Annotated in this window: 55 protein-coding genes (1 of these 55 cut by a window edge); 24 read left to right on the plus strand and 31 right to left on the minus strand. The window is 49.0% G+C overall.

Annotated elements, in window-relative coordinates; translation table 11 throughout:
- Nucleotides 1–392, minus strand: partial view of a LysR family transcriptional regulator gene (locus E8E00_RS14375; protein WP_069589407.1) — the 5' portion only. It extends 541 nt beyond the left edge of the window; only the first 392 of its 933 coding nucleotides appear in the window; it begins with the start codon at nt 390–392; its stop codon lies beyond the left edge, outside the window.
- A 99-nt stretch (nt 393–491) separates the two neighbouring features.
- Between E8E00_RS14375 and E8E00_RS14380 the strand changes: the two genes are divergently transcribed.
- Genes E8E00_RS14380 through E8E00_RS14390 form a run of 3 tightly spaced genes read left to right on the plus strand, consistent with a single transcriptional unit; the run spans nt 492 to nt 5,286 of the window.
- Entirely contained in the window at nt 492–1,859 is a 1,368-nt protein-coding gene (locus tag E8E00_RS14380; protein ID WP_136588397.1) for an NADH-quinone oxidoreductase subunit L, read from the plus strand.
- On the plus strand, nt 1,859–4,306 hold the full coding sequence (locus E8E00_RS14385) for a DUF2309 domain-containing protein (RefSeq protein WP_136588398.1): 2,448 nt from the start codon (nt 1,859–1,861) through the stop codon (nt 4,304–4,306). The genes E8E00_RS14380 and E8E00_RS14385 overlap by 1 nt, the downstream gene beginning before the upstream one ends.
- Nucleotides 4,307–4,314: 8 nt before the next feature.
- Nucleotides 4,315–5,286: an L-threonylcarbamoyladenylate synthase gene (locus E8E00_RS14390; RefSeq protein WP_096632498.1), complete on the plus strand. Its 972-nt coding sequence runs from the start codon at nt 4,315–4,317 to the stop codon at nt 5,284–5,286.
- Here E8E00_RS14390 and E8E00_RS14395 read toward each other — a convergent pair.
- Entirely contained in the window at nt 5,279–5,698 is a 420-nt protein-coding gene (locus tag E8E00_RS14395; protein WP_096632495.1) for a PaaI family thioesterase, read from the minus strand. The two genes, E8E00_RS14390 and E8E00_RS14395, sit on opposite strands and share 8 nt — an antisense overlap.
- A complete protein-coding gene (locus E8E00_RS14400) occupies nt 5,691–6,200 on the minus strand; it encodes a NifB/NifX family molybdenum-iron cluster-binding protein (RefSeq protein WP_168174093.1) in 510 nt (169 codons plus the stop codon). Before E8E00_RS14400 ends, E8E00_RS14395 begins: the two co-directional genes overlap by 8 nt.
- Before the next feature lie 170 nt (nt 6,201–6,370).
- On the opposite strand from E8E00_RS14400, the gene vapB reads away from it, so the two are divergent.
- Both vapB and E8E00_RS14410 read left to right on the plus strand, forming a co-directional pair.
- A complete protein-coding gene (gene vapB / locus E8E00_RS14405) occupies nt 6,371–6,604 on the plus strand; it encodes a type II toxin-antitoxin system VapB family antitoxin (RefSeq protein ID WP_096632489.1) in 234 nt (77 codons plus the stop codon).
- A complete protein-coding gene (locus E8E00_RS14410; protein WP_235607571.1) occupies nt 6,597–7,016 on the plus strand; it encodes a type II toxin-antitoxin system VapC family toxin in 420 nt (139 codons plus the stop codon). Before vapB ends, E8E00_RS14410 begins: the two co-directional genes overlap by 8 nt.
- 31 nt (nt 7,017–7,047) lie before the next feature.
- On the opposite strand, the gene E8E00_RS14415 is transcribed toward E8E00_RS14410, so the two are convergent.
- The 5 genes from E8E00_RS14415 to E8E00_RS14435 form a co-directional block, all read right to left on the minus strand.
- Nucleotides 7,048–7,329 (minus strand): DUF134 domain-containing protein, encoded by a 282-nt coding sequence (locus E8E00_RS14415; protein ID WP_021023566.1) that lies wholly within the window; start codon nt 7,327–7,329, stop codon nt 7,048–7,050.
- Nucleotides 7,330–7,442: 113 nt separating this feature from the next.
- The gene (gene gnd / locus E8E00_RS14420) at nt 7,443–8,891 is read right to left on the minus strand and encodes a decarboxylating NADP(+)-dependent phosphogluconate dehydrogenase (protein ID WP_096632486.1); all 1,449 of its coding nucleotides are present in this window, start codon (nt 8,889–8,891) and stop codon (nt 7,443–7,445) included.
- Between the two features lie 11 nt (nt 8,892–8,902).
- Nucleotides 8,903–9,628 carry a 6-phosphogluconolactonase gene (gene pgl / locus E8E00_RS14425; RefSeq protein ID WP_096632483.1) on the minus strand — a complete coding sequence of 242 codons (726 nt, stop codon included), beginning with the start codon at nt 9,626–9,628 and terminating at the stop codon, nt 8,903–8,905.
- On the minus strand, nt 9,625–11,127 hold the full coding sequence (zwf, locus tag E8E00_RS14430; protein WP_069589414.1) for a glucose-6-phosphate dehydrogenase: 1,503 nt from the start codon (nt 11,125–11,127) through the stop codon (nt 9,625–9,627). The genes pgl and zwf overlap by 4 nt, the downstream gene beginning before the upstream one ends.
- Before the next feature lie 221 nt (nt 11,128–11,348).
- Nucleotides 11,349–12,272, minus strand: a complete 924-nt coding sequence (locus tag E8E00_RS14435; protein WP_077675213.1) for a LysR family transcriptional regulator — start codon at nt 12,270–12,272, stop codon at nt 11,349–11,351.
- Between the two features lie 223 nt (nt 12,273–12,495).
- Here E8E00_RS14435 and E8E00_RS14440 point away from each other — a divergent pair, with 223 nt between their 5' ends.
- The gene (locus E8E00_RS14440) at nt 12,496–14,127 is read left to right on the plus strand and encodes an alpha-glucosidase (protein WP_096632477.1); all 1,632 of its coding nucleotides are present in this window, start codon (nt 12,496–12,498) and stop codon (nt 14,125–14,127) included.
- Between the two features lie 109 nt (nt 14,128–14,236).
- On the opposite strand, the gene E8E00_RS14445 is transcribed toward E8E00_RS14440, so the two are convergent.
- From E8E00_RS14445 to E8E00_RS14495, 11 genes are all read right to left on the minus strand, one after another.
- Nucleotides 14,237–14,758, minus strand: coding sequence for a GNAT family N-acetyltransferase (locus E8E00_RS14445; protein WP_077675211.1), 522 nt, complete (start codon nt 14,756–14,758; stop codon nt 14,237–14,239).
- Nucleotides 14,759–14,928: 170 nt separating this feature from the next.
- Nucleotides 14,929–15,306 (minus strand): hypothetical protein, encoded by a 378-nt coding sequence (locus tag E8E00_RS14450; RefSeq protein WP_069589419.1) that lies wholly within the window; start codon nt 15,304–15,306, stop codon nt 14,929–14,931.
- A 221-nt stretch (nt 15,307–15,527) separates the two neighbouring features.
- Nucleotides 15,528–15,944, minus strand: a complete 417-nt coding sequence (locus E8E00_RS14455; protein ID WP_240531979.1) for an N-acetyltransferase — start codon at nt 15,942–15,944, stop codon at nt 15,528–15,530.
- A 249-nt stretch (nt 15,945–16,193) separates the two neighbouring features.
- The gene (locus tag E8E00_RS14460; RefSeq protein ID WP_205907464.1) at nt 16,194–16,349 is read right to left on the minus strand and encodes a hypothetical protein; all 156 of its coding nucleotides are present in this window, start codon (nt 16,347–16,349) and stop codon (nt 16,194–16,196) included.
- A 36-nt stretch (nt 16,350–16,385) separates the two neighbouring features.
- Complete coding sequence (locus E8E00_RS14465; protein ID WP_096632472.1) at nt 16,386–16,889, minus strand: AAA family ATPase; 504 nt, start codon at nt 16,887–16,889, stop codon at nt 16,386–16,388.
- A gap of 94 nt (nt 16,890–16,983) precedes the next feature.
- Nucleotides 16,984–17,445, minus strand: a complete 462-nt coding sequence (locus E8E00_RS14470) for a hypothetical protein (protein ID WP_096632469.1) — start codon at nt 17,443–17,445, stop codon at nt 16,984–16,986.
- A gap of 88 nt (nt 17,446–17,533) precedes the next feature.
- Nucleotides 17,534–18,049 (minus strand): GNAT family N-acetyltransferase, encoded by a 516-nt coding sequence (locus E8E00_RS14475; protein ID WP_096632467.1) that lies wholly within the window; start codon nt 18,047–18,049, stop codon nt 17,534–17,536.
- A gap of 99 nt (nt 18,050–18,148) precedes the next feature.
- On the minus strand, nt 18,149–18,385 hold the full coding sequence (locus tag E8E00_RS14480) for a hypothetical protein (protein ID WP_096632464.1): 237 nt from the start codon (nt 18,383–18,385) through the stop codon (nt 18,149–18,151).
- 129 nt (nt 18,386–18,514) lie between these two features.
- The gene (locus tag E8E00_RS14485) at nt 18,515–19,066 is read right to left on the minus strand and encodes a dihydrofolate reductase family protein (protein WP_096632461.1); all 552 of its coding nucleotides are present in this window, start codon (nt 19,064–19,066) and stop codon (nt 18,515–18,517) included.
- A gap of 236 nt (nt 19,067–19,302) precedes the next feature.
- A complete protein-coding gene (locus E8E00_RS14490) occupies nt 19,303–20,466 on the minus strand; it encodes a cytotoxin (protein WP_096632458.1) in 1,164 nt (387 codons plus the stop codon).
- 699 nt (nt 20,467–21,165) lie between these two features.
- Complete coding sequence (locus E8E00_RS14495) at nt 21,166–21,444, minus strand: hypothetical protein (RefSeq protein WP_069586512.1); 279 nt, start codon at nt 21,442–21,444, stop codon at nt 21,166–21,168.
- 409 nt (nt 21,445–21,853) lie between these two features.
- Between E8E00_RS14495 and E8E00_RS14505 the strand changes: the two genes are divergently transcribed.
- Entirely contained in the window at nt 21,854–22,135 is a 282-nt protein-coding gene (locus E8E00_RS14505; protein WP_069586513.1) for a type II toxin-antitoxin system RelB/DinJ family antitoxin, read from the plus strand.
- Nucleotides 22,135–22,413 (plus strand): type II toxin-antitoxin system RelE/ParE family toxin, encoded by a 279-nt coding sequence (locus E8E00_RS14510; protein WP_096632456.1) that lies wholly within the window; start codon nt 22,135–22,137, stop codon nt 22,411–22,413. The genes E8E00_RS14505 and E8E00_RS14510 overlap by 1 nt, the downstream gene beginning before the upstream one ends.
- 167 nt (nt 22,414–22,580) lie before the next feature.
- Here the strand turns inward: E8E00_RS14510 and E8E00_RS14515 are convergent, their stop codons facing one another.
- Nucleotides 22,581–22,859, minus strand: a complete 279-nt coding sequence (locus E8E00_RS14515) for a hypothetical protein (RefSeq protein ID WP_096632453.1) — start codon at nt 22,857–22,859, stop codon at nt 22,581–22,583.
- Nucleotides 22,860–22,996: 137 nt separating this feature from the next.
- The gene (locus E8E00_RS14520; RefSeq protein ID WP_096632450.1) at nt 22,997–23,518 is read right to left on the minus strand and encodes a hypothetical protein; all 522 of its coding nucleotides are present in this window, start codon (nt 23,516–23,518) and stop codon (nt 22,997–22,999) included.
- 607 nt (nt 23,519–24,125) lie between these two features.
- Here E8E00_RS14520 and E8E00_RS14525 point away from each other — a divergent pair.
- On the plus strand, nt 24,126–25,889 hold the full coding sequence (locus tag E8E00_RS14525; RefSeq protein ID WP_096632448.1) for a hypothetical protein: 1,764 nt from the start codon (nt 24,126–24,128) through the stop codon (nt 25,887–25,889).
- Between the two features lie 99 nt (nt 25,890–25,988).
- Here E8E00_RS14525 and aqpZ read toward each other — a convergent pair whose 3' ends face one another.
- Nucleotides 25,989–26,681, minus strand: a complete 693-nt coding sequence (gene aqpZ / locus E8E00_RS14530) for an aquaporin Z (protein WP_069586652.1) — start codon at nt 26,679–26,681, stop codon at nt 25,989–25,991.
- Nucleotides 26,682–26,899: 218 nt separating this feature from the next.
- Here aqpZ and E8E00_RS14535 point away from each other — a divergent pair, with 218 nt between their 5' ends.
- From E8E00_RS14535 to E8E00_RS14565, 7 genes are all read left to right on the plus strand, one after another.
- A complete protein-coding gene (locus E8E00_RS14535; protein ID WP_168174092.1) occupies nt 26,900–28,903 on the plus strand; it encodes a site-specific recombinase in 2,004 nt (667 codons plus the stop codon).
- A 170-nt stretch (nt 28,904–29,073) separates the two neighbouring features.
- Entirely contained in the window at nt 29,074–30,186 is a 1,113-nt protein-coding gene (locus E8E00_RS17455; protein ID WP_276306888.1) for a M23 family metallopeptidase, read from the plus strand.
- A gap of 395 nt (nt 30,187–30,581) precedes the next feature.
- On the plus strand, nt 30,582–32,417 hold the full coding sequence (locus E8E00_RS14545; protein ID WP_096632434.1) for a M4 family metallopeptidase: 1,836 nt from the start codon (nt 30,582–30,584) through the stop codon (nt 32,415–32,417).
- A gap of 285 nt (nt 32,418–32,702) precedes the next feature.
- Complete coding sequence (locus tag E8E00_RS14550) at nt 32,703–33,440, plus strand: ABC transporter substrate-binding protein (RefSeq protein WP_096632428.1); 738 nt, start codon at nt 32,703–32,705, stop codon at nt 33,438–33,440.
- Nucleotides 33,441–33,515: 75 nt separating this feature from the next.
- Entirely contained in the window at nt 33,516–35,069 is a 1,554-nt protein-coding gene (locus tag E8E00_RS14555) for a methyl-accepting chemotaxis protein (protein ID WP_096632795.1), read from the plus strand.
- A 27-nt stretch (nt 35,070–35,096) separates the two neighbouring features.
- On the plus strand, nt 35,097–35,828 hold the full coding sequence (locus tag E8E00_RS14560) for a transporter substrate-binding domain-containing protein (RefSeq protein ID WP_077641194.1): 732 nt from the start codon (nt 35,097–35,099) through the stop codon (nt 35,826–35,828).
- A gap of 75 nt (nt 35,829–35,903) precedes the next feature.
- On the plus strand, nt 35,904–37,262 hold the full coding sequence (locus E8E00_RS14565; protein ID WP_168174091.1) for a diguanylate cyclase: 1,359 nt from the start codon (nt 35,904–35,906) through the stop codon (nt 37,260–37,262).
- Between the two features lie 91 nt (nt 37,263–37,353).
- Here the strand turns inward: E8E00_RS14565 and E8E00_RS14570 are convergent, their stop codons facing one another.
- From E8E00_RS14570 to E8E00_RS14585, 4 genes are all read right to left on the minus strand, one after another.
- Nucleotides 37,354–38,136, minus strand: coding sequence for an ABC transporter substrate-binding protein (locus E8E00_RS14570; protein WP_096632422.1), 783 nt, complete (start codon nt 38,134–38,136; stop codon nt 37,354–37,356).
- Between the two features lie 75 nt (nt 38,137–38,211).
- Nucleotides 38,212–39,255, minus strand: a complete 1,044-nt coding sequence (locus E8E00_RS14575; protein ID WP_096632419.1) for an efflux RND transporter periplasmic adaptor subunit — start codon at nt 39,253–39,255, stop codon at nt 38,212–38,214.
- Nucleotides 39,252–42,560, minus strand: coding sequence for an efflux RND transporter permease subunit (locus tag E8E00_RS14580; RefSeq protein ID WP_240531977.1), 3,309 nt, complete (start codon nt 42,558–42,560; stop codon nt 39,252–39,254). Before E8E00_RS14580 ends, E8E00_RS14575 begins: the two co-directional genes overlap by 4 nt.
- Nucleotides 42,561–42,681: 121 nt before the next feature.
- Entirely contained in the window at nt 42,682–43,020 is a 339-nt protein-coding gene (locus E8E00_RS14585; RefSeq protein WP_240531976.1) for a metalloregulator ArsR/SmtB family transcription factor, read from the minus strand.
- Between the two features lie 198 nt (nt 43,021–43,218).
- Here E8E00_RS14585 and E8E00_RS14590 point away from each other — a divergent pair, with 198 nt between their 5' ends.
- Nucleotides 43,219–43,410 (plus strand): DUF2892 domain-containing protein, encoded by a 192-nt coding sequence (locus tag E8E00_RS14590; RefSeq protein WP_046075776.1) that lies wholly within the window; start codon nt 43,219–43,221, stop codon nt 43,408–43,410.
- A gap of 10 nt (nt 43,411–43,420) precedes the next feature.
- A complete protein-coding gene (locus E8E00_RS14595; RefSeq protein ID WP_096632416.1) occupies nt 43,421–45,121 on the plus strand; it encodes an FAD-dependent oxidoreductase in 1,701 nt (566 codons plus the stop codon).
- A gap of 299 nt (nt 45,122–45,420) precedes the next feature.
- Here the strand turns inward: E8E00_RS14595 and E8E00_RS14600 are convergent, their stop codons facing one another.
- Complete coding sequence (locus tag E8E00_RS14600; protein ID WP_205907462.1) at nt 45,421–45,969, minus strand: TetR/AcrR family transcriptional regulator; 549 nt, start codon at nt 45,967–45,969, stop codon at nt 45,421–45,423.
- 392 nt (nt 45,970–46,361) lie between these two features.
- Here E8E00_RS14600 and E8E00_RS14605 point away from each other — a divergent pair, with 392 nt between their 5' ends.
- Nucleotides 46,362–47,873 carry an MFS transporter gene (locus E8E00_RS14605; protein WP_096632410.1) on the plus strand — a complete coding sequence of 504 codons (1,512 nt, stop codon included), beginning with the start codon at nt 46,362–46,364 and terminating at the stop codon, nt 47,871–47,873.
- Nucleotides 47,874–47,960: 87 nt separating this feature from the next.
- Here E8E00_RS14605 and cysM read toward each other — a convergent pair whose 3' ends face one another.
- On the minus strand, nt 47,961–48,851 hold the full coding sequence (cysM, locus tag E8E00_RS14610; protein ID WP_096632791.1) for a cysteine synthase CysM: 891 nt from the start codon (nt 48,849–48,851) through the stop codon (nt 47,961–47,963).
- 245 nt (nt 48,852–49,096) lie between these two features.
- Between cysM and cysP the strand changes: the two genes are divergently transcribed.
- The 4 genes from cysP to E8E00_RS14630 are packed head-to-tail and all read left to right on the plus strand — an operon-like array spanning nt 49,097 to nt 53,040.
- Nucleotides 49,097–50,101 (plus strand): thiosulfate ABC transporter substrate-binding protein CysP, encoded by a 1,005-nt coding sequence (gene cysP / locus E8E00_RS14615; RefSeq protein ID WP_096632407.1) that lies wholly within the window; start codon nt 49,097–49,099, stop codon nt 50,099–50,101.
- Nucleotides 50,102–50,124: 23 nt separating this feature from the next.
- On the plus strand, nt 50,125–50,991 hold the full coding sequence (cysT, locus tag E8E00_RS14620; RefSeq protein WP_096632404.1) for a sulfate ABC transporter permease subunit CysT: 867 nt from the start codon (nt 50,125–50,127) through the stop codon (nt 50,989–50,991).
- A 9-nt stretch (nt 50,992–51,000) separates the two neighbouring features.
- Nucleotides 51,001–51,909, plus strand: coding sequence for a sulfate ABC transporter permease subunit CysW (gene cysW, locus E8E00_RS14625; RefSeq protein WP_096632401.1), 909 nt, complete (start codon nt 51,001–51,003; stop codon nt 51,907–51,909).
- 3 nt (nt 51,910–51,912) lie between these two features.
- Nucleotides 51,913–53,040 (plus strand): sulfate/molybdate ABC transporter ATP-binding protein, encoded by a 1,128-nt coding sequence (locus E8E00_RS14630; RefSeq protein WP_096632398.1) that lies wholly within the window; start codon nt 51,913–51,915, stop codon nt 53,038–53,040.
- A gap of 3 nt (nt 53,041–53,043) precedes the next feature.
- Here the strand turns inward: E8E00_RS14630 and E8E00_RS14635 are convergent, their stop codons facing one another.
- The 3 genes from E8E00_RS14635 to E8E00_RS14645 all read right to left on the minus strand — a co-directional run bounded on the left by E8E00_RS14635 (nt 53,044) and on the right by E8E00_RS14645 (nt 56,210).
- Complete coding sequence (locus E8E00_RS14635) at nt 53,044–53,706, minus strand: Qnr family pentapeptide repeat protein (protein WP_077772948.1); 663 nt, start codon at nt 53,704–53,706, stop codon at nt 53,044–53,046.
- Nucleotides 53,707–53,890: 184 nt separating this feature from the next.
- The gene (locus tag E8E00_RS14640) at nt 53,891–54,373 is read right to left on the minus strand and encodes a GrpB family protein (protein WP_096632789.1); all 483 of its coding nucleotides are present in this window, start codon (nt 54,371–54,373) and stop codon (nt 53,891–53,893) included.
- Between the two features lie 151 nt (nt 54,374–54,524).
- Nucleotides 54,525–56,210: an amidohydrolase gene (locus E8E00_RS14645; RefSeq protein WP_096632395.1), complete on the minus strand. Its 1,686-nt coding sequence runs from the start codon at nt 56,208–56,210 to the stop codon at nt 54,525–54,527.
- Nucleotides 56,211–56,434: 224 nt separating this feature from the next.
- Here E8E00_RS14645 and E8E00_RS14650 point away from each other — a divergent pair, with 224 nt between their 5' ends.
- Nucleotides 56,435–57,598, plus strand: coding sequence for a DEAD/DEAH box helicase (locus E8E00_RS14650; RefSeq protein WP_096632392.1), 1,164 nt, complete (start codon nt 56,435–56,437; stop codon nt 57,596–57,598).
- The last annotated feature ends 73 nt before the right edge of the window (nt 57,599–57,671 follow it).

A 57,671-nucleotide genomic window follows, 5' to 3' on the forward strand; every position in this document is an offset into this window, starting at 1 on the left:
TGATCCATCGACTGCAACACATAACGGCACTCCCGTTGATTGACCAGTGGCTGAATAAACTGCTCGATAAAGTTCCGCGACATGGTCGATAAGGTGCCAATGCGAATCGTGGCACTGGACAGCGCCCCGCCGCTGGATAGCAACTGCTCTAACTCTTCCCCCTGTCGGAATATCTCTTCGGCATAGTTCATCGCTTGATAGCCACTTTCGGTCAACGTCAATGTACGACCTTGCCGCTCAAACAATTGCACCTGCATCGCCTGTTCAAGCTGTTTGATTTGCGACGACAGCGCCGACTGCGAAATATGCAGCTGACGGGCGGTCTGGGTCAGGTTGCCGTGGCGCGCCACCTGCCAGAAATAATACAAATGATGGTAGTTGAGTCGGCTCATCGTTCTCTAAAACAGAATGAAAAGTGATTTATTATGTATTTTACTTAACTGTAGTAAGTTTTCACAATGTATCGCATAACTATTGCTGTGAGGTAAGTCATGTTATCCCTATTTCTCGTCACTCCGCTCAAACTGGTGCTGCTCGCACTGGTTGCTCTTCTTGGCGGTGTTATATGGCGATACAGTGCCACTGCGTTTGCGGGCGAAGCCGACAAACACCGTTTTCTTTCATCCTTACTGCTCACCTTATCAGCAGTCTTGTTGGTTTTAGTCAGTAATCACCTGTTGCTGTTTTGGCTCGCTTGGGTGGCAGTTAGCCTCTCATTGGGTCGGTTAATTCTTTTCTATCCGCATCGGCCTCGCGCCCAACTCGCGGCACACAAAAAAATGCTGCTCGCCCGCTTTAGCGAATTGCTACTCGGTGGCGCATTTTTACTGTTGTTTTTCCACTACCAAACCGCACAGATTGACCAATTGATGTTTCAAGTCAGCCAGCAGCCTCACACGCTGACTGTAAGCATCGCCGCCTTTATGTTGGTGGGCGTGGCGATTATCAAGTGCGCTCAACTGCCCTTGCACGGCTGGTTGATTCAAGTGGTGGAAGCGCCAACGCCTGTCTCTGCCTTATTGCACGCCGGTATTGTGAATCTTGGCGGGATCTTATTGATGCTATTCGCGCCAGTGCTCGCGGCAAGCCCCAGTGCCAGCCTTGCCCTGCTGGTTATCGCAGGCATCAGTACGCTGGTGGCGGGACTGGTGAGCCTGACACGCGTGAGCATTAAGGTAAAACTGGCGTGGTCGACCGTCGCACAAATGGGTTTGATGTTAGTCGAAATCGCCCTAGGGCTTTACGAGTTGGCACTGCTGCACTTGCTGGCGCACTCTTTCTACAAGGCGTTTTCTTTCCTCAACAGCGGCAATGGCGTGAATCATTGGCTCGCCACCCAACTGGCTGACGCCTCAGTTCCGCGTCGCTGCCATTGGCTTGCCGCGATGGCCACCGCCGCCGGTTTGATTGTCGCCGTACATCTAAGTGTTGGTATTTTAAATAGTTTGGCCGCCGGTTGGTTGCTGTGGATGGCGATGACCATGCTGCTATTACCGGCCTTTACCCGCCCAGGCGCTGCTCGCCCGACACGCGTGCTGCTCAGTAGCATGTTTGCCATAGGCCTGCTTGGGCTCTACGCCGCCATTAAACATAGCTTGATTGTGTTTGTCGCGGGCGGAAATGCCACCTATTTATTTGCCGATGCCTTTGCGCTGGTGCTGTTTATCGCGCTATTTGCTCTGTCATTGGCGGTCCAGTACTGGCCTCACAAAGCGTGGGTCAACCGCCTGTTTATTTGGCTGAACGCCGGGGCTTACCTTGATGAGTGGGCGACGCGCCTAACACTCAAATGGTGGCCAAGTGCTTCTTTAATCCAACTACAAACGACCCAATGGCAACCGCATAAGGAGACGCGTTAATGATTGCGAAAACGCCCAATGTATCTGCACACCCAGAGCCCCTCAATGTGAGCGATTTTCGCGATGCCACCCAGCAAGCAGTCGCAGCGATTGCGCCAAGCTGGCCGTTGGATCAAATGATTGCAGTGAACCCATGGTGGCCGCAACGCTTTACCCCCATTGAGCAAGTCTTTGCCGAACAAGCGGTGTTAAGTGGCCACTGTCCGCTAATGCCGTCGGCGTACTATCTGTCGCATTGGCAATCGCCTATTAGTGAGGCACATCTTGCCGAGGCCATCTCAACCTCTGGCAGCGCACTGACGGTCAGTGATTGTCTGCGTGCGCTGCGTAGTCATAGCAGTGACCTCCCGCGTTGGAAGCCATTGGCTGAGTTGTGTGACCGCACTCGAGAAGCACAAGAAGGCTTATCGTGGCAGCAAGAAATCCAGCAGCAAGTGAGCCAGTTTCTCGCGCTTTATCACCAATACCCACAGCGCTTTGATGCCCAAGGCCAAGGCGGTGAGCACCTTTATCAATGCTGGTTGGATGTAGTGAGCCAAGATAAAGGCATTAAAACCCTCACTGGCGTGGATTTGCTTGCCGATTTCGCCGCACTGCCCACTCAAATGGATGCACTTATCGCTGAAGCGGCCACCTTTTGGCAACCGATCCTTCACGACCAAGACGGTAACTTGGCCTATTGCCACGCGCTGATGCATGGTTTATCAGGTTGGGCAAGCTGGCAGGCTTGGTTAGATTGGCAGCAAGAGCTCAGTGACAGTGAACAGCAAGCACATGGCATGGGCCTATTCGCGATTTTACTTGCTTGGGATACAGTGCTGGCACGTTGGCTTGCCAAACACCGTGAAACAGCGTGGACAAGCATTCGTCAGTCCATGCACCATCAAGCGGTGAATGTGCGCCATTGGTATCACCAAGCACAACAACAGCTCGCGCCACTTTGGATTTGGCAACAAGCGCTAGAAATTAGTCAGCAGCGCCCTTGGGCACACGCCTTGTCCGCGCAGGCCAGTGTCGACACCCTCGCTACCTCGCCCACACTGCAAGCTGTGTTTTGTATCGATGTGCGCTCTGAACCGATGCGTCGCGCATTAGAAGCACAATCCGATCGGGTTCAAACTCTTGGCTTTGCTGGCTTTTTTGGCTTGCCGATCGCTTATCAGCCCACCGATAGCCATATTCACCGCCCACAACTGCCCGGCTTATTGGCACCGGCGGTCACCGCCTCACAAACCCATGCTACCCCCGAACGATGGTTACGAATGACCAAGCTCGGCTGGCAGCGTAGCCTCGATGCGCCCGCCGCCAACTTAGGCATGGTCGAAGCCGGTGGCATGCTGAAGCTAGTGAGCCTATTAAAACGCGCATTACGCATTTCTGGCACCGAAAACCCGTTAAATCGACTCAGCCATACTGACAGTGATTGGGCGCTCACCCGTGACAATACGCCGTTAAGCGCTGCAGAAAAGGCAGAGCTAGGCGCTGGTATCTTGCGAGCAATGGGCATTGCAGACCAACTGGCCGATGCCGTCTTGTTGGTGGGTCACGGCAGTGAAACCTGTAACAACCCTCATGCAGCAGGGCTTGACTGTGGTGCTTGCGGTGGACAAACCGGCGAGGTAAATGTCCGCGTACTTGCACAGCTTCTTAACGATGCCGACGTACGTGATGCCATGGCAAAGCAAGGCGTGACGATTCCCGCCAGTACCCGTTTTTATGCCGCCATGCACAACACCACCACCGACGCACTGGATGTCTTTCACGCCCCCGAGCATGCCGAGTGGCAAACTTGGCTGGCCGCTGCGAGCGAACAAGCACGTGCAACCCGCGCCAACCAGTTTGATCAAACACCAACCCAGCCATCTAAACTCAAACGATTCTTTGCTACACGGGCCAAAGACTGGGCACAAATGCGTCCTGAGTGGGGACTGTGTGACAACGCCGCGTTAATCGTGGGCCCGCGCACCCTGTCTCGACAGATTAATTTGCAAGGTCGCAGCTTTTTACACGACTACGACATGCATAAAGACCGTGACTTTAGTCAGCTTGAAACCATCCTCACCGCGCCCATGGTGGTGACCAATTGGATCAATCTGCAGTACTTTGCTTCCGTCACCGCACCGGAAAAATTCGGCAGCGGAAACAAACTGCTCCACAACATCGTGGGTGGCCACATTGGGGTATTTGAAGGGAATGGTGGCGACTTACGAATTGGCTTATCGCATCAATCCGTGCACGATGGTCGTCGATATCGCCACCAGCCAGTGCGATTAAGCGTATTTATCGCTGCCCCTCGGGAGGCAATTGATAGTATACTTGCACGCCATGACGATATAGCCGCGCTGGCGAATCACGGCTGGCTGTACTTGATGCAAATTGATGCGCAGGGTGCAGTATGGCAACGCGATCGCTCGGGTCAGTGGTATCACCTGAACGTAGCAACATAAAACGGAGCATGTCGTTGAAAACGCAACTTCTCTCAGCGCAGTGTTCAACGGACCTAACACAAGCCGCCGAGCTACTGAAAGCCGGCGAACAAGTCGCGGTGCCCACAGAAACCGTGTACGGTTTGGCAGCGGATGCCAGCAATCCAGACGCCGTCGCGGGCATTTTTACCGCCAAAGGGCGACCCGCCAATCATCCTTTGATTGTTCATCTCGGTGACGTCGCATCGATCACCGAGTGGGCAATGCAGATCCCGGATGAAGCATATAAGCTGGCGAATGCCTTTTGGCCAGGGCCGATGACGCTGCTGCTGCCACGAGCCGAGCATGTTTCACCGGTAGTCACGGGTGGATTAGATACCATTGGGCTTCGCGTGCCCGCGCAACCTGTGTTGTTGGACCTGCTTACCACTCACCAACTTGCCGTTGCCGCCCCGTCTGCGAACCCGTATAAAAAGCTCAGCCCCACCACGGCAGAGCAGGTGATGCATGGTTTAGGCGGAAAAATAGCCGCAGTGATTGATGGCGGCCCTTGCCAGCATGGGCTGGAGTCGACCATTGTCGATCTTACCAAGCGTCCATTCCGCGTACTTCGCGCCGGTCCAATCACTGCCAGCGAGCTGAGCGCCGTGCTGGGTGAAACAGTCGACGCCCCCGAGCAGCACGACACCGTGGTGCCCGGCAATGTTGGAAGTCATTACCAACCCAACACCCGGTTGCAGATGGTGGCTGCGGACTTGTCTGATCTCCCCGCGCCCCAGCCTGAAAAACGCGCGGCCTTGCTTCACTTTGGCGAAGCCCCGACACGGGATGATCTGGTCTGCATTGCCATGCCGGATGACGCCGCACGCTATGGGCAAGCGTTATATCACCAACTCGCCCAAGCCGACCAACTGGGCGTCGATGAAATCTGGCTCGCCCTGCCCCCTCATGGCGAAGCGTGGCTAGCGGTGCATGATCGCCTGCGCCGCGCCGTCAGCTAGTTTTTGACGCACGCATTCGCATAAAGCTTGCCGTTGCGCTGGCACACACAGTGTCTGCAACGGTAAGCGTTGCCTCCAACTGACTCATTCCGTGTTTCACTTTTACACACCAAGCACGTATCTCAGCCTCAACCGCAATGGGCACTGGATGGTGATAGCGAATATTAAGTGACGCTGTCACACTTTGCGGGGCAAACAGGAAGGTACAATGGGTCAACGCCGCATCAATAAGCGTAGCGATTACCCCACCGTGCAGCTGATCTTGATACCCTTGCCAAGCACTTTCTAGCCATACTTTTGCGCTCACTACAGTTTCATCGTCTTGGTAAAATCTAAGATTAAACAGCCCATTGTCACTGCAAGCCACACACTGATGATGCGACCATGGCGGCATCACACGTAATTCAGCCATGGCAACCGCAACCCTTTCCACTATCGCGACCGTCTTTACCTTGCCGCTTGCCACATCCGCGATGCGCAGAGCCTAACCCACTGCGTTTAGAACCACGCCCGCACATTTGATCAGCACGACACGCTCCTTTCCGTGGCTGGGACTGCTGCTTCATTCGCTGTAACGCAGGTCGTCCTTGACTGGCATTCGTAAGCGGTTGCCAATATGCAGGCGACAGCCACTGAGTGGGATTTAGACGACCATTGGTTAACTGATACACATGTAAGCCAGCATCAAGTAATCCCGCTAACGCATGCTCGCCAATATGACGGGTCACCACACGTGTTACTTGATTGGCTTTCAGCATCGCTATCAAGGCGTTTTTGGCACCACAACCCTCCGTTACACGTGGGTTGACGAATTGAGCGAGTGCTTGGCCATCGTCGTCAAACAGCGCAAAGTGCTCGGCCTTCATAAAATGTCCCGCCGGACGGTCTTGGGTCATCGCAATAGCAATTGTCATCTTCCGTTCTCTCTTCATTAAAAATGGCATATGCCAAAAATATATCTAATTTATGGCATATGCAATAAATTAGATTAAAAGCGATAAAGAATATTGCATATGCTTGACATATGCTGCACAAAAATTAGACTAAAAAGAGATTAAGCACACGCCTGCCGACCGAGGACCCTATGAGAACAATATCCATTTTTAAAAATGGCAAGAACCAAGCGGTACGCTTGCCAAAGGATTTTGAGTTTGACGGTGTTAATGAGCTTGAAATTCGTAAAGAGGGGGATGTCATCACCTTACGCCCAGCTCGACCAAGTTGGCTCTCATTTGGCGAGCTCGAAAAGGCTGATAGTGATTTCATGACCCATCGCGAGGAACTGATCAAAGATGAGGGGCGGTTCAACTTTGACTAATAAAATCAACTACATGCTTGATACATGTATTTGTTCATTCATTATGAGAGAGCAACCCAAAGCGGTGTTGAAAAAGCTTCACACTGTTGTCGGCAATCAACATCGCATTGTTATCTCAGCCATTACCTATCAAGAAATGCAATACGGGTTGTTAGGAAAAAAAGCATCACCAAAACATGCCGTGCTTGTTGATGCTTTTCTTCAGCGAATCGATGAGATTTTACCTTGGGACAAAGCCGCCGTTGACGCGACAACTGCAGTTAAGCGCAACCTAATGAATAAAGGCACCCCTATTGGCGGAAACGACACCGCGATTGCCGGGCACGCCATTGCGACTGGTTGTGTGCTAGTCACAAACAATACGAGGGAGTTTCAGCGTGTTGAAGGACTGAAACTTGAAGATTGGGCTTAATAGTACTGACGTAACGACGGCTAATGTCGAATTACTCTTCTGACTCAAACACCAGTGCTTTGCCTTCTACGAGGCAGGCGGTGGTTTTGGCGCGGGCGCGTTTAACTAGGTTGGCTAACGTTTGACGAGATACGCCCATGACTTCCGCCGCTTGCAGTTGCTGCATCCCTTGATGATCAACAAGGCGCATGGCTTCGAACTCATCCAAACCTATGGTTACCGTCTCTAGCTCACTGAGTGGAATGGCGTTGGGTTTAAAACAGTTGGTATGCGGTTTCCCGCAAATACGACGGGGCATTTTAGGACGCGGCATAAGGTCTCCTTTTTTGCCTATGCTAAGTGAGTTTTTTGCTTATGCCAACAAAAAGGGATGCTGGCGCATCCCTTTTCTATTTATAGCTATGGACAGTGACTTAGTCTGTCATGTTACACGTCGTACGTGGTCGAGGCGGTGTTACCGCCGGTGCCTGTCCAGTTGGTGTGGAAGAATTCACCACGAGGCTGATCAAGACGCTCATAGGTGTGCGCACCAAAGTAGTCACGCTGAGCTTGCAGCAGGTTCGCAGGTAGACGTGCTGTGGTGTAGCCATCCAAGAAGGTCAGCGCCGATGTAGTACATGGCATTGGGATACCGGTTTCCATCGATTTCGCCGCCACTTTACGCCATGCCGCCAAGCAGTTATCCAAAATCCCTTTAAAGTACGCATCTGAGCCCAAGAAGGCCAAGTTAGGATCTTTATCAAACGCATCGCGGATATTACCCAAGAAGGCTGAGCGGATAATACAGCCACCGCGCCACATCAGTGCGACGTTACCGTAGTTCAGATCCCAACCATTCTCATTAGACGCTTCACGCATCAGCATAAAGCCTTGCGCGTAAGAGATAATTTTTGACGCCAGCAGCGCTTGACGCAGCGCATCAACCCACTCGGTTTTATCGCCTTCAACCGGCTGAATGTGTTTTTCAAACAGCTTCTCTGCCGCGACACGCTGATCTTTAAGTGCCGACAGGCAACGTGAGAAGACCGACTCAGAAATCAGGGTCAGCGGAATGCCAAGATCCAGCGCGTTGATGCCAGTCCATTTACCAGTGCCTTTTTGGCCTGCAGTGTCGAGAATTTTCTCAACCAATGGCTCACCGTCTTGGTCTTTATAGCCCAAAATGTCTGCAGTGATTTCAATTAAGTAGCTATCTAGCTCGGTTTTGTTCCAGTCGGTAAACACCTGCTGCATCTCGTCATGGCTCATGCCAAGGCCGTCTTTCATGAACTGGTACGCTTCGGTGATCAACTGCATGTCGCCATACTCGATACCGTTGTGCACCATTTTCACAAAGTGACCGGCACCATCACGTCCAACCCAATCACAGCATGGTTCACCGGCGTCGGTTTTCGCGGCGATACCTTGGAAGATAGGTTTAACAGCTGGCCACGCTTCTTCAGAGCCACCCGGCATGATAGACGGTCCAAAGCGGGCACCCTCTTCACCGCCAGACACACCGGCACCGATAAAGTGAATGCCTTTTTCACGCAGTGCTGCCACGCGACGGTTGGTATCTGGGTAGTTGGTGTTACCGCCATCGATAATGATGTCGCCTTCGTCAAGCAGAGGCGTCAGTTTGTCGATAAAGGTATCCACGACGGCACCTGCGCGAACCATCAGCATCACTTTGCGCGGCTTTTCGAGTTTCTCAACCAGCTCTTCTAACGAGTATGCGCCAACAATGTTGGTGCCCTTCGCTGGGCCTTCTAGAAATTCATCCACTTTGGCCGCGGTACGGTTATGCGCCACCACCTTAAAGCCGTTATCGTTCATGTTAAGGATCAGGTTTTGGCCCATGACTGCCAAACCAATTACGCCGATATCACCTTTCATCGTGCTCTCCATTAATTCTGTTCTGGTAATTTTTTTGCTGCCGCGGCATCGAGTACCCATTCCGTAGTGCCTTTGGCACTGCGGATATTGGCGGCAGGGTATGGCAGTTGGGTAGGCTCGTGTGTGGCGATCTCATGCACGATCGCTTGTTTGCCTTCACCCAACACCAGATAACTGATTTTCTTCGCCGCGCGCAGAACACGGGCGGTTTTTGATACACGCTTTTGACCCGATTCAGGATGCGAGGCCACCAGCGCGAGCGCGGTATTGTCATACTGAGGATCGTGCGGGAATAGCGAGGCCGTATGTCCATCGCCACCGACGCCCAGCAAGATCCAATCAAACACAGGAGTGCCGTTTTCGCTTGGGATCAAGGCTTGCATTTCCGCACTAAAGCGCGCCGCTTCCACGTCCGGGTCATCTTCACCACGAATACGGTGAATGTTCTCTTCCGGAATGCGAATGTAGCTAAACAGCAGCTTATTGGCTTCACCAAAGTTACTCTCGGTATCATCCGGTGCTACACAGCGCTCGTCGCCCCACCAAAAATGCAGGTTTTGCCACTGAATCGCATTGGCATAGTCGTCACTGGCTAAACGCTTAAACAGCATTTTGGGCGTGCTGCCGCCAGAAAGCGAAATGTGTACAGCACGATCTTGCTCACTGAGTGCTTGCATCGTGTCCGCTAAATGATTGACCACCGCGTCGGCATCATCAAAAACTCGGGCATTTATCATAATTCGCAGTATTCCGTGTCAGTCAGGTTTTTGCAGGGAAAGCGCCAAGCATGGCCATCACGCTCAAGCAACTGATCCGCTTCTTTCGGTCCCCATGTTCCACAGGCATAGCCAAACAAGGCTTTGTCATTTTCTTTGTACTGCAGAATAGGCTCAACAAACTGCCAACAAGCTTCGACCGCATCACTGCGCGCAAACAAGGTGGCATCGCCTTTAAGGGCATCCAGTAACAAGCGCTCGTACGCGGTCAGCATCTGGGTTTCTTCCAGTGATGCGTAATGGAAGTCCATGTTCACGGCTTTCGCATTAAAGCCGGCGCCCGGCTCTTTAAGGCCAAAGCTCATTTGAATGCCTTCGTCGGGCTGAATACGGATCACCAAACGGTTCTCAGGGGCATTTTTGCCGAACACAGGGTGCGGAGTCTGTTTAAAGTGGATCACCACTTCGGTCACGCGGGTTGGCAAGCGTTTACCGGTGCGCACATAAAAAGGCACCCCATTCCAACGCCAGTTGTTGATAAACATCTTCAGGCCAACATAAGTCTCAGTGCGCGAGTCTTCCGCAACCCCCGGCTCATTGCGATAACCCGGTAACGCATTCCCACCCACTAATGATTCCGTATACTGACCGAGCACCAAGTTATTGGTCAGATCATCATCAGACAGTGGTTCGAGTGATTGTAGTGCTTTAAACACCTCATCACGCATGGCGTCTGCATTGATTTGTGCCGGCGGCTCCATCGCCACAAGCGCAAGCACTTGCAGCAAGTGGTTTTGGAACATATCGCGCACTGCGCCTGATTGGTCGTAGTAGCCACCGCGGCCTTCTACACCCAGATGCTCCGCACCGGTGATCTCTACATAATCGATAAAGTTACGGTTCCAAAGCGGTTCAAACATCGCATTGGAGAAACGGAAAACCAGCAGGTTTTGTACTGTTTCTTTGCCTAGGTAATGATCAATGCGGTAAATCTGATGTTCGGCAAAGTGGGCGTGAATGTCTTTGTCGAGCTGGCGCGCGGAGGCTAAGTCATAACCAAATGGCTTTTCGACCACCAAGCGTTTCCATCCGGTGCTCTCGTCATTGAGGCCATGTTCAGCCAAGCTGGCAGGAATCGAATTGTAAAGCTTTGGTGGCGTGGCAAGATAAAACAGCGTGTTCCGCTGGGTGAAGCCATACTGAGCGGCCAACGCATCTAACCGCTCGGTTAGGTGGTGGTATTCGTGAGTATCCGAGATATTAAATGACTGATAGTGCACATGCGCCATAAAGGCGTCGAGTGTAGCAGGATCGGTCTTCTCTAGCTCCTGCATAGAGTGACGCAACTTGTCGCGAAATGACTCGTCACTGTAGAAGGTGCGGCTTGCGCCTAGAATTGCGAAAGACGCAGGCAGCTGTTTGTTCGCATACAAATGATACAGGGCTGGGATCAGCTTACGGAAGGTCAGATCGCCAGATGCACCAAAAATAACAATGCTGCTGTTTTCTGGAATTACCATCATCTTTCCTTTGATAATAAAGGTACTGCATGTGATTTGCGCCACAAATTAGCAGCGCTATGGCCAAATTGGTAATTGGCGCTACCTATTGATGCCATCGTTGTAACCACTGAATCTGGCGACTGTTCCTTGTTCATCCCTACATTGAGAACTCAGCATTCCCAGCCAGTGTGCTACAAAGGCGGTCTAGTCTAGCACTTTCTTACTCAATAAGCTTTACCCTAACTGGTATGACATGGTCGAGTGTCCATCTGCTGAGCAGCGTCACACAGCTGTTGGATCAGTGCCTCGACTTTCTCATGCCGCGCATTACGCAGGGTATATAAACCGACGTTACCCGTTTTGTTGGGCTGGGTTGTCAGCACGCTCACGCCCTGACTGGCAAGGTATGTGTCGGCTTTACTGGTATAAGGCATCACTGCTTGCGTGTCGTGCAATAGATCGATACTGGCGCTCAGCGCATCGACATCAAACACCACGGTATGCGCACAGGTGACAGGCGTAATCGGGTTGGCAAGCAAATGCGCATGCCGGGCATGATCAGGCGTGACACGCATCAACGGCCAATCATTTAAACGCTGAGGATCGATTCGGGTCGATGTGTCTGCGAGTAGCGGATGGTTATCAGCCACATAGTAGCTTTCCGCGTCCTGAAACAAGGGCATAAAGCGCACTTGCTGGCTCGCAACTAGATCGTCAATTTCATGACCGATAAACACATCCACATCGCCACTGAGCAGCGATGCCATCAGTGCCAAGCGATTACCAAATTCGATGTGGACCGCACACTGGCGCTCAGCTTGATAATCAAGCACTGCCGGTTTAACAAACAAAGGCCACCACGCCTCCCCAGTGCCAAGCTTTATTTGTCCCGCTTCACGCGCTTGCAAAGCATGAAGCTGGGCATGAAGCCGTTGTCGCGCGGCATGCTGTGCGGTGGCATGCTGATAATAAAGCTCTCCCGCGGGTGTCATACTGACGCCACGAGGATGGCGCACCAATAGCTGACATGCGAGACGTTGCTCAAGCTTTTGGATCTGTGCCGTCAATGAAGGTTGGCTGATCCCTAACTGTAACGCGGCCGCTTTAATACCACCTGCCTCAACCACTGCAATAAAGTAGCCAGCAACTTTTTCTACATCCATACCGCACTCACTCACAATTTAGCGGCTTACTTTATAGCCTAATAGGGATACACGATTCAATGATAATGCCGATTTTTAATCTATTGGTATCTTATCTATAGCCAATAGGTTATATCAATAAGCGTCACGCCTATTTTTCTTGGCATCGATCGCGCGCTAGGCTGTTGGCCACATCTCAAGCTGAGGCTTTGAGGATTTTTATTGTCGATAAGAGGTAATCGGTATGCAGAACGCTTGGTGGCATGATGCCGTTGTTTATCAAATCTACCCTCGCAGTTTTTACGACACCAATGGTGATGGCATTGGCGATCTTAATGGAATTATCGAGAAACTCGATTACTTACATTGGCTCGGCGTCAATGTGTTATGGCTATCACCGGTGTACCAATCGCCGATGGATGACAATGGCTACGACATTTCCGATTACTGCGCGATCGCGCCTGAATTTGGCACCATGGAAGACATGACGCGCTTGATTGATAAAGCCGGCGCGCTCGGCATCAAAATCGTGATGGATTTGGTCGTCAATCACACCTCCGACGAACACCCTTGGTTCCAAGCTGCGCTTCAAGACAAAAAAAGTCCCTATCGCGACTTTTACATTTGGCGCGATGCCAAACCCGATGGCAGCGCACCCGATGATCAAGGCTCAATTTTTGGTGGCAGTGCATGGCAATGGGAGCCAAACACCGAGCAATATTACTTTCACTTATTCTCCAAACGTCAGCCCGATCTGAATTGGGAAAACCCCGCCGTCCATGACGCAGTGCATAAAATGATGAACTGGTGGATCGACAAAGGCATTGGCGGATTCCGCCTCGATGTGATTGATTTAATTGGTAAGGAAATCGACAAAGGCATTACCGGCAACGGGCCGCGCCTTCACCCTCTGCTACAGGCAATGAATCGAGCCACATTTGGCGACAAAGACTTGCTCACCGTCGGCGAAACATGGGGCGCAACGCCGGAGATCGCCAAGCTTTATAGCGCACCGGAACGCCATGAACTCTCCATGGTGTTCCAATTTGAACACATTACCGCTACCTGGAAAGATGGCGATAAATGGCAGCCCGTACCGCTGGATGTCGCCGCCCTCAAACAGGTACTGTTCAAATGGCAACAAGAGCTGGCCGATAGCGGTTGGAACTCACTATTTTGGAACAACCACGATTTGCCGCGCGCCGTATCCAAATTTGGTCACGACGGCCAATACCGAACCCGCTCGGCAAAAATGCTCGCCACAACCTTGCACTTGATGAAAGGCACGCCCTATATCTACCAAGGGGAAGAGATTGCGATGACCAATGTCGCCTTCCCGTCTATTGACGATTATCAAGACATCGAAACCCGCAATTTTTACCACTTGCGTGTTGCAGAAGGCGTTGATCCAGACACCATGATGGAGGCGGTCTACCAAAACAGTCGCGATAACGCCCGTACTCCAATGCAATGGGAGAACGCACCGCAGGCAGGCTTTACCCAAGAAACACCATGGTTACCGGTTAATCCTAACTACACCACCATCAATGTGGCACGGGCAACTGAAAATAGCGGCTCTGTACTTTATCACTACCGTGAACTGATCAAGCTCCGCAAGCAATACCCAGTGATCGTACACGGCCAGTTTGCGCCTGTAGAAGAATCACACCCTAACGTGCTGGCTTACGAGCGCTTCGACGATACCCACCGCATTTTGGTGGTTAGCAACTTTAGTGAGGAAAAACAAACCATCACCCTCCCCACACACTGGCTCGATAAGGCCTTAACCTGCCTTAGCTACAATATGGATCCGGTCAAACAGTTAAGCACCACCTACAAACTAGCCCCTTACGAGTCGTTTGCGGTAATGCAGTAGCAAGGGCGTTTAGTCGCCGATGTCATCACGCGCCTGCAGATAGCTGCAGGCGCCCAGGCAAAGGCGACTCACCCCTCTTACACGCCATAAACGACGTCTACCGAAGGCATTAATACATATACCCCAGCCAATCCATATGGCCTGCAGGCCATGATTTGTCTTTCATCGGTTTTACATACAATTCATCGACATATTCGACCGCAACGCCATAATTTGTATGTTCATGGATGCGTAGCCAAGAGGCATCTGACTCGACAAGCTGAAAGCCATTAGCCACATAAAAATCGTGCACCTCAGAGATAAGAATAATGAAATCAACGTCCTTATCTCTGGCATAGTCAGCCAGTTGCGCCAGCATACCCGAGCCAATCCCTTTTCTTTGCCAAGCGCTGTCGATGCAAAAATCACTCACGCCTAATACTTTATATACGTCGCCACCGACATTCACTGCCCTATAATCCAACCCCATATAACCAATCAGTTGATTATCTTGGTATTGTAATGCCCGCATGTGGAGAAGCTGCTTATAGTAAGAACGGGCAACTTGATGGTCAGGAAATGCCTTGTTTCTAAGGGCTTGAATAGCCTCATGCTGCGCGTTCGACACTTCGATTTCTGGGAGAATTTCCATGTTTAAGCTATTGATAATAAATCCATTTATTCAATTATTAACCAAGTCGATATATTAATATGATTCCAATCATGTTGGCTTATAGGTCACGGGGAAATGAGTTTTAGTTCACACAATAAAAATGGCGGCTTCTACGTAACGTAAAAGCCGCCATTTCGTAACAACCTCGATTAGCGCTCGATGATAACCAGATCGATACGGCGTAAATCTTCATCTCCCGGCGTATGTCGGTATCCCATTGCCGACATTACAACCGTTTCCTTCGCTGGTTCAACAGCAAGGCTTTTCTCGCCTTCTTGTGGATCTTTAATGCTCTTGATGTAGAAAACACCGAGACTTTGACCTGAGTTACCACCGATAAGGTCAATATCGAGTTCGCCATGGTGCCCGGTTTTTGCAATGACTTTAAAGGTTCGCTCGTGCCCCTCAGGTATTACTTGGTTATTGATGGAAGCGCCATCTTCTTCTACCCAAGAGTCACGCGTCACTTGGGTGGTGATCGACTGTTGGGTAAAGTTCTTAATAGTTACATTGGCTGGACTTGACATGTTTATCTCCTATAAATCTTTAATCTTCATCGAAATGCCTAGCATTCTGGCAATTGACACGATCAAAGCACTTATAGGCGTATCCCTAACGCCCTATACGCCAACCGCTAAGTACTGGTCATCTCAAGTTAAGACCCAAGAACAACAACAAGCAAGATTTGCCTATAAAAAAATACATTGTCATGACATATCACTTAGGACTGCTGAATAGTCATAAGCTGTTAGGTCACCATCAATCGATACAAATACGCGTCACTCGCCCCATACTGAATCCGTTTGATTCTTTGAAAACCCTGTTTCTCGTAAAACCGCTGCGCGCCGACACTGAACGTGGGAGTTTCTAGTTCGATCACTTCTCCCGGCAGTACGTGTGCCTTAAGAAATTCGAGTACCATCTGACCCATCCCTCGCCCTTGATAATCTGGGGCGATAAACAGCCTTATCAACTGGAGGATGCCGGATTGGTATAAAAAGTAAAACCCGCCCACCCGCTGACTGTTTTGCTTAATCACATAATATTGGTAACAGCTTGCGGCGTATCGTTGATGATCATAGCTATCATAACCAGGCGGTCCCGACCCACAAAGCGCGCGGTCAGACTCAAATGCGCGTATTTGCAACCGTACGAGTTCATGCATGTCACACTCATTTGCCTTTTCGATCAAGCACACGTCATCACTCACTTCTTTCACCATACCAAGCAGCTGTGGTCACGCCTCTTTGCAATCACGAATGGGACTCATGGTTGCTCTATCTGCTTAAAGTTGAAATTCAATAGCTGAGATTTACTGATTGGCGTGCTCGATTCAGCAAAGAAAACGTGTCGCGCTCCCGCCCCTAGTGTCGCTTCGCGGAAAGCACGTACCTCAACATTAGTAATCCCACCTTCAATTTTCTCGATAAATTGAACAATCGCCAGTGGGAATATAGCAAACTTTCGGATCGCTTTTCCCAGTCAACCTGAGTGCATATTGATCTAATTCGCTTTGCTGTTCTCCCATCATCCAACCACCACCGCCTAACGCGACAATATGTTTATCCATGACATGGCCTGATTATTGACTAAAGTTCCCTATGCCTTAAAAAGTATCAAGGAAAGACGTGACATCTTCCCTTTGCGTAAAATGAAATTTTACACCATCAAATTTTTCGAAAAGTTGGCGATGATAGCTATGTGAGCTCTTTGATTGTCTAAAATAATACTCGGAGGCCCATTGGATTAACGCTTGAAAGTTGTTTTTCGCTAACTCAGCATGCGTTTCTTCGCTAACATTTTGACCTCTTAAACGTAACGATTCTTCGCATTTGGTCCAGTCTATATCAATAAAAATCAATGTATCAGCAAACTCAAGTAACTCTTCAACGAGCGCACCAAAAACACCTTCGACAACCCAAGCATCCTCTGATGATAATTGTTTTAAATCGTCATCAATAACTTTTGTTGGCCGTTTCTTGCTATATCCACCTGGCTCCCAATAAAAAGTGTCTAGGTTAACGTCTCTAGCACCAATCTTGGCTGACAGCCGAGCTGATAGCCAACTCTTCCCAGCCCCTGAGTTACCTATTATGACAACTCTTTTCATGCACGGTTACCCATTTAATTCTTGGCCACCAAAAAAGGAAAACGACAAATACCTCTCGATGTAATCCATCTTAAAATATTTGTCGTCATTGCTATTACGCCCTTGGGTCCGGGATGGTTTTAAAGGTAGCGTCGAAAACCTTGTTGTCACCTTCAGAGAGTTTTAACTGATAACTAAGTGATTTTTCATAAAACTCTATAGCTTGGGCTCGTTCTCCTGTGATCAATAGTGAATGACTTAATACCGCATTCGTGAATGCTTGAATCCAACTCGCGCCTTGTCCGTCAAAGTAGGAAAATGCCGTTTTCGCAAATTGAATACACAGAGGAGAATCATTGATACAAAGTGCTCTTGCTATTGCTAAATTGGCAAGTTCAATATTCTCTTGGGTTCCTACTTCTGACCAATGATACAGAGAGGAAAATGCAACCGTCAAAAGCTTTTTCTTCTCTTCTTGGCTCAGGTCTGACTCCGATAACGACCAAAATTCATTGTTGCTTTCAATTGCGAAGTCTCGGTTAAATCGAGAGACTTCTTCACTATTTGGCTTTGCCATAAACATCCTTATTCATATAAATGATATAATTATAATCCACCCAACACTTAGAAATAGGTAGAAACAATATACACTCCATAGTTATTAATCACACTTCAGAAGCATATACACAAACTTCTCTTTCCTGTCCTTGTATACGATACGACTCCCTACCTATGTATGTGATACCCAATTTTTTAATCACAGACCTTGAGCGCGAATTTCCAACTAGATGTGTCACTTTTAAGCGCTTCAATCCATAGTGTTTTTTAGCAGATTCTATTAAACAACGTGATGCTTCTGTGGCATAACCTTTTCCCCAGTAAGGTATACCCAACCAATAACCAAGCCGGCCAGTACCCTCCTCCAATTTTGGAAAGCTCACCGCCCCAATGAGTTCCAAGGTGGTTTTTAACGTGATGGCATAAACCACACCTTGACCACTTAAAAACAACGATTCGTGGGTTCGTATCCAACTTTCGGCATCAGAAATACTATATGGATGGGGGATATTTGCGGTCATTTCCGATACTTTCTTTTCCCCAACCAGTTCGGCGACACGTTCCGCATCATTGAGAGAAAACGGCCTCAATATTAACCTGTCACTTTCAAAAATTTTTTGCACTATACCTCCTTAAAAAATTAAGCGAGCATTATAAAAGGTCAAACCGCATGATTTCTTAATGAAATTTAATTGTCCAAATAGATTTAAACCTAAATGTTACTATTGAAATTCGTCACCCTGATTTTTTAAGGTTTTATGCCCGCACCTTGTACAAACTTCATATCGATCGATTAAGTCCAACGATGCACCAACAGGACTGGCAACACCACCAAAGAAACCGTCGAGAAAAGCCTTAAACTGTTCTTTTTTACTTTTCCCATATTTAGAAGGCTTTTGCTTTATGATTTCTTTATGCTCAGTTTCTTGTCCACATTTCTCACAAAATTTAGTGCTCACTTGATACCTCTTACCAACTGATCGTTTAGAGTTGGAACGCCATATAGCGGAATAACCAATATTGTTCAGATTTATATTACTTTACTAATCGGTAGGCAACACGTCATGATCGACCCTTACCTGCACTTGTTAAGCATTTGACAAGCATCGATACGTGGACTTCACTATTCCGGACTCAAGAACCGCACTGCTCTCTAACTTGAGCCTGAATTCGGGCCCCTTTTCAGGGAAGAGTCGTTTTCCAGAACCGAGAACAACCGGCACGGTCGCGACGGTTATGCGGTCGACCAGACCTTCACGCAAGAACCCGTGAATTGTCACGCCCCCGTCAACATAGATTCGAGCGAAGCCCTTGCTTTCTAGGTCTCGAAGCAGTTCCGCGGGTTGAGCCGAACAAACCCGAATATTAGCACCCTCAATCTGTGGAACCTCGGTGAGAGTATCGCTGAGCACAACGATCGGCAGCTCTCCATATGGCCAAGGATTAAATCGCTTTACCGCGTTGAACGTCTTCCGGCCCATCACTAGACAGTCGACACTCTCGAGTAACTTTACGAAATCAGCCATGCTCTTTTCTGCTTCGTCAGGGCCTGCAATGTCAAGCCAATCGATTGAACCGTCCGAACGCGCAATATATCCGTCGAGACTCGCTGCGATATAGACAATAACTTCCGAACTCATTTCTATCCCTTTCTAGTTGGCATAACGAATAACATGGATTACTCCTCTTGAAGACCAGCCACTCCTATAGGCCGCCTTTAATACCGAAGGTAGCCATGTCGACCCAATTCTTTGATGGCTTTAGTCCCGCCAAGTACTGCTTGGCGAGACTCCTATTAAAAACTATGAGGCTCAAGGCCTTTCCGTGCTCTGTTTAGTTAATCGCGTCTATCTAAACGTTGCTCTGTTGCGCTGATTTAGCGTTTGATAACAATAGTGCCCGTTTCAACGACACGAGACTCCTTCGACGCCATGACCTTCGCCGTGTGCTTTTCGGATGAGAAAAGTGATTTCGCTGATGTCATCGGTTGACTGATAGACGGAGCATGCTCTTGTTTTTGATAATGAATTTCCCAATTTCGAGTGTCAGTGTTGTAGCGCATGAAGGCAAAGCCGGTAATATTTTTAATCATGGTGTCGCCTTGCTGGTAAAAGCCGTAGTCACGAAAACTCATGTACTTGATTAAGTTATTACCGTGTTCTTGCACATCATTGTATTGCTTATCTTCTTTACCACCTTCCACATGGTAGACTCTAATGCGGTCATCATCCCAGTCATCAACCACAAAAGAACACCCGCTAAAATTTGGCGTGAAAACATACAAATGGTCTCGATGAGGATCGGGATGCTTGGGTATATCGAGGTACTTACCTTGCGCTACCCAGTAGGCCATCTGTGATGTATTTTTATCGGGCTGTTCACCTGCGAATGTATCGATGACTTGAATCGTACCGACTGTTCCATGTGCGTATTGATACTGCATACCAGTAAAAACAAGTTCACCACTCTCTCTTACTTCCTTTTGAGTCACCGCGCTAAGTGATGAGACCTGTAGGGCGACAACTTCAGCGCTAACAGGCTGATTCGCGAAACTGGCCCCAAGTAGATCCGAGGGTAAAGCACGTTTTCCTACCGCATCGTTCATTCCCATTCTGGATGCTGGCATCGGTGACAAAATTGCACCAGGAAACTCCCGCTCTTCACCGACATAAATACGGTTATTTTGTTCTTTCGCTTTACGGTCAGCGGCTATCTTATTTCTGTGCGCAGCGTATCGAGGTTCATTGGCTTGGGTTTTTTGCCAGTTTTCTTCCTGCTCCTGAAATCGTTCTCTACGCTGTCTTTCAACTTTTTCTCTTGAAGTTTCTTTTGGCGCGGCGGGTTCGCTACTCGCTTTATTGACCGGCATTGATGCGCCTGTTGGCGCAAAATTTCTTGTAGTGGCGCGATCTAATGCAGCCTTTGACGCAGCGGATTGCCTTGCCATTTCACAACTCGCACAAGGACACGTTAATGGGTCAGGATGCATGACGGGACATCGGTGAGGTTTAGAGGAGTCAAAAACATCGGATAAGTTCATATCGCAATCCACTCGCGTTCTCTGAATATGCGCATCGTTTCATAATGAGGGAAACGGGTGCGTAACATGCAGTAGTTATGTTAATGAGTAACCCTCCTATTTTTAAACAACGTTAAACGTAGAGGGTTTGGCACTACGCTCCAATATCATTGGAGAGTCATGCCGCCTAGTACCATTAGGTCATCATTTTTCTATATTTACCGCCACCAGTTTCATATCTATCCGTGACGCATCCATACCACCCTAACGAGTATAAGGTTAGCAGCAGGACGCTGACCCCAGCATCGAAAAAACCTAGCTCTTGGTAACACGTTTTTCATAACATAGTCTTCTGCATGTGACGAGAAAAATCGCTATGTGATCTCCACTATTTTTAGTGTGAATATATCGTCCTATCGATTCACCGCCGCAAGACTGAAATAAACCGCCATATTGATGTTCGCAATAGAATGGTTGTTTGGGATTTGATAAGCCGAGACAGTGTGATTTAACTCGCTCCTGAGTTGGAACGGGAAGTAATGTCTAATGGCCCTGTCACGGCAAGCAGCGGTGAGTCGCAGTAACAGACCTTCTATATGTGTTTGCCATAATCAATGACTTAATGGCGGAAATAACAGAACCTTTGTTGTTTGAGAACATTGGCTGCTCGCGCAGCCAAAAAATGCTATTGCCTATTGACCGGAGAAGGGCTCATAGGTGTTAGGCGACATTTCTACGTTTAACTTCTTTCTTATACGAAGATTCATTGTATAGCCAAATAACCCAAAATGCGAAAAACATCCCGATCGTGTAAATTGAGTAATTAAGAGCATTATCCGATAAGAAAATCGTAATGCTTGCCGCATCAGAAGATGGATAAAGGAAAATAACATTAAAAATCATGTACAAAATGGCTGTGACGAAAGTCGTTCTGAAAAGCCAATTTAAACACCCTTTCTTTCGCGATTTTTTCCAATTATCAAATGCTTTACCATTCATTAATCCACTCCTTTCTATTAACTGAAGCTAGATTCACGCCAAGATACTATCAATACTCTATCGTTTATCTCATGTCGCCTAACGAATGACATGGATTCCCCCTCTTGACGATCTGCCACACTTAGGTGCGGCCTTTAATACCGGAGGTAACCATGTCTACTCAATTCTTTTGTGGCGTTGATCTCGCCAAGCACCACTTTTCTCTTCACGCGAAGGATGACCACGTAGAAATCATTTTCCATAACTCGTTCTCACGCTCCTGAGTGGGAACGGGAAGTAATGTCTAATGGCCCCGTCACAGGATTGCAAGGCAGCGGTGAGTCGCAGTAACAGACCTTCTATATGTGTTAGTTGCCCATCTCAAGTCCGAGTGCTAACATTTGTACACACAACAGCAAAGGAACACATAATGGACACTAGAATTCAATTTCGTGTTGATGAAGAAACAAAACGCCTAGCACAACAAATGGCTGAGAGCCAAGGGCGCACACTGAGTGATGCTTGCCGTGAACTTACTGAGCAACTTGCTGAACAACAGAGAAAAACATTATCTCACGATGCGTGGTTAACAGAACAAGTAAACCTAGCGTTTGAGAAGTTTGACTCAGGAAAATCCGTTTTCGTTGAGCACCAAGCTGCTCAATCTCGAATGGAAGAGCGTAAAGCCAGAATCCGTAATCGAGGCAAGTAATGATTTTATGGGAAGAAGCGTCACTTAACGATCGTGAAAAGATCTTTGAGTTTCTCTATGACTTCAACCCTGAGGTGGCAGAAAAAACTGACAGCCTCATTGAAGCAAAAGTAGAAAACTTGCTTGAACAACCTTCAATGGGCGTACAACGAGATGGCATCCGCGGACGATTACTCATTATTCCTGAGATTTCGATGATTGTCTCTTACTCGGTCGAGGGCGATATCATCCAAGTCATGCGTGTACTGCACCAGAAACAAAAATTCCCTACGGATTGATTGCTCGCTCTGGGGAACTAACGCTAAGCTAAATTGCAGTTGAATCCGCAATGACTTAATGGCGGAAATAACAGAACGAAGTATACCATTTTGTTGTTCGAGATCATTGGCTGCTGCGCAGCCAAAAAAATGCTATTGCCTATTGACCGGAGAAGGGCTCATAGGTGTTAGGCGACATTTCTACGTTTAACTTCTTTCTTATACGAAGATTCATTGTATAGCCAAATAACCCAAAATGCGAAAAACATCCCGATCGTGTAAATTGAGTAATTAAGAGCATTTTCCGATAAGAAAATCATAATGCTTGCCGCATCAGAAGATGGATAAAGGAAAATAACATTAAAAATCATGTACAAAATGGCTGTGACGAAAGTCGTTCTGAAAAGCCAATTTAAACACCCTTTCTTTCGCGATTTTTGCCAATTATCAAATGCTTTACCATTCATTAATCCACTCCTTTCTATTAACTGGAGCTAGATTCACGCCAAGATACTATCAATACTCTATCGTTTATCTCATGTCGCCTAGCGTCTAAATCAGACGCGCACTTTTTGCGTCGTCTGCATTTCCTTGTTATAGCGATTTATTCAAATAGACCTTCAAGTTTATTTAATTCACACTTCAAATTCTCAATATAAACGTCTTTAGATTTAAAAATATTTATTATTTGCAAAGATTGATCAGCTATCTGTTTAGTATCATGATGATTAAATTCAGTAGTTTCAAGATAATGCTTATGTTCATCAAGCATTATCTTTAGACCTCTAACATTTCTAACCCATTTTTCTTCTGATTCACCAGAAAGAACGTCGAGATAAAATGATATATCACTTAGCTTATTTAATGACAATTTAAGGTCTGAATAAGCTTTATCACCTTGTCGTCTAATGTCTTGATTATGACTTTTGTAAAATGCATGCCAAAAATAAAATTCATTATCGAATTTACTGAGTAACGCTTTAGCTTCCCAAATATACGCTAATTGCTTCCCATTTTTTAATTGTTTTGACCAAACTTTAATACCATAAATAGCGACAATCACACCGAAAATTGTTCCAACGCCGGAAAGAAAGGAACCTAAATCACCTAAGTCAGAAAGAGTCATACTAAAAAATTTTCCTAAGTGTACTGCATTATTAGTGGGAGGTGCTATAACATTGTATTAGCACACATGCTCGATTTCTCAAAATCGTTATACGCAGCTTTTATTACCTAAATCACTGTTATAAACAGCATTTATCGCTTGTGGGTTTTGTCTATTTTGTGAGAAAGTGTGCATGCCGCCTATCTCTGGTTACGCGTTCACACTATCTCCGCGCCTACTCGCCTAATTTATTGATTATGCTTACTTTCTGTTTTCGTATTCTGGGATAGTATGAATGAGCGCCGACAAAGCGTGCACTCAATTGGCGTGCTTCCACCGATAAGCTGGTTATCCATCTAGTATTTCCCACGCTACCGCCGATCAGTTTTCGGTACCTAACACACCTTTTCCGTCAGCATTGTCAGGCTAGATTATCAAAGCCATGCTGATTTTTTCGTGCTTAATTGTCCAAAATGTTAGCGATGGCAGGTTTTGTATGGGGGCGTGGCTGAAATGGCTTTGCCTACAAAAATAATAGGATCAGGGGGTTATCGCAGTAATTTTATGAAACCAATTTAATATATGGCGGGTATTGGTCTATTTACCCACACAACACGGAGACGTTGTAATGCGACATCACGCCATATACAAGCAGGGATGGCGATCCCTTTTCACACTTTTATCCACCACCTTCGCGCTATCGGCAACAAGCGCTGAAGGCACTCAAGATACCATTCATGATCCTTGGCTTAAAAAGGTTGTCGCGTTAACAGGAAACCACAAGCCCGGCGATCCGGATCCTACTAGCTATGGCATGGACCCCAAAACGGGTCAGTTTATTCATCCTCAGCGGACCTACCATACCTACTCACCCAAGCCTTTTGACGGTTTACTCGATTATTGGGATGACAAAACGTATAGCAAAAATATGACTGTCGAGGCCTATTACCCCATCACGGTTGAGCCCTTCCACACGTGGCAAAATATTGTCGATTTTGATGGCAGGCGGTATCTGTATCAGTATGTGCGACGCGATCTAAAGATCTTTGATATTACAAACCCAAAAGATCTGAAGTTGTTGTATACCCGCGGTAAGCAATGGGGGCCAAATGGGCCTCAAGGGGAAGAAGTGAACCCCTATCCCACTGGTGATATGTTTGGCGCGGCCAGCATACAGTGGAGCGAGGCTCGGCAGAATTATGTGATGGTGCAGGCCTTTGAGATCCGTCGCTTCGGGCTGTTGAAAGATAAATTTACCCAGCCGGAAAAAGTCGCACAAATCCGTCATGCCAAGCATTTAAAAGGATTTAAGGTGTATGACATGCATGGCCCACTTCCTGACCAATGGACATTAATCGCAGAGCGAAGCACCGATATTAACCACCCAGACGCTAAGGTAGGTGAACAACAAGGGTCGGGCGTTCGCGATATTCCCACTTGGTTTGGGGGGAAGACCATGATTGTTGCGGCCGCCCCCGATGCCAGTTATGTATTAACCGAATATGGCAATGATTTATATTCTGCGGGTTATCAATCGTGGGATATGTCTGATCCGGCCAATCCAGTATTTATGGATCAATTGGCAGTGCCGGGACAAATTCTTAGCGATCCCGCACATCAAAAAGCATATCTCGACAACCCACGGGCAGGAAATCGTACCTCTTGGATGGGCGCACGTATGTCGCTGTTCATTCCTACACCGGTCGAAGAAGGTGGGAGGTATGGCTATGCCGCGATGGGTGGGCTCGGTTTCTATGTGGTGGATATTTCCAATCCAGCGCAGATGCAAGTGGTCAGTCACCTCGAGTTTGAGCCTAGTGTCGCGGGGACGGAGGGCGACTATATCGATGTATCACAAGTCGAACAAACAGGCCTCGTCTACTTTAGCGGTTATCCGCTTAATGAGGAGTGTTTTGAACCCTATAAAGACGTGCATATTATTGATGTGTCGGATCCCGCTCAACCGAAAAAAGTCGGCGTTTTACCACGCCCAGTTCCGCCAAAAGAGGCTGCTTTTACGGATTTTTGTCAACGTCGCGGCAGCTTCGGGCCAAAACGTACCGGTGCTTACACCCAGCCCGGTATCGGTCGCCAAGGTATTCTTCCCTATAATTTTTATAACGCTGGCCTGCAGGTGTTCGATGTTCGAGACCCACAACAACCTGCGATTGCGGCTTACTTCGTGCCCCCGTTCAAGGAAGATGACGTTGCCAGTTATGCGATGGGGAATTTGTCACACAGTGTCTATGTGGAATATGACCGTAACTTATTTTGGCTATTCACTAATCATGGGATCTACGTGCTCTCTTCGCCGGTATTAGGCCAGCCATCCTTTGCACCGCCTAAGCAAGCCTGGCCACCTCGTCCTGCCAGTGTGCGAGAGTCCCAATAAATGCTTGTCACATAAAGGAATAAGATGTCGCCGGTTCGCCGGCGACATCTTTTCAGTCGTAAGGCCTCGTTTGGCCCGCCGTCGAGCGTCGGACCAAACTCATGATTCTTTTTCGTTACCGATAAAGCGGTATACGAAAGCGCCCAATATCGCGCCAGCGATGGGGGCAACCCAGAATAACCACAATTGTGCAGTGGCCCAATCACCCACGTAAAGCGCTACCCCTGTACTACGGGCCGGGTTCACCGAGGTGTTAGTCACGGGAATACTAATAAGGTGGATCAACGTCAAACACAGCCCAATGGCAATCGGTGCAAAACCTTGAGGGGCGCGTTGGTCGGTGGCACCGAGGATCACCACCAAAAACATCATGGTCATCACCACTTCCGAGATCAGCGCCGAGGTTAAGCGATACTGGCCCGGTGAATGCGCACCATAACCATTCGCGGCGAATCCATTCGAGACATCAAATCCGGCTTGTCCACTGGCAATCAGGTACAACACGCCACCCGCCGCTAACCCCCCTAAAACTTGGGCAATAATGTAAGGGAGCAGTTGATTGGCGGGAAAACGCCCTCCCGCCCATAGGCCGATGGACACCGCTGGATTCAGGTGACAGCCGGAAATATGTCCAATGGCAAACGCCATCGTTAAGACGGTAAGACCAAAGGCAAGCGATACGCCGAGTAATCCAATCCCCAACTCTGGAAAGGCTGCTGCTAATACTGCACTACCACACCCACCCAAAACTAACCAAAATGTGCCAAAAAACTCTGCACCATACTTATTCATCCGTGTCTCCTTTTTTTGACTCGCATGACTAATAATGTGATGAGCATAGGCACACATTGTGTCTAAGGTATCAATAAGTAGACAGCATTATGTCGCGATGGCTAAAAATAAAGGACGTGATTGGATTGTGCCATACTACCAATGAGCGCTTTTGCTTCCCCCTGCTTCTCGCTCTTGTAGACTACGCGCGCGTTTATTATCGACTGATAAGAAAATCTATGCCTGCAATAACACCGGCTTTTAAAGTGATAGACGGTTTTTCTCTGTGTGAAACAGACACAGAGCGTCTTAATGTGTTTTTTACTTATCTTCGTGAAGGTGAGCCCGAACTCGCAGAATTGCGCCTTGAGCAGCTTGTCCTTGCCCTTGCCAACTCCCCCTCTCAGGCATCGTTGTTTGCAAACAGTATTTGCAATGAAGCCAAAACCATTAAGCTGTCTCCGGCTTTTGTCCAATTGGGCATATTTTCTAAAAATGGGTTGGTAACGGAAATCTTTCGCCGTCTTTACAACAAGATCAATCCACCACCCAAACGCTGCAACGATATCAACGATTTATTAAGCTATTTCGTTGGAGGCGAAGATAAAGCTTGGGTGAATGCTATCTCGTCTAAATGCTGGTTTAAGCTCTACCGCTTGCTGGTGAAAAGCGCATCGCCTGAAGCCATTCGCACCACCGGCGAATACATTAAAAGTGAGCTTTGTTATTCGCTAGAAATGTTAGCGATTTGGATTGCGGCGGAAGAGCTCGATCCTGAGCTACTGCGGATCGATCGCCGTTTGAACGAAGTGGACTCGCCGTTTATTGCCCTGCAGCGAGAAACCAGTCAATTGGTGGCGACCATCAAAGAAGGCAAGATTGATTCGGTGGATACCGCGCACTTCTGGGTAATGATTGAACAGTGCCAGCTTCAAGTAAAACGGATCCGCACCCGAGGGATCAGCCAGTTTGGCTTCTCAACACACGCGTCACACATGCTTGAGCGTTTAGATCAAACCCTCAACCGCATGGTGCTCTTATTTCAAATCCTTGATTTTCGTCACCCCCATCAAAAAGCGCGCTGTGTCCTGAATTTGTGGCAACAATTGCTCACCTCAGTCACGGAGCGCAACAGCGTGCGTGCCATCTACCGCAAAAGCACACGCACCTTCTCGCAAAGCGTGACGCAAAACAAAAGTAATCATGGTGAGCACTATATTGCCAAAACGAAAAAGGATTATCTCAATATCCTGAAAGGGGCGTGCGGCGCGGGCGTGATTATAGCCCTGCTTGCGTGGGTAAAGATCTACATTGATACGCTGCAATTGTCGCCGTTTAAAAGCGCCTTTCTGGTTAGTTTAAATTACGGTGTCGGTTTTATGCTGGTGCATGTGCTGCATTTTACGATTGCGACCAAGCAACCAGCCATGACAGCGGCGAATTTTGCTGCCCATGTTGAGAAGAATAAGCAAGGGCGAACCCGAAGTAAAAAGCTCGCCCGCTTGTTGATCGACGTTAATCGCTCCCAGTGGTTCGCCGTGTGGGGCAATATTGTCGCAGCCATTAGCTGTAGTGTGCTGGTCAGTTGGGCATTTATGCACTTTTTCAGCGATGCGTTGTTGTCACCCGAGCAAATTGACTATCAAAAACAGTCTATTATGCCTTTCAGTGGTATGGCATGGCTTTACGCCGCGATTGCTGGTGTGTGGCTGTTTCTATCTGGGATCATTACGGGCATTCTCGATAATCGCGCCGACTACATTGAACTGAAAGATCGCCTTGTCGCCCATCCACTCATGCGCATTGTGCCTGAGTCACGCCGTGAGAAGGTCGCCTTTTATATTCACGATAATTACGGCGCTTTGGGCGGCAACCTGATCTTTGGCTTTTTGCTCGGCATGACCAGTTATGTGGGTTACTTAATCGATGTTCCCTTGGATATTCGCCATGTCGCCTTCTCTTCCGCCAATATTGGTTACGCGCATGTGAGCGATTTTCACGGTGTGTTGGCTTTTCTTTCTAGCCTGTTCTTTGTGCTGATGATTGGGTTTATCAACCTGTGGGTGAGCTTCGGATTGGCCTTATTTGTGGCGCTTCGCTCGCGCAGTTGTGAGCTCGACATCAAGTCCGTACGCACCGCTGTATTTAACCAAGTTAAGCAACATCCTGCTTGTTTGTTTTGGCCACAAAACACCGCACCGATGGCTAAAAACCCTCCATCCAACCACAGACGGACACCTTAATTATCTTGCTGTGATGCAGGCTATTTATCGGCCTGCATCACAGCCTTCATGTGCTACGTGCAAACAATTACACCCAAGCTTTCTATACACTCGCAACAACGATCAAATGACCAGATAAATATACAGATAATGCCAATATTACCGTTCATTAAATGAAAGGAGAGCTAGTCATGTTTCGTTTATCTCGTCTCGTACTCGCCTGCTTGATGGTGAGCACTAGCGCTGCGCACGCACATACTTTGATCGCAAACCATACACCCATGCGTTCGGCTGCTATCTTAGAGGACGTCGGGGTGCCGGACCAGCTTGTCACCGAAACCGATTTGCTCTTTCAACCGCGCCGACACCCATTTAACATTGATGATTTTCTCGCCGAGCAATTGCCACACTGGCAACCGGTGAGCGAGGCGATTATGCATTGGAGCGGAGCGTCAGGGATTGATCCACGTATATTGATCACCACCCTCATCACTAATGCGCCGGAGTTAGAGCAGGATATCGCCCTCGATCGGATCAGCGAACTGAAGTTGCTACAGGCCATCGAGCAAACTGCCTCCACGTTGTCCGCTTTGCTTTATCAGCCCAACACGCAGACTTCTAATGCCACGCTGGGACATGCCACACAGACTCTTGCCAGCACTCTCCATTCTCCGAGTGACTGGCAGACATGGCAAACACGCTACCAAGCGTGGTTTGGTGATCAAAAGCCACTTGGTCAATACACCCTCTCATCACGCAGCTTAGTTGCACCACCTGCAGGGTTTATGCAATGGCCGTGGCGACAAGGCTACGCCTGGATCCCAAATGGCCCACACGCCCATTCAGGATCCGGTTTTCCGCTTTCTTCTATTGATGTCTCTTATGATTGGCCGCAATGGGGAGGCAAAACTTACAGTGTGACTGCCGCCCACGATGGTTATGTCACCGTACTTTCGCGCTGCCAAGTGCGGGTCACTAACGATAATGGTTGGGCAACCAATTACTATCACATGGACGGCATTCAAGTACGCAACAATCAGTGGGTGGGCAAAAACACAAAACTCGGCACCTACGCCAGCCAGCGCTCTGTGGCGTTGTGCCAAGGAGGCTCCTCGACCGGACCTCACTTACATTTCTCGTTACTCAAAAATGGTCGTTTCGTCTCCATGCAGGATGCGGTATTAGGCAGTTATCGTATACAAACGGGCCGCTATAGCTACGATAACGACTGTCGTTATACGTGGCTTACTCAAACGCAAACCGGGAATAAAGTGTGTCTATGGCGTCGTATTACCAACCCGTAACGGCATGAATCGCTGTGTTCGTTCCGCTTTTAATACTGACATAAAGGTCACTTAATTTGTGGCCTTTATCTTTATTTTACATAACAATAACATTCATAAAACTTGCGGATAACCTCTCAAAACAAAACAGTCATTTATTCTGTACGCTTTTTTTGTCACTTAATTATTAATAGATAATAATATCGATTAAAATCAGAAATATAAAACGAGATCTCTCTCTCATAAACATCATAAAAACCCATCCTTTTGTAACAAAATCTATACATGTAAAAAATAAAAGGCCTTGTAAATATTGTTATCTATAAGCCACGTTTGATGGGCGAGCAGCACGCTCGTCTTCCTATTAAGCCGTTGGGGAGAAAGGAATCTTTCAACAAAAAAATAGGGCAATAAAAATGAAATTATCCAAGTTGACTTGGTTAGTCACCACAGGTTTTTTTGCAAGCACACCCGCACTTAGCGCAGAGCTAATTAATGTGACCGATGACACCGTTCTGAGTCAGGTACTCGACCAACCAATCGGTGTATACGCCCCAATGGGCTCGTCAGCCAACCCGCTAGGTTTTAAAGAAGTAAAACGCGTCACGCTGCCTAACGGAAAAGTCAAAGTACGCTATCAGCAAACCTACCAAGGCGTTCCTGTACTGGATACCAATGTGGTTGCCACTGAAAAAGCCGGAAAACGCAGCAATGTTTACGGCACTATGGCACAAGGCCTTACTGAAGACATCATGACAGTCGCGCCTGCATTGAATAGCCAAGATGCCTTAGGGGCTGCGAAAGCACACTTCACACAGAGCCAGACCACTCTCACTGCCGCTCCCTTTGAAAATGAGAACACCAAACTGGTCGTTCAACTCGATGAAAATCAAAAAGCACAGCTCGTGTATATTGTGGATTTCTTCGTCGCCGCCGAAGAGCCTAAGCGTCCTTTCTATATGGTTGATGCGGAAACCGGTGAAATCATCAGCCAGTGGGATGGGATCAATCATGCAACCGCCGGTGGTACCGGTCCAGGGGGTAATGAAAAGACGGGCCAATATCTGTATGGCACTGATTATGATGACTTCCCCGTCGATAAAGTGGGCGATGTGTGTACCATGGAAACCGACAACGTCAAAACGGTTAACCTGAACCACGGCACATCAGGCACCAACGCGTTTACATACCCATGTCCAGATGGCACCAACTACAACGATACAAAATACACTAACGGCGCATACTCCCCGCTGAATGACGCGCATTACTTTGGTCATGTCGTTTTCAATATGTACAAAGATTGGATGAACACGGCACCATTGACCTTCCAGTTGACGATGCGAGTCCATTACAGCAAGGATTATGAAAATGCCTTCTGGAATGGCAGCTCAATGACGTTCGGTGATGGTAAATCAACGTTTTATCCATTGGTCGATATCAACGTTAGCGCCCACGAAGTCAGCCACGGTTTCACGGAGCAAAACTCTGGATTGGTATACCGCAACATGTCAGGTGGTATTAACGAAGCATTCTCTGATATCGCCGGTGAAGCGGCTGAGTTCTACATGCATGGCGACGTAGACTGGATTGTCGGTGCGGATATCTTCAAAGGGTCGGGCGGTTTACGTTACTTTGAACAGCCTTCTCGCGATGGCAAATCGATTGATCATGTCGATCAATACTACTCAGGCATGAACGTGCACTACTCAAGCGGTGTCTTTAATCGTGCCTTCTACCTCCTTGCTAACAAGCCAAATTGGGATGTCCGCAAAGGTTTTGAAGTCTTCACCGTTGCCAACCAACTGTACTGGACAGCCAATAGTACATTTGATGAAGGTGGTTGTGGTGTCGTTAAGGCCGCAAAAGATCTCAACTACAACGAATCCGATGTGGTTGCAGCCTTTAATACCGTCGGTGTTAACACCTCTGCTTGCTCTGATGACAACACAGACTCGGTGTTACGCCCTAACGAGCCAAAAACCGGTTTGAGTGGTAGCCGTGGTTCTTCTGAGCTATTCACTTTTACTGTTGACAGCAACCGTTCGGTAAACGTCACCATGAGTGGTGGAACAGGCGATGCCGACTTATATGTAAAAGCCGGTAGCGCCCCCACCACAAGCGATTGGGACTGCCGTCCTTTTGAATATGGCAATGAAGAATCATGCACTGTCAACGCACAAGCTGGTGAAACCTACCATGTCATGGTGCGCGGCTACTCAAACTACTCGGGTGTAAGCTTGGTTCGCAACTAATCGCTCGCCGTCCTCAGCGCCGCTTTCCAAAGCGGCGCTTTTTTGTCCACCATTTATCTAAAAAGCGCTAACTTTATAGACAACCCTTGATGTGCTTAGTTATTTGCGCATCGAGCGCTATCTTTCTTGGTTCATAAAAAATCCATATAAAGCCAAGAAATACATAATCTTAATGTCATTTTTATTTCGTGAATAACCAAGCCAAAACGTTAAATATCGATCATTTTTCTCAGCGTTTTTTTTGTCGTCTATGCTGATATAAGCACTCAAAAAATCGGAGGAACTATGCTCAAGCATTTGTTCACCATGACATTCTCGGTTTGTATTCTGGTCTCTGCGACCGTTCGCGCAGACGTACTCACCATGCCATCCCTTGATTGGCCACCCTATTCCGGAAAAAGCCTGCCTGAGCAAGGTGCATCAGTTGCGGTGGTTAGGGCAGCAGTTGAAGCAATGGGCCATGAGCTCAATGTTGAGTTTTATCCTTGGTCTCGCACCGTATACTTGGTCAAAAACGATGCCCAATATGCTGGATATTTCCCCGAATATTACTACGAAACTGACGAATTACTCTTTTCCGATCCGATAGGAACCGGCCCCCTCGGTTTTGTCGAAAACACCAATCAACCGATCGAGTGGTCCTCTTTGGATGATCTGGCTTCGCACACGATTGGCGTGGTGCGTGGCTATGTGAACACGCCGGAACTAGATGCACGGATTGCCAATGGCACACTTAAATCGTCTGCTGTGACGAACGACACGCAAAATTTGCAGAAAGTCGGCCGCGAACGCCTGCCGCTGGCGGTCGTCGATGCCAACGTGCTGGCTTACCTTAAAGAAAATGACCCTGCACTGAGTGCTGTGAAAGACAAGCTACAGATGAACAAAAAGCTTCTTGTCGACAAAAAGCTCTACATTGCCTTTGCCGACAATGAAGAGGGACGAAAATGGCGTGACATCGTCAATGAAGGCCTGAAAAAAATTGATATCGAACAGATTATGCAAAGCCATCTAGGTAACTAGGTGGCCCTGCACCAAAGTTAAGTGGGAAAGCACTGCTGTACCACTGGGCGCGGAAAGAAATGGAAGATGAACGCTATGTTTAAAAGTCTGAAAGCAATATTTGTAACGCAAGTAGTTATTGCTGTTTCGGTCGTGTTGGGGATATCAAGTTACATTGATTACCAAAGCACCAAGCAGGAACTCAATAGCGCACTTGTCGCCACAGTGGACAACGCCACCAATCGTATGAAGCTGAGCTTGCCCAAAGCAATTTGGGATTTTGACCTTGAAGCGGCCAAGCTCTCGATCTCCGCCGAGTTAAAAGCCCCCGACATCAAAGGCGTTCGGGTGTTAGATAACCAAGGCGAAGCCATCCTGTTTTTACGCCTCGGCCCTCTCTCAGAAGATGGAGAAAAGCGTCCTCCCGTCGACATTGGCGCCGATCAGCAGGCTTACTATGAAGCCATGCCTAAAGAAGAGAGTGAACTGTCTTTCACCGAGTACGGAGAGACCAATAAAGTCGGTACGGTACAGGTATTTTATAACACTGACCGTTTAGAAGCGGCGCTCGCCGATACCCTGTATCGCAATATTATCGAGCTGCTTGTGCTTGATGCGGTGATGATTGTGTTTTTGATCTTAGCCCTGACCGCGACCGTGGTAAAACCACTTAACGATCTCACCGAGCGCGTTCGCGAACTGGCCAGTGGCGATGGCGATCTCTCCAAAGTGATCCCGGAGCCAAAATATAAAGAATTCGCGAAGATCACCGAGCACATCAATCACTTTACGGCTTCGTTGCGTGAAATCGTCAACGAAGTGACGCAGGCTTCAATCAATTTGGCTGAAGTCGCAGCACAAAGCGGACAGATGGCACGGACAAACGCCGAACGTCTCGAACAACAAAAACAAAGCCTTTCTACTGTTGCAGCAGCAGCGACTGAGATGAACCAGTCGATTGCGACCGTTGCAGATACCGCGAACGACGCGGCAACCCACGCGCAGGGGGCAACTGATTTGGTCAATCAGGTGTATCACACCATCGAAAGCTCTGCGTCTGAGATTATTAACATGCGTTCTGAGATGGAAAACGTCAACGCCGAAATGCATAAGCTATTAGAGGAAGGCGAGAAGATCTCCGATGTGGTGAACGTGATTAATGATATTTCCGAGCAAACCAACCTACTCGCGCTCAACGCCGCCATTGAGGCAGCGCGCGCCGGCGAGCAGGGTCGCGGATTCGCAGTGGTTGCCGATGAAGTGCGCAGTCTCTCGGTTAAAACCAGTGAATCGACCGAGCAGATTCAATCCAACATCAAATCATTGAGCGAAGCAACTGAGTCCGTGGAGAAAGAGATCAAACGTATCGGTAGCATCCTAGAGAGCACTGCGGGTCGTGTCTCTGAATCACAAGAATCAGTCAGCCAAGTGCGCGAAACCATCACTGATATTTCCGAACGTAGTGGACAAATCTCGCAAGCGACTGACGAACAACGTCAAGCCATTGATGAAGTCAGTCAAGCGATCAACGAAGCGTCAGACGCCACGAATTATGTGACCGAAGGCGCACAAGAAAACGCAGCTCGAACAGACAAAGTGCTGGAGCTGAGTGAAAACATTAAAGGACAGATGGGTAAATTTAAAACATAACAATCTGGTACATCACAAGGAGCGACAATGAAAAAGATATTTACAGTTGGCTTACTGTTTATTCTGATGGCACCAGGGGTAATGGCGCGCACATTAACCGCCGCCCAAGACCCTTGGCCGCCGTTTGTGACAACCGATGCCTCCATGCCCGGTATCTCGGTTGAGCTATTAACCGAAGCGATGAAAACGCAAGGCTATGACGTTGAGTTCAAAATCATGCCTTGGGCCCGTGCACTCGATTCAGTAAGTAAGGGCACCATCGATTTGCTACCGGCCACTTGGTACACCGAAGCTCGCACTGATTTTTTGCACTACAGCGATTCTTATCTCACCAATGAGCTGACATTTATCAAGCGCGCCGGTGACAGCTTCCAATTTTCCGATCTTAGTGGGCTACAAGGAAAAACAATTGGTATCATCCGTGATTATGGGTATGGCGATGCGTTTCTTGCCTCAGACAGTTTTGATAAACCAGAGGCGAATAACTTAGTCACAAATTTGAAGAAATTACTCGCTAATCGGATCGACCTCACCCTTGAAGACAGGGTTGTCGCGCTGTCCGTGATGAAAGAAGAAGGTATGGACGCAAATGCGTTTGCGTTTACGAATAAGGCCCTATCATCGAAACCGCTTCACGTCACCTCCGGTAAAGCGAATCCAGACGGTGATCTATTTATTAATGCCTATAACAAAGGGCTAGAAGCAATAAAAGCCAACGGGACATTCGATAAAATTGTTGAAAAATATGGTATTAAGTAATCGAAAATAAAAATATCGGATACACTAAAAGAAGGGATGCACCAGCCCCTTCTTTTTTTATTTATAGGATGTGCGATGCTTTTTCAGCGACAGTTCAATCGATGGTTTTTAGTCTTTACATTAGGCTTTGCACTGCTTGCTGGGCTAGCCGTTGTCAGCACGCATAATTATATCATTGAACAAGTAATTAAAGAGGAACAAGAAGACATCAACCGTAAGGCCGCACTCATTCGCTCCCGTATTGAAGCGGCGATATTTAGAGACACTTACCTCGCCGATAGCCTTGCGACTGTTGTTGCGATTGACCCCGAATTCGCCATGGCAAGTTGGGACGACGTTGCCGGTAAACTCCTCACCAAAGCCAGTTATGTCAGAAACGTTGGGCTTGCACCTAACGATGTGATTAGCCATGTCTACCCACTAAAGGGAAATGAAGCAGCCATAGGGCTCGATTTCCGCGCTCGGCCGGAACAGTATCGAACGGTACTTAGGGCAAGAAATCTCGCAGACGTTTATATTGCAGGTCCAGTGGATCTTGTGCAAGGAGGACAGGCGATTATCGCACGTTTTCCTATTTTTTTATCTCCCATTGATAAAAGTTCTTACTGGGGCGGCGTCAGTGTCGTAATCAACTATACCAAGCTGTTCGAGGAGTCGGGACTCTTTAATCTCGCTGGAGCATCAGTTGCCATAAAGAATACTGAAACATTAGATTACTTTTATGGTTCGCAAGATACCTTTTTCAATGCTGACTTTGTGGTGCCCATTAGTCTCCCCAATGGCGAATGGACTTTGGCTGCGCAATATACGATTGAACAAACACCTCAAGTCAAGCAATTAAGTATATTCGTTTATGCCATCTGTATTTCCTTTGTCTTAGCAACTTACGGTATGATCGGCCTGTTTTATCGCAGCTTTTTAAAGGCGAAGGAACAAGCGTTCCAAGACGAACTAACCACTCTGCCTAATCGTCGTTTTGCCATTGATTTGTTAGAAAAGCTCACGACTGAACGAAAGGAGTCATTCGTCCTGCTAAACATTGATTTGAACGACTTCAAGTTGATTAACGACGTTTATGGACACGAAGCCGGCGATGCCCTACTTGCCCACGTTGCCTCACGCTTGCGTCAGAGTGTTCGAGCCTCAGATATCGTAGCGAGAATGGGGGGCGATGAGTTTATTGCCGTACTGAGAGCTGCTCGACCCGGCGATGTAAATAGTATTATAAACAGCATCAAGACCTCGGTAGAATCCCGCGCGTGTGCATGGCAAACCTATAAACTCTACCCGTCATTAAGTATCGGGCACGCACTATACGACCATGAATCACCGCAAAGCCTAGACGAAGTTATGGCCACCGCTGATCATGATATGTATCGGGTCAAGACATTGGGAAAACGTGAGCGATCCGTGAAAGAATCGATCCAAGGATAAAACCCTAAAATCAAAAAAAGAGGTGCGCACACCTCTTTTTTATCTTGGAAAGCGTAGCGCTCAATAACGATTGGTAATCCCATAAAATATATTAATTGAGGTACTCATCCAACATTGCTTGCAGTTGGCCTGCTTCACGCATTTCTTTGAATCCGGCGTCTAGCATGGCTTTTATTTCATTGGCTTCAGGGTGTTCGCGGGAAATCATCATATAAAACTTATCCCCACTATTACCCGGTACAGCGACCGCTTTCATGTTATCCGCCAAATAGTCAATCCCTTGGGCGACTTTAAACCCAGCTAAGATTTCGTAACGCGCCAAGAATACGTCACAGCGTCCTGCTTCCGTTTTTTGTACTAACTGCTCGAAGCTTTTTGCCGACTTTCTTACTTTACTGTCATCGACACCAAAACCTGTGTAGTTATAACCCAACAGCCCACACATACGGAGGTTATCCAAGTCTTGGACTGAATTGACTTGTAAACCATTTGGATGTTGAGTCGTTGAATAGATATAGCTGGGTTGCAAGGTGTAATAGTATTCTGTAAGTAAGAAGTCGCGATCGCGCTCTTCGTTAAACGACGCACTCAAGGCAATGTCATAATTACCGGCTTTCGTTTGCAGTACACAGCGTTTCCAAGGGGGCATTTCTACACTGACATCCACGCCTCGACTCGCAAAGATCGCATTTAATACATCGACATCATAACCCTGAACTTGTCCGCCCTTTTCAAAGGTATAAGGGGGCCAGCCAGCGCCATCCCCACAGGCTTTTAAAGAGGATGTATCTAACGCGAGTGCTGGTGAAGATAACAGCGTACCAGCAAGGGCTGTCGCAGCGAGGCCTGCTGCAGAACCTGTCGCTATTTTCATAGTGAAGTCCTATTAGGAAAACTCACCTTAAGTATTGATGATATTCACCATAACGCGACCTGAATCACTTATTTTTTACGGATTCAATAGTACCACTTCACCCGGCTTGATTCCCTTACGCACGCGCCCTTGCTGTGTGAGCGAAACCAGCCGTGTCTTTACCTCATCTGCGTCTAGCACCTTCACATAGTTAAGTTGTCCAATTTGATAATACGCATTGCTCGGTAAATAAAGCACAGGCTCGGCTTTTTGTGACACGGTCACTTTTGCAAACATACCCGGTAGCAAAGTATCACTCACCTCCGTGTCTGGCAGTGTCACTACAACACGATAACTGCGTGAAGTGGCATCGGCAGCCGGTGTCACGGTGCGCACCACGCCCGTAAGGGTTTTCTCATAGGTGGGGAGCGTAACCGTTAACGATTGACCGATGTCGACAAAGGGTAACGCAGATTCAGCCACATTGACTGTCGCTTCAATGCTTTCAGGATTATACAGAGAGAGCAGCGCCGCACCCGGTGTTGCTGTATCCCCTTGGTTGATGATTTTATCCGTGATCAACCCTGAAAACGGCGCGCGCACCAAACTAAAGCCAAATTGGGTTTCAGCCTCATCCACCGCAGCAAGGGCACGACGATACTCAGACTGCGCGGTTTTTAAGCGATTCTCCGCCTCATCGAATTGAGATTGAGGCACCAGCTTTTTCGCCAACAAGGTCTCCATTCGGCGGTAGTCACTGCGCGCGGTATTCAGTTGCGATTGCGCCGATGCCAAGGCTTGTTGCACTTGGCGGACTTTGGCACTGAGATCGGCATTATCCAAACGCAGCAACACATCCCCTTGCTCAACGCGGTCGCCGACATCAACCAGTACTTCCGCGACGGTTGCGGTCATTCGCGCCGCTAAAGTTGCCGTCTGCCTGGCCTCCAACTGGCCGGAAAAAATGCGGGTTTGTGGCTGTTCGACCGCTTTAAGCGTCAGTGTCTCAACATCATTCGGTGTCTCAGTCGGTGTTGAGACGGGCGCCACGTTCGCGGTAAACACCCCAGCCATCACCAAAAACAGGGTTAATAGCCCAGTGCCTAGCACCAGTGCGAGTACGCCTTTTTTTGCCCTCATGCATTCTCTCCTTCTACTGATAGGCCGTGGGTTGGATGATTTTGATACGCGAGGTTGTACACCACGGGCACAACCAGCAAGGTAAACACGGTAGACGCGGCAATACCGAAAATAATCGCCCAGGCTAAGCCATTAAAAATCGGGTCGAGAGTGATAATCACGTTCCCCAATAAGGTGGTGCCTGCGGTCAGCAAAATGGGCCGCATTCGCACTGCGCCCGCTTGTACTAAGGCGTCACTCAGCGCCATACCTTGTGCAAGTGACTGCTGAATAAATTCAATCAATACCAATGAGTTACGTACCACAATCCCCGCCAGTGCAATCATGCCAATCATCGCGGTGGCGGTGAACAGCGCTGGATTTGGATAGCCGTTGATCTCTCCGCTTAAGCCATTGAGTAACCAAAAGCCCGGCATAATGCCAATCACGGTCAGTGGGATCGCCAGCATAATAATGCCTGACACCGCCGGTAGCCCGGTTTGTATCAGCATCACAATAAAGACACCCAGCAGCGCCGCGCCATAGGCAATACCCAGATCGCGGAAAACATCAATGGTGATTTTCCACTCTTCTTCACCACTCCATACCACCTCGATACCGTCACGCACCTGCCAGCCATCACCCGCGCCATTATCCAAATAACTACGCGCTGATAGCGGGCGAGCACTGTCCGACTCTGGTTGATTAAAATCGGCCATCACATCGGCGACCACTTCGCCCGGCACCCGTCCAGTAGGCTCGGCATACACATACACGACGGGGCGTAAATTCTTATGATAGATAGGCTGATCAACGGGCTGTCGCGTAAAATGGCCGAGCTCACTCAACGCGACCAGCGGTTGCGGCGCATCCACCAAGGCCCCTTGTAACGATTGCTTAGCCACTCCAGCCCGACCACGTACGTGCAGTGCGAGCAGCGCATCAAGCTGATCACGGGCATCTGGCGCAAGTTGCAGCCTCACGGGCAAGGGATCCATTTCATCGACATCGACTAAATGGGCCAGCGTGACCCCTTGGTTCGCGGCTCTGAGGGCTTGGTTAATATCGGCTACCGCAATGCCCGACAAGGCGGCTTTTTCTTGGTCCACTTCAAACTGCCAGCTCGATAGAGGCCCTTGAACACTGGTGCTCACTTCTGACACCAAGGCTTCACGCTTTAATCGCTCGGCCACCTGAGTCGCCTGCGCTTGTAGGGTTGAATACGGCGTACTTGGCGAGCCATACACTTCCGCGACAATGGTTGCCAGCACAGGCGGACCCGGTGGCATTTCAACTAATTGCACCTCGGCATCATATTTTGCTGCGATGGCTTCTAATTCATCACGCATGCGCGTGACCAAGCCATGTGATTGCAACGTGCGCCGGTGCTTATCCACCAGCACCACCCGTAGTTCACCTTGGTAAGGCGCATGGCGAGTAAAGTAATGACGCACCATGCCATTAAAATCCATCGGTGAAGCGAGCCCGGCAAAGCCGGATACCGACACCACCTCGGCTTGCGTTTGTAGGTAACGGTTCATCTCTCGCAGCGCATTGGAGGTATCGACATGATTAGCGGTTTCCGGCAAATCCAGTACCACCTGAAACTCGTTTTTATTGTCATACGGCAACAGCTTAAGCGGTACGAGGCGCAAAGCAGGCAGCAGAGCGGCGATGACAAACAACACGCCCACCATCCATAAAAACGCTTTGGCGCGACGATTGTTTTCTAGCAATGGCAGCAACACGCGCCGATAGCCACGGTACAGCGGCGTGGTCTCAATGCGATAGTCATCGCCTTTATTGGAAGCACGGACAATTTTTTTGGCGAGCCAAGGGGTGACTAAAAACGCCACCAAGGTACTGATCACTACACTGACCGGCACATTGAATGCCAGAGGTGCCATGTATGGCCCCATCATGCCGGTGATAAAAAACATCGGGGTGAACACAATCACAATCGCCACGGTCGACATAATCAATGCGCGCTTGATTTCTAGCATCGCCAGCACAATTGTGCGGCCACGCGGCTTGTTATCATGGGTCAGGTGCCGTTCAATGTTGTCGATACTGGCAATCGGATCATCAACAATCAGCCCCAACGCCAAGATCAACGCAAACAAGGTGACGCGGTTAATCGAATAGCCAAAGGCTAAATCCAGCCCTAATGCCGCGCCATAACTGATTGGGATTGCAATCGCCACCACTAAAGCACTGCGCCAGTTTAAGAACAAGCCGACAAAGACCACCACGGTGAGTACCGCAATACCGAGGCTGGACACCAAATTTTTCACTTTGGCATCAGCGGTTTGACCGTAATTGCGAATGATCTCGACGCTCACGCCCTCGGGAAATTGCGTAGCGACCAAATGATTAAGCGTGGCGGTGACATCCTCAGCCACGCTGACCGCGTTGGCGCCTTTTTGCTTTGCCACCGAGAGAAACACCGCTGGATGCGGCTGGCTATCATCGGTCGATTGGATCCACGTATCTGTGGTAGGCTCTTGCGCGCCGTCCGATAACTCGGCCACATCCTGCAGATACACAGGTTTGCCATTCACCACCGCCACCACTAAATGGCGGATGTCCTCAAGGCTTTGATACCACTGACCGGTTTTTAATAAATAGCGCTCACCCTGGTGCTGAATATCGCCAATATCACGCTTTTGATGGCTCAACGAAAAGGCATTGGTCAGATCAGACACACTGATCTGATAGCTAGCCATAGCGGCAGGGTCGAGCGTGACTAGCACCTGACGCGGCACGCCGCCCACCACCTTCACCGCATTGGTTTCGGGAAGGGATTTAAGATCCAAGGTTGCCTGCTCGGCAATGCGTCGCAGCGCATAATGGTCGAGCTGGTCGGGTTTGTCGCTACGCAGCGCCGCAATCACAATCGGTACATCATCAATTTCTACCGGCTTAATCGCCCACTCGCTCACCGCGGCTGGGATCGCATCTTGATTGGCATAAAGCTTGTTATATAGCTTCACCAAGGCCGACTCGCGATCTTCACCCACGTAAGAACGTACCGTGACCAACGCAGATCCTGCTTGAGTGGTGGAATACACATACTCCACCCCGTCAATTTGGCTGACTTTTTTCTCCAGAGGCTGCGTCACCTGCTTTGCCACTTGCGGGGCACTCAAACCGGGCGCTTGCACCACCACATCCGCCATTGGCACCACAATTTGCGGATCTTCTTCTTTGGGAGTGAGCCACAGTGCCGCCGCGCCCACCAACAGCGCGAGCACAATGAGAATGGGCGGGAAGAAGCTGTTCATCACTCGGGTGATCAGCTGACCTTGTGGCTGAGCATCTCGCATATTCGATCCTTTGGCTGATGACAGTAACGACAAGAAAACGATAGGTAAAAACGCTGAATGTTAATTAACTTAGCGCATTGACTGGCGATGAATATGTGCTGACTTCTCAGATTCAGACTCATCAGGCACAATAAAGCCGCTGTAAGGTAGCGATAATCGCCGCGACGTGGGGGTCATTGAGCTGATAAAACACCTGCTGCGATGACTTACGTACCTTGACCAGTTGATGCCGCTTAAGCACGCTCAGGTGCTGAGAAAACGCGGACTGACTCAGGCGCGACCCTTGCAACAATTGCCCCACCGACATCTCTCCCGCCAAAAGCTGGCATAGCACAATTAATCGCTCAGGATGGGCCATCACTTTCAACATGGTCGCCACGAGAGACGCTTGCTCTCGCATGGCACTGATGTCCATATCCGGTACGCTTTCTGCCTCAAACGGCACCGTTGACTCTGCCATCACCCACTCCTCTTTCGCCAATACTCAGAGCTTAGCGCGGCATTTTATTTAGTCAATTCTAATTTAGACAAATTATTATTAGACTTTTCTAAATATAACTTCTAGAGTGATCCGAGTGCCGACAAACACTGAAAGCGTTCGAGCCAAAGCGGTTCGGTCTGTCGGGTTATCGTATAGAGGATGCAAAGGAGTCTTGCTATGACAATTGATAATGGCGTACGCGTAATCGCTGGCATGATGGTGCTACTTTCTGTCGTGCTTACCCTCACAGTTCACAGCCAATTTGTTTGGCTAACCGTCTTCGTTGGCGTAAACCTGATCCAAAGTGCGTTTACAGGGATTTGTCCGGCTGCCTTTTTCCTGAAAAAACTTGGACTCAGCAACGCTTAATGGAGTCATAATGACCAAAATCGTGATTATTGGCGGCGTCGCCGGTGGCGCTTCTGCCGCCGCTCGCGCCCGTCGTTTAAGTGAAGAAGCCGAAATCATCATGTTCGAACGGGGCCCTTACGTCTCGTTCGCGAACTGTGGTTTGCCTTATCATATCGGCGGTGACATTACCGACCGCAGTAAACTCTTGCTGCAAACCCCGGACAGTTTCCGCGCCCGCTTTAATGTGGACGTGCGCATCAACAGCACGGTCACTGCGATTAACCGCGAGGCCAAAACCGTCACCGTCACCCGTGCCGATGGCAGCAACTACCAAGAAAGCTACGACAAATTGCTATTAAGCCCAGGCGCGGCCCCGATCATGCCGCCTATTCCTGGCTTAGATAACCCGCTAACCCACTCGCTCCGCAATATTCCAGACATGGATGCGATTTTGCATACCATTGAGATGAATAACCCCAGCCATGCGACTGTCGTCGGCGGGGGCTTTATTGGTCTTGAGATGATGGAAGCGCTGCATCAACGCGGGATTAAAACCACCCTGTTGGAAATGACCGATCAGGTGATGACGCCGGTTGACCGAGAAATGGCGGGATTTGTCCATCAAACCATTCGCGATCACGGAGTGGATTTACGCCTAGGCACCGCACTGGAGTCCGCCGAGTTTATTCCTACCACGCATGTCGCCAGTGATGATGCCGGCGAGCCCAGTGAGCCTCAGCATCTGGAAGGCGCTTTACGTCTGACACTCAATAATGGCGACAAACTGGATACCGAACTTTTGATTATGGCGGTTGGCGTTAAGCCTGAAGTCACGCTGGCGCAACAAGCGGGGCTTGCCATTGGTGAAAAAGGTGGAATTGTAGTCAACAGTACTCTGCAAACCCAAGATCCCGATATTTACGCGGTCGGCGATGCAGTGGAAGAGATTGACTTTGTGACCCATAAACCAACGTTAGTGCCACTGGCGGGTCCGGCGAATCGTCAAGGGCGGATGGCCGCTGACAACATGCTAGGAAGCACCGAGCACTATCTCGGCACCCAAGGCACCGCCATCTGTAAAGTGTTCGATCTCGCGGTGGCTTCAGTGGGCCAAAACGAGAAACAACTTAAGCACGCTGACATCGACTACCAAAAGGTGTATGTCCACGCCGCCAGTCATGCCGGTTACTATCCTGGCGCAGAGGTTGTCTCATTTAAGCTGCTGTTTGCTCCGGATACCGGCGCGATTTTAGGCGCGCAAGCCGTGGGTAAAGACGGCATTGATAAACGCATTGATGTCATGGCCGTGGCACAACGTGCTGGCATGACGGTTGAGCAGCTCCAACATCTCGAGCTTACCTACGCGCCGCCATATGGCAGTGCCAAAGATGTGATTAACCAAGCGGCGTTTGTGGCCACTAATATTCTTAAAGGTGACGCGACGCCAATCCACTTTGATGAGGTAGACAACCTCTCCGACGAGCAAGTGCTACTCGATGTGCGCAATGCGCCAGAGCGCGAAAACGGTCAGTTGATTGAGGGCGATGTGCACATTCCGGTCGACGAACTACGTGGACGCATCGAGGAACTACCGAAAGACAAAGAAATTGTGGTGTACTGCCAAGTCGGCCTCAGAGGCAATGTCGCCTATCGCCAACTGGTTAATCATGGTTTTAAAGCTCGCAACTTAATTGGGGGCTATCGCACCTACAAGTTTGCCAAGGCATAGTGCGATCACGGCTTTCACATCAAACTGGGTGACCCGACTTGGGTCACCTTTTTTATACCTGCTGGTCAGCGTTTACGAAAACAGTCCCGACGACAAACAAGATCGCCGCGATCGCAAATAATGGCTACCACTTTAGAGTCTGACTGGACTTGAGCGAAAAAGCAGAAATTTACAGCCATATCATAAACATAGTTTATGCATTGAGGCCAGCGTCTAGTAATGCAGGCATGAGCGCCCTTCGTGGAATCCGTATTTTCGCAAGAAACACAGGTTGAGAGACAACGTCTCCGAACGAATTATTACTTTTGATACTCCAAGACTCCGACCATCTGCAGACAGTTTACCAAGACCGCACTGATGAAATGGTCGCGATCTATCTCTGAAGAAGCAATAATATCGTCGGTTGCACCGTATACACCGTTATAGATAATGAGAGAGGTAATGCGCGCTTCTGAAACCTGCCACACACCGACTCGTGTACCGTTTTCAAGAATGACTTGCAATTGTTCGAGAATCGCATTTTTTTCCCAGTTTGTACGGTTATGGTGGTGATGATTGGTGTAGACAATATCATGCAGGCGGTATGTGTCTACGTAAGCTTCGATACTTTCCCGAACCCAAGCGCAAAGCTGCCCCAGATAGTCGTCAGCTTTGCAGGTGCCTGTTTTTTCTTCAAGCCGCTTTAAAAACTGGTCGGTATATCGCTCCCTCATGGCCGAGAGCAACTCATTCTTAGACGCGAAATAATGGTAAAAAGTACCTTTGGCGACCTGTGCCTGCTCGACAATTTCGTTGATGGTCGTCGAGTCAACTCCTTTGGCAAGAAAGAGTTGCTCCGCAGCAGACATCAACTCGCTCAGGCGAACTTCAGCGGGTTTGACACACCTAACTCTCGGCGGAGAAGACTCCGTACGGTTTGTTTTATATCTCATCGCAATCAGTGTTTTCCTTCTCAAACTGTGCTAATTGTTCCCGTGGCGAATGGGAACAACTCGCTAGTACATTGGTAATAAGTGACTTGAAGTAACTGAGAATACCAAGTAACGAATTCATGCTGATGCGGACAAAGTCACCTTTGATTCACATATCTTAGATTTTATTGTTTGTATCAAAAAATAAAAGCCAAATCCTGCAAATATCCCTCCCTCTCACGTAAGTAGAAAATTTAACCCACAAATTGACCGACCGACGGTCAGTGTATATTATTGCAAATAATTATCATTACAGTAAAGGAATACTCATGCAAAGATACCGTACTTTTGCTCTAGTCATCGCGGCTTATCTCGGCACCTTCTTAGCAACGCTAGATATCAGCATTGTCAATGTCGCGTTGCCAACACTTCAGGAGGCTCTCCATGCAGACATGGCTGGACTTCAGTGGATTATTAACATTTACGCTATCGCACTTTCTGCAGTGATGTTGTCCGCGGGACCACTGGGCGATAAATATGGTCATAAGCGGGTGTGGTTAGGTAGCGTTACCCTTTTTATTATCGGCTCAGTGATTTGTGCGTTGGCCACGAATCTGAACATTTTGCTATGGGGGCGTGGAGTACAAGGAGTTGCAGGCGCACTATTGATCCCAGGCGCTATGCCTATTCTAACCCACGCATTTCCCGACTCCCGCCAGCGAGCTCGTGTAATCGGTGGGTGGTCGGCTTGTAGTGCCTTGTCACTGGTTTCGGGCCCTTTGATCGGAGGCTTTCTCATTGAACATACTGGTTGGTCAAGTATATTCCTAGTTAACGTCCCAATAGGTATCATTGCAGTTTTACTTGGGGCTTGGGGAATCGTCGAACGCAAACACCCTGAACATGCAGCGTTTGATCCGATTGGCCAAATATTGAGTATGATTTGGCTTGGAATGCTCAGCTATGCGCTGATTGAAATTGGCGAACATGGAGCTTCTATGCAGAGAGTCCTGCTTCCTCTGTCCTGTGCCACAGTGGCTTTTATGGCCTTTGCCTGGATTGAATTGACAGTTAAAAAGCCACTGTTTCCTATTCTTCTTTTTCGCAATATATCTCTAGCCGTAGCAAACTTGGCTTCTTTTACATTGGGGTTTTCGGCCTATGCAAGTCTTTTCTTTCTATCGCTATATCTGCAACAAGCGCGAGGCGATACACCACTGGAGGCTGGGTGGCATCTGATGCCTCAATTTGTGGTAATGGGGGGGACTTCCTTGATATTCGGCCACATGGCACAAAATCTTTCGCTAAAAAAACTAATGGTCGGTGGATACACGTTAATTGGTATTTCTCTATGCTCTATGTCACTGTTCACGACCAGTACGCCTTACCTTATTGTCGGTAGTATCTTAGCTATTCTTGGTCTTGGGATGGGACTTTCTGTTCCTGCGACAGGTATGATGGTCATGGAGTACGCTCCCGCAGAACGTGCCGGGATTGCATCGGCAACCATGAACGCTTTGCGTCAGATAGGTATGACACTGGGTATTGCGATATTAGGCAGTATCATGAGCATCTATGCAATCCAGCAGATGGCGGAGATGGTCAGTTCCAACAATATGCCAAATACTGTTGAGATTGCCCAACGTGCAATAGTCAGAAATGAACTTCCTTCTGGTCAAGAAGGGTGGTTTCTAGCTTACCGGGCCTCGATCGCAGGTGGATTTGGAATCGTGATGTTCTGTGCTGGTTTGCTCTGTGTACTAACTGCTGTGCTGCTAGTCGTTTTCACGGATGAAAGGAATATCTCGTATGTGAGCCTCCCTCGAAAAATGAGGTGTTAGCAGTTAGAGTGTTACGGTTTACATTCAAACGAAGAACAGCTAGGTGACCCGACTTGGGTCACCTTTTTTATACCTGCTGGTCAGCGTTTACGAAAACAGTCCCGACGACAAATAACGGTCGCCGCGATCGCAAACAATGGCTACCACCACAGAGCCGGGTTCGGCTTTCGCGACTTGCAGGGCCGCAAACACCGCGCCACCCGAGCTAACACCTGCACATATCCCCTCTTCTCTGGCGAGGGCGCGCGCAGTCTCTTTCGCATCTTGCTCAGAAATGTCCATCACCTCGTCGATATGCTCGTCGGTATAAATGCCAGGTAAATACTCAGCCGACCAGCGCCGAATACCAGGGATCGCGCTCCCCTCGGTAGGCTGTAAGCCAATGGTTTTAATCGCGGGGTTTTGCGTTTTTAGGTACTTTGAGGTTCCCACAATGGTGCCTGTTGTGCCCATGCTGGCGATAAAGTGGGTGATTTGTTGCTGGCTTTGTTGCCAAATTTCTGGGCCCGTACCCGTTAAATGTGCCCGCCAGTTATCCGGGTTATTGAACTGATCCAACACTTTGCCCTTACCCTGTGCCTGCATGGATAAGGCTAAATCGCGTGCGCCTTCCATCCCCGCCGCTTGAGAGACGAGGATAAGCTCACTGCCATAGGCTCGCATGGCATCTTTGCGCTCCTGTGTGGCATTTTCAGGCATGATTAAAATCAGTCGATAGCCTTTAATCGCCGCTGCCATCGCCAGCGCGATCCCAGTGTTGCCACTGGTCGCTTCAATCAAGGTATCGCCCGGTTGAATATCTCCCCGTGCTTCTGCTTGCACGATCATATTAAGTGCGGGTCTGTCTTTCACCGAACCGGCTGGGTTATTGCCCTCGAGTTTGACCAAAACAGTGCTGCCTGTCGCTGCGGCTAGGCGCTGCAAGCGCACCAAAGGGGTCTGACCCACATAATCTTCAAGCGTGGGGAAATCAGCCACGTTGCTTACCTCTGGATGTTTCATGAATTGCCTGCCTGATGGGTGCTTTCAACACCGCGTAAGACACTGTCTACCGCCATATCCTACAAGGAGGCTATGTGCGACACGCAGACATTTTTTCACTAACATATACAAAATGGTTATATTTAAACTGTTTTTTATTCCCTTCGATTGCTTTTATTCTGTGACCTATCCCAACTTTCTTTGCTGCTAACAGCAACAAACGGCCATCAAGGATTTTTACAATGAAGGTATTCAAAACTCTGGCTCTTTCGGCTTTGCTTGCCACCAGCGCGGCGCCGGTATCTGCCGCCGAGCAAACCCTCTTGAATTCATCTTACGACATCGCACGGGAGCTTTTTGCTGATTACAATCCGCTGTTTGCAGCGCACTGGCAAGAAAAAACCGGAGAGTCGGTGACCATTAAGCAGTCTCATGGCGGATCCTCGGCGCAGGCGCGCGCCATCATGCAAGGGCTACAAGCGGATGTGGTCACCTTCAACCAAGTCACGGATGTACAGGTGCTGTACGATCGCGGCAAGTTGATCGACAAAAACTGGAAAGAGAATTTCCCCAACAGTAGCTCGCCGTACTACTCCACCACCGCGTTTTTGGTGCGCAAGGGCAACCCAAAGAACATTGAAAATTGGGATGATTTAGCCAAGGACGACGTTGCCTCTGTCTTTCCAAACCCAAAAACCTCTGGTAACGCCCGTTATACCTACCTTGCCGCGCTCGGTTATGCACAAAAGGCGTTCGGCAAAGATAACACCGAGCAGCAAGACCAATTTTTGAAACAGCTTCTCGCCAATGTGGCGGTGTTTGATACCGGCGGCCGCGGCGCAACCACCTCGTTTGTTGAACGCGGAATTGGCGATGTGCTGGTCACCTTTGAATCAGAGGTCAATAATATCCGCCAGCAATATGGCAGTGATAAATACGATATTGTGGTGCCTAAAACCTCGATTTTGGCCGAGTTCCCCGTCGCTGTGGTCGAGCGCAACGCCAAACGCAACGGCACCACTGAGCTGGCGACCGAGTATTTGTCTTACCTTTACAGCGAAAAAGCACAACGCTTACTGGCCGATTTTAACTACCGCGTCCATCATCCTGCCGTGGTCAAAGACAATGCCGATCGTTTCCCTAAAGTCGAACTGCTGACCGTGGAAGCTATCGCAGGGAGTTGGGACCAGGCCATGAAAACGCACTTTGCCAGTGGCGGAAAACTCGACCAACTACAACGCCGTTAATGCTTTCTAGGTATTGAGACGCTATGCCATCGCTATCGTATCAACGCCAATCCACACCTTGGGCAGCACGTCAGCAGCGCGTGCTGCCCGGGTTTGGCATCAGTTTAGGCGTGTCTTTGCTGTTCATCAGCTTGATTCTGCTGTTACCGGCCAGCGGCCTTATCATGCAGACCAGCCAAATGACATGGCAAGAATACTGGTTTGCCATCACTGACCCACGAATTGTCGCCAGTTATAAAGTCACGGCCGGTGCGGCACTGATTGCCTCATTATTAAACGGTGTGATTGGCCTACTCTTTGCGTGGGTGCTGGTGCGATACGACTTTGCAGGCAAACGCTTCGTCGATGCGCTGGTTGATTTGCCGTTTGCTCTGCCCACCGCCGTTGCCGGCGTCACGCTCGCCACCCTGTACGCCGATAACGGCTGGATAGGCAGTGTGCTTGCCAACGTCGGTATCCAAGTTGCCTACACGCCGCTTGGGATCGTGATTGCCATGATGTTTACCAGCTTGCCGTTTGTGGTACGTACCGTCCAACCCGTGTTGGAAGAGATCTCCCAAGAGGAGGAAGAAGCGGGCACTGTGCTCGGGGCAAGTGACGGTGCGGTGTTTTGGCGGATTATTCTGCCGACCATCAAACCGGCGTTATTAGTGGGTGTGGCCTTATCATTTACCCGCAGTCTGGGTGAATTCGGTGCGGTGATTTTTATTGCTGGCAATATGCCCTACGTCAGCGAGATAACATCGCTGATGATCTTTGTTCGCTTGCAAGAGTTTGATTTCCCAGCGGCGAGTGCCATTGCCTCGGTGATCTTGATGGCATCGCTGTCGTTATTGTTTGCCATCAACCTTTGGCAAGGCCGTTATCTAAAACGTATTCACGGGCGGTAAGGACACTTTATGAGCACAAACTCGGTGAGAATTGGTGATACCCCATGGATCAGGCGCAGTTTAATCGCGCTTATGCTGCTGCTTGTGGCGCTGGTTTTGGTTGTGCCGCTAGTGAGTATTTTTTCCATCGCCTTCGCGGATGGTATCGCCAGTTACTTCCAACACTTGCTCGCGCAGGATACCCGCCACGCGATTGGCCTCACTGTATTAGTGGCCGTTATCACGGTACCCATTAACCTAGTATTTGGCGTGATGTTGGCATGGGCGGTCACCCGTTTCCAATTTCCGGGACGAAAACTGGTCACCACCTTGATTGATATCCCGTTTGCCGTGTCGCCCGTGGTCGCAGGCTTACTCTATTTGCTGCTGTATGGCAGCAACGGCTGGCTAGGCGCGTGGCTGTTTGAGCATGATCTTCAAGTGATGTTTGCCCTACCCGGCATTGTGCTAGTCACTATTTTTGTTACCTGCCCTTTCGTCGCCCGCGAGCTAATCCCGCTCATGCAGCAGCAAGGGCAAGCGGAAGAAGAAGCAGCCGTGGTGTTAGGCGCATCATGGTGGCAGCTTTTTCGCCGTGTCACCTTGCCCAATATTAAGTGGGCCCTCATCTACGGGGTCATTTTGACTAATGCCCGTGCCATCGGCGAGTTTGGCGCGGTCGCTGTGGTGTCTGGCAGCATTCGCGGTCAAACCAATACCCTGCCTTTGCAGGTACAGCTTCTTTACGAAGATTACCAAACTCAAGCAGCCTTCGCCTGTGCGTCATTACTTGCCTTTATGGCACTCGCTACCTTGGCATTGAAAGCCTTGGTGGAATGGCGTCAACACCGTGCACACGCCAGTACCGCGCCGATGGATGAAAGCAGTGCGTCAACGCCTGCCCGCTTAACCTTACAAACGAACCAAAGTGAGCCGTAAGCCATGCGTATTCAACTGAACAACATCACTAAACACTTTGGCCAGTTCCAAGCGTTATCGCCGTTATCACTTACCATAGAGCAAGGCGAGATGATGGGACTGCTTGGCCCCTCAGGCTCCGGTAAAACCACGTTATTGCGCATTATTGCCGGATTAGAAAGCAGTAACAGCGGCCAGATCCTATTTGGCGAGCGCGATGTCACCCGAGTCCATGTGCGGGATCGCCGTGTCGGGTTTGTTTTTCAAAACTACGCCTTGTTCAAACATATGACGGTGGCAGAGAACATCGCCTTTGGCTTGCAAGTGATGCCACGTCGCGATCGCCCCTCCCCAGCCACGATTACGCAACGGGTGAACCAACTGCTTGAGGTCGTGCAGTTAGGCCATCTGGGCCAACGGTATCCCGAGCAATTATCGGGCGGACAAAAGCAACGTATCGCACTGGCGCGAGCATTGGCGACCCAGCCGGAGATCTTATTACTCGACGAACCGTTCGGTGCGTTAGATGCACAAGTACGCAAAGAGCTGCGCCAATGGTTACGCCGACTACACGATGAAATGGCTTTTACCAGTGTGTTTGTCACTCACGACCAAGACGAAGCACTCGAGCTATCGGATCGCGTGGTGGTGATGAGTAATGGGCAAATTGAACAAGTCGACAGTCCGGTCGATCTTTATGCTGCGCCGAAAAGCCGCTTTGTGTTTGATTTTTTAGGGAACGTGAATGTTTTTTCCGGCCACTATCAGCAAGGCACGTGGCAAAATGGCAATGCCTTTATTCAACCCACACTAAACACGCACACCCAACAGTCAGGCAGTTTGTATGTACGCAGCCATGAGTTAACCCTTGTTGATAAACCCAATAGCCAACTCTCGCTGCCCATGCGTGTGGTCTCTATCAACCCGGTTGGTGCCGAGGTGCGGGTATCACTCGCCCCACAAGGTTGGGAAAGTGAACAACTATGGGAAGCCACCCTAACCCATCATGCGTGGCAAGCCGCACCGTATCAAAAGGGCGATGCCGTGTATGCGATGCCGCACCGTGGATACTTTTTCAACGGCACAGACACCGAGCCGCACCGACTCAATTGGCCATTTTTGACGGCCGATAGTTTGGTGTATGATATTTAACCATTAGCGCGCGTCCGGAAAAACAATCAGGCCTAAGCTTTCAAGTAGCTGAGATTGTTGCCAATCGGCGATTTTCACGCCCGACAGATCCACCTTGCGTGGATCTAGGCCATCAATCTCAGCGTGACATAAATTAGCGCCTTGTACGCTAAACTGCCCCCATACATCGGACGAGAAAACACCGCCACTCAGATCGGCTTCTTTCAATGATGCACCGAGAAGATGGGTTTCAATCCAGCGGTTTTCAAACAGTTCGCACTTTTCTAAGCACGCTTGCGCAAGGTTGGCATAAGACAAGTTACAGCCGGTGATAAACGCTGAGCAAAAGTACACCCGATGGCTGACTTGATTGGCAAAGTTTGCGCGGGAAAAGTTCGCGCCCTTCAGATCGCATTCTCTCATCTCAATGCCGTAACAATTGGCGAAACTAAAATTGGCCATCGCCAATAGGCATTGCTGAAAACTGGCATCACGAAGGTTAGCAGCGGTAAAGTGGCACCCTTCAATATCGCCCTGTTCGATAAATTTGCAACGCTTAAACGTCACATCGCGAAGGTTAGCGCGGGTAAAGTCACAACGGATAAAGGTACAGTCTTTAAATTCGAGCTCACTGAGGTCTTGGTGAGAAAAGTTCTCTTGGTGAAATGTCTGGTTATGTGTCTTCATATCATTCCCTCAATCAATGCGCCGCTAGGCTAACAACATAACCCTTTGAAATCACCAAAATAAAACCTTTCCCAATCAGGATCTTACAACCCCCTTATTTTGCCGATTTAAAGGGATAAACTAGCCTCAGAGAAAGCGCAAGAGACACAGTTAGACCTCGGCAACGATAAAAAAGTTTTTCGCCTTACAAACCGGCTGACGAAGATAAAACCTGCTCCACAAACCTCGCTTTTCTTTCCCGATAGTCGTCTTGCTCAAACCCTTCACAGGCGCGTTTAAGCGCATTGTAGGTTTGAACCAGTTGTGGATTAGCGCGCAGCGTGTCTCGAAAGGTCAGAAAGTCTTCGAACTCAGAGCCATTGGCCACCACTTGCAACGCAACATCGTCATCCTGTTTGGATTCCAACATACATAGCTCGGGAGTCCGTAACGTGTTTCGCTTTTCTTGAAAGCCCAACTCAACTAGCCGCGCCACAGCCTCCTCATGCTGTAAGGCGGGTACACCAACAAAAATATCGAGATCGCCTTTCGATATTGCTGAAGGGATCGACGACGCGCCAATGTGCTCGACTCGCGCCTCAGGAAGTTGGTGTTGGATAGCCACTCGCCATTGATTGAATAATCGCTCGCAAGCAGGTTGGTATTGGTCGGCAGCATAAAACTTCATCATGTCAGTGTTCGACATCCTTTTCGAAAACGCATCATACCGCGAAAGGCCAGCGTACTCTTTGCCGTGAACGTCTAGCCCTCTCGGGCCACGAAATTTTTAATATATTGATAAAGCGAGCTTTTGTCACCAAACCCGCCAACTGAACAAATCAACGGGTCGCATCAAAGACGATCTCCCCTTGTAACAGGGTCATCAAAACGGACGTCTCTGGCACCTGCGTAATGGGCATGAGGGTAATGTCATCACTGAGTATCACCAAGTCTGCGGACTTACCCACCGCAATAGAACCTGTGAGTGCCTCAAGTCCCAAGCTTTTCGCGGCATTAATGGTGTACGCATCAATGGCAGTGTGAATATCAGGCAGCCCTGTCGCGTCCATAATGAGGCTGTTAGCGATGCCCACTAGCGGATTAATACTGTGCACATTCCAATCGCTGCTTAACGTCACATTGGCGCCCGTTTTAAAAAGAGCATTCACGTTCATCAATGCTTTCGCTCGCTTGAGCCCCAAAAAATATTCGGCCCACCGATGATCATGCGCGGCGACATAATCAGAGCCTACTTGAAAATCAGCTGTCACACTCAGCTGGCTAAACCGAGGTAGATCGCTGGGATCAACCAACTCGACATGCGTTAATGTGTAAGGATGGCGACTGCCTTGGCGACGCACGGATTCAATCGCATTGAGCGAAGCATGCACTGCAGCGTCTCCAATCGCATGAATGTGTGCGCCGTAGCCTATTTGCCGCAATGCATCCAACCAGTCGGCCATAGCTTGCGGTGGGATATAGTGAAGGCCGTTAGGGTAAGCGGGCAAGTAGGTGTTTAAATAGGGAGCCAGCGTTTTCGCCGTGCCATTAATGATAATGCCATCACTGTACATTTTCACTTGATCCACCCGCAGTAAGCGCTGTGGATCGCTGGATTGAATGCCTTTTAAGAACGCAAGCTGAGCTGACATCGGCTCTTGCGGGTAAATCCAAGGACGGAGAGACACACGCGCGGTAAGATCGCCATTTTGCTCGGCTTGCTGCCACACCTCAAACCAACCACGTTTCCAGTAAAGACGGCCATCGCCAATCGTAGTGATCCCATGCGCAGCAGCGGCATCCAAACCTGCGAGTAAACCAAGGTAACTTTGTTCAAACTTTCCCTCAAGTTGGTTCCACGCAAGTTCCATGACGATGTCACCAGCATTATCGAGCAAAATACCATTTAGCTCGCCTGTTTTTTCATCTTTTAAAATCACCCCTCCTTGTGGGTTCGGCGACTGCTTATCGATGCCCGCCAGCGCTAATGCCGCCGAGTTCACCCACATGGAGTGCGACGTTTGCTCCATCAGGACAACCGGCCGTTTAGGAAAAATACTGTCTAGCACCTCTAATGGCGTGTGCGCTTGGCCCGCAGCGAGGATTGCATCCAATGAAAACCCATACCCCATCAGCCAGCCATCCGACTGCGCTTGTTGACGGCAATAAGTCAGGTAGGGGATCTGCTCCATTAGGCCCGCATCTAGACTGAGCTCGCAGTTTCCCCCAGCAGACGATGCCGCTTCAAAGACATGATTGTGATTATCGATAAAACCGGGCATCACAAATGCTTGTTCCACATCCAGCCAGACAGTATCAGGGGTGCGGTAGGTGCGAACCGCCTCCTCCTTTCCAATAAAGACTATCTTACCGTCATCGACGACGATGCTGTCGGCCTCATCGAGGCCATAAATTGTTGCATTGCTGATAATCAGATCCGCGGATTGCGCGGCAGCGCCGCCAGCGGCCAGAAAACAACATAACGGCAGAACAAAGCGTGCAAACCTGTTTATTAATCCATCCATGAGGGGGGCTATCCACGAATATGGGCCAATACAGTCAGTATAGGTGTTTTCATTTCCAATCCTTGTTCAGCTCATCATATCCTTTACCTATTGTTGCCAAAGCCAAGAAACTACCCGCCGTCAGATTTTGCGTCGTGCTACTGTAAGGTTCGTGCTAGACTCCACGCCATTCAGTGTGTCTGGGCGGTAACACAGTCACACGCTTCTTGTTTGTTGAGTCTGTTATGCCATTTAAAAAACTAGGGTTAAGCGCCTCGCTTTGCCAAGCTATTGCCCAACGCGGCTTTACCACGCCAACGTCTATTCAAGCGAAAGCGATTCCGATCATCCAACAAGGGCATGATCTGATTGCTGCGGCACAAACGGGCACCGGGAAAACCTCGAGTTTTATCTGGCCTATCATCGATAAATTATCTGCCGGTGAGGCTGGGCGCAAAAAGCGCGCTCGCGCTCTCGTCATCGCCCCTACTCGTGAACTCGCTCTGCAAGTGGCTGAGAGCGCACGTCAAGACAGCCAGTTTACTGAGTTAAAAACCTTGGCGATGGTTGGCGGCATGGACGAGCAAGCACAAAAGCAAGCCTTGATCGACGGCGTCGACATTTTGGTCGCCACCCCGGGACGTCTACGGGATTTACTCAGCCAACGTGCCGTCTATCTAGATGAAGTAGAAGTGCTGGTTCTCGACGAAGCAGATCGCATGCTGGATATGGGCTTTATTGATGAGATTCAACATATTCTAGATCGATTGCCGGCAAGCACGCAGTGCTTACTGTTTTCGGCCACGCTGTCTAATAAAGTGCGCGATCTAGCCAAAGCCACCATTGGCGATGAAGGCAAAGAAATTAGCATTGCCGCACGAGATGCCTCGAAAGAGAACATTACTCAGTGGTGTATTCCAGTCGATAAAGATAAGAAATCCGCACTACTTAGTCATTTGATTAAAGAGAATGGTTGGACACAGGCGTTGATTTTTATCGAAACCAAACACGGCGCCGCCAAACTCGCTACCCAGTTGGAAAAACGGGGCATTGCCGCTGAAGCGTTTCACAGTGGACGCAGCCAAGCCGTACGAACCCAATTGCTAGAAGACTTTAAAAACGGTGACATCCAATTTTTAATTGCGACCGGTGTCGCCGCGCGTGGCATTGATATTGAGTCGCTTGAGCGCGTAGTCAATTATGATCTACCCTTCCCAGCCGACGAGTACGTACACCGGATTGGCCGTACCGGCCGAGCCAGTGCTCAAGGCGAAGCGATTTCATTGGTCTCAAAAGACAACACCAAAAACTTGCGCATGATTGAAGCACGTCTCGGACATCCACTTGAACGCCGCATCATCGAAGGCTTTGAGCCCAAAAAGCCAGTGCCGCTGACTGCGCCAAGATAGAGTCATAGAATAATTAACACTAGTATCCAAACGCTCATATCAATGGGCGTTTTTTATTTCACCCAAATATGCA

Source organism: Salinivibrio sp. YCSC6, from assembly GCF_004916735.1.
Lineage (GTDB): Bacteria > Pseudomonadota > Gammaproteobacteria > Enterobacterales > Vibrionaceae > Salinivibrio > Salinivibrio proteolyticus.

Bases quoted from the DNA above. Each gene is read 5' to 3' on its own strand.
- E8E00_RS14380 (WP_136588397.1), top strand. From the start codon at position 492: ATGTTATCCCTATTTCTCGTCACTCCGCTCAAACTGGTGCTGCTCGCA.
- E8E00_RS14385 (WP_136588398.1), top strand. From the start codon at position 1,859: ATGATTGCGAAAACGCCCAATGTATCTGCACACCCAGAGCCCCTCAAT.
- E8E00_RS14390 (WP_096632498.1), top strand. From the start codon at position 4,315: ATGTCGTTGAAAACGCAACTTCTCTCAGCGCAGTGTTCAACGGACCTA.
- E8E00_RS14395 (WP_096632495.1), bottom strand. From the start codon at position 5,698: ATGGCTGAATTACGTGTGATGCCGCCATGGTCGCATCATCAGTGTGTG.
- E8E00_RS14400 (WP_168174093.1), bottom strand. From the start codon at position 6,200: ATGACAATTGCTATTGCGATGACCCAAGACCGTCCGGCGGGACATTTT.
- vapB (WP_096632489.1), top strand. From the start codon at position 6,371: ATGAGAACAATATCCATTTTTAAAAATGGCAAGAACCAAGCGGTACGC.
- E8E00_RS14415 (WP_021023566.1), bottom strand. From the start codon at position 7,329: ATGCCGCGTCCTAAAATGCCCCGTCGTATTTGCGGGAAACCGCATACC.
- gnd (WP_096632486.1), bottom strand. From the start codon at position 8,891: ATGAAAGGTGATATCGGCGTAATTGGTTTGGCAGTCATGGGCCAAAAC.
- pgl (WP_096632483.1), bottom strand. From the start codon at position 9,628: ATGATAAATGCCCGAGTTTTTGATGATGCCGACGCGGTGGTCAATCAT.
- zwf (WP_069589414.1), bottom strand. From the start codon at position 11,127: ATGGTAATTCCAGAAAACAGCAGCATTGTTATTTTTGGTGCATCTGGC.
- E8E00_RS14435 (WP_077675213.1), bottom strand. From the start codon at position 12,272: ATGGATGTAGAAAAAGTTGCTGGCTACTTTATTGCAGTGGTTGAGGCA.
- E8E00_RS14440 (WP_096632477.1), top strand. From the start codon at position 12,496: ATGCAGAACGCTTGGTGGCATGATGCCGTTGTTTATCAAATCTACCCT.
- E8E00_RS14445 (WP_077675211.1), bottom strand. From the start codon at position 14,758: ATGGAAATTCTCCCAGAAATCGAAGTGTCGAACGCGCAGCATGAGGCT.
- E8E00_RS14450 (WP_069589419.1), bottom strand. From the start codon at position 15,306: ATGTCAAGTCCAGCCAATGTAACTATTAAGAACTTTACCCAACAGTCG.
- E8E00_RS14455 (WP_240531979.1), bottom strand. From the start codon at position 15,944: ATGCATGAACTCGTACGGTTGCAAATACGCGCATTTGAGTCTGACCGC.
- E8E00_RS14460 (WP_205907464.1), bottom strand. From the start codon at position 16,349: ATGGATAAACATATTGTCGCGTTAGGCGGTGGTGGTTGGATGATGGGA.
- E8E00_RS14465 (WP_096632472.1), bottom strand. From the start codon at position 16,889: ATGAAAAGAGTTGTCATAATAGGTAACTCAGGGGCTGGGAAGAGTTGG.
- E8E00_RS14470 (WP_096632469.1), bottom strand. From the start codon at position 17,445: ATGGCAAAGCCAAATAGTGAAGAAGTCTCTCGATTTAACCGAGACTTC.
- E8E00_RS14485 (WP_096632461.1), bottom strand. From the start codon at position 19,066: ATGAGTTCGGAAGTTATTGTCTATATCGCAGCGAGTCTCGACGGATAT.
- E8E00_RS14490 (WP_096632458.1), bottom strand. From the start codon at position 20,466: ATGAACTTATCCGATGTTTTTGACTCCTCTAAACCTCACCGATGTCCC.
- E8E00_RS14495 (WP_069586512.1), bottom strand. From the start codon at position 21,444: ATGAATGGTAAAGCATTTGATAATTGGAAAAAATCGCGAAAGAAAGGG.
- E8E00_RS14505 (WP_069586513.1), top strand. From the start codon at position 21,854: ATGGACACTAGAATTCAATTTCGTGTTGATGAAGAAACAAAACGCCTA.
- E8E00_RS14510 (WP_096632456.1), top strand. From the start codon at position 22,135: ATGATTTTATGGGAAGAAGCGTCACTTAACGATCGTGAAAAGATCTTT.
- E8E00_RS14515 (WP_096632453.1), bottom strand. From the start codon at position 22,859: ATGAATGGTAAAGCATTTGATAATTGGCAAAAATCGCGAAAGAAAGGG.
- E8E00_RS14520 (WP_096632450.1), bottom strand. From the start codon at position 23,518: ATGACTCTTTCTGACTTAGGTGATTTAGGTTCCTTTCTTTCCGGCGTT.
- E8E00_RS14525 (WP_096632448.1), top strand. From the start codon at position 24,126: ATGCGACATCACGCCATATACAAGCAGGGATGGCGATCCCTTTTCACA.
- aqpZ (WP_069586652.1), bottom strand. From the start codon at position 26,681: ATGAATAAGTATGGTGCAGAGTTTTTTGGCACATTTTGGTTAGTTTTG.
- E8E00_RS14535 (WP_168174092.1), top strand. From the start codon at position 26,900: ATGCCTGCAATAACACCGGCTTTTAAAGTGATAGACGGTTTTTCTCTG.
- E8E00_RS17455 (WP_276306888.1), top strand. From the start codon at position 29,074: ATGTTTCGTTTATCTCGTCTCGTACTCGCCTGCTTGATGGTGAGCACT.
- E8E00_RS14545 (WP_096632434.1), top strand. From the start codon at position 30,582: ATGAAATTATCCAAGTTGACTTGGTTAGTCACCACAGGTTTTTTTGCA.
- E8E00_RS14550 (WP_096632428.1), top strand. From the start codon at position 32,703: ATGCTCAAGCATTTGTTCACCATGACATTCTCGGTTTGTATTCTGGTC.
- E8E00_RS14555 (WP_096632795.1), top strand. From the start codon at position 33,516: ATGTTTAAAAGTCTGAAAGCAATATTTGTAACGCAAGTAGTTATTGCT.
- E8E00_RS14560 (WP_077641194.1), top strand. From the start codon at position 35,097: ATGAAAAAGATATTTACAGTTGGCTTACTGTTTATTCTGATGGCACCA.
- E8E00_RS14565 (WP_168174091.1), top strand. From the start codon at position 35,904: ATGCTTTTTCAGCGACAGTTCAATCGATGGTTTTTAGTCTTTACATTA.
- E8E00_RS14570 (WP_096632422.1), bottom strand. From the start codon at position 38,136: ATGAAAATAGCGACAGGTTCTGCAGCAGGCCTCGCTGCGACAGCCCTT.
- E8E00_RS14575 (WP_096632419.1), bottom strand. From the start codon at position 39,255: ATGAGGGCAAAAAAAGGCGTACTCGCACTGGTGCTAGGCACTGGGCTA.
- E8E00_RS14580 (WP_240531977.1), bottom strand. From the start codon at position 42,560: ATGCGAGATGCTCAGCCACAAGGTCAGCTGATCACCCGAGTGATGAAC.
- E8E00_RS14585 (WP_240531976.1), bottom strand. From the start codon at position 43,020: ATGGCAGAGTCAACGGTGCCGTTTGAGGCAGAAAGCGTACCGGATATG.
- E8E00_RS14590 (WP_046075776.1), top strand. From the start codon at position 43,219: ATGACAATTGATAATGGCGTACGCGTAATCGCTGGCATGATGGTGCTA.
- E8E00_RS14595 (WP_096632416.1), top strand. From the start codon at position 43,421: ATGACCAAAATCGTGATTATTGGCGGCGTCGCCGGTGGCGCTTCTGCC.
- E8E00_RS14600 (WP_205907462.1), bottom strand. From the start codon at position 45,969: ATGTCTGCTGCGGAGCAACTCTTTCTTGCCAAAGGAGTTGACTCGACG.
- E8E00_RS14605 (WP_096632410.1), top strand. From the start codon at position 46,362: ATGCAAAGATACCGTACTTTTGCTCTAGTCATCGCGGCTTATCTCGGC.
- cysP (WP_096632407.1), top strand. From the start codon at position 49,097: ATGAAGGTATTCAAAACTCTGGCTCTTTCGGCTTTGCTTGCCACCAGC.
- cysT (WP_096632404.1), top strand. From the start codon at position 50,125: ATGCCATCGCTATCGTATCAACGCCAATCCACACCTTGGGCAGCACGT.
- cysW (WP_096632401.1), top strand. From the start codon at position 51,001: ATGAGCACAAACTCGGTGAGAATTGGTGATACCCCATGGATCAGGCGC.
- E8E00_RS14630 (WP_096632398.1), top strand. From the start codon at position 51,913: ATGCGTATTCAACTGAACAACATCACTAAACACTTTGGCCAGTTCCAA.
- E8E00_RS14635 (WP_077772948.1), bottom strand. From the start codon at position 53,706: ATGAAGACACATAACCAGACATTTCACCAAGAGAACTTTTCTCACCAA.
- E8E00_RS14640 (WP_096632789.1), bottom strand. From the start codon at position 54,373: ATGAAGTTTTATGCTGCCGACCAATACCAACCTGCTTGCGAGCGATTA.
- E8E00_RS14645 (WP_096632395.1), bottom strand. From the start codon at position 56,210: ATGGATGGATTAATAAACAGGTTTGCACGCTTTGTTCTGCCGTTATGT.
- E8E00_RS14650 (WP_096632392.1), top strand. From the start codon at position 56,435: ATGCCATTTAAAAAACTAGGGTTAAGCGCCTCGCTTTGCCAAGCTATT.